Source organism: Candidatus Blastococcus massiliensis AP3 (assembly GCF_000582785.1).
Classification (GTDB): domain Bacteria; phylum Actinomycetota; class Actinomycetes; order Mycobacteriales; family Geodermatophilaceae; genus Blastococcus; species Blastococcus massiliensis.
The window spans coordinates 609,848-665,422 of sequence record NZ_HG931173.1; the positions used below are offsets into that span (position 1 = coordinate 609,848).

A 55,575-nucleotide genomic window follows, 5' to 3' on the forward strand; every position below is an offset into this window, starting at 1 on the left:
GCGGCATCAGTGGCGGCGTGCGCGGCGTCGGCGAGCAGCGCCAACGATCCCGACAGCAGCGCGCCGACCACCTGGACGACCAGCACCGAGGCGGTCAGCGCCAGCACGACCGCCAGCCGCCGACGGTTGCCCGCCGCGCCGCTGGAACCGTGCGCGTGGTCGTGGCCGCCGCTCATCGCTGCGCTCCCTGGGTCGCCGGCAGCCGGCCGATGCCGGGCAGGAACCGACCGGCACGGGCGGCGTAGGCGTCGTACGCCCCGCCGTGCACCGAGCGGAGATAGGGCTCTTCGACGGCCCTGACCTGCAGCTGGACGGCAGCCACCAGCGCAGCCAGCGCCAGCACGCTGACCCACGTGGGCACCATGAGCACCACCCCGGCCTGGGCGGCGGCCATCCCGGTGAAGATTGGATTGCGGACGTGCGCGAACACGCCGCCGGTCACCAGCTCGGTGCGGTCGGCCGAGTCGACGCCGATGCGCCACGAGGCGCCCATCCCGGTTTGAGCCGCCAGCGTCGCGGCGAAGCCAGCCAGCGCCAGCACCAGGCCGACGATCTGCACCGCGATCGGCGGATCGGCGGTCACGACGTCGGCCACCGCCAGCACCGGTCCGGCCAGGCCGAGCACCATCGCGGCGGCGAACAGCACCCCGCCCCACCAGCCGGCCTCGGCCGGGGTGCCGGAGATGCCGACGAACCCCGTGGACCCGGTACGGCGCAGCTGGATCCACGACCGCACACCGAACAACACGACGAGGGCCACGACGTAGAGGACGAGCGCGGCGGCGGTCACGCCGAGGCTCCCGCTCCGTACACGGGGCAGAGTGCGACCTGGTCACCGGTCGCGGCCAGCAGCTTCTCGGCCGAGGCGAGCAGCTCGAGCAGCTCGGGCTGGGTGCTCAGTGACCACAGCGACGCCCGACCCTGGGGCTGGCTCTCGGCAAGGCCGCAGTCACGCAAGCAGGCCAGCGCCGCGGACACCGAGCTCTGCGCGGGTCCACCCAGGTGACGGGTGAGGTCCACAACGCGATGCGGGCCGAGCATCAGGTGGCGGACGATCGCCAGCCGCATCGGGTCACCCAGGCTGCGGAACAGGCACGCGGCCGTCGACAGCGCAGCAGCCTCATCGACCGGCGGCTCGCTCGCCTTCGGCGTCGTCGTGGTCACCACGGTGTCCGCTCCATTCATCGGGTAATTCCGATGATAGCGCCATTAGGGGAAAGATCAACACTCGCCACTCCCAGACCGGCTGGACAGGCAGCAGGGACTTCCCGCTAGAGGGCGCGAGGCGGACGAGCTGTCCATCCCTCGCCCTACCTTGCGGTGCAGGGCCTCCCCCGGGCGGCGTCACGAGACCAAGGAGGTTCGTCATGGACAACCCCGATGACCTGCTGACCACGGCCGAGGTTGCGCAGATCATGCGCTCGCCCGTCTCCACGCTGAGGTACTGGCGACACCTCGGCACCGGCCCGCACAGCTTCCGTGTGGGCCGGCGCGTGGTCTACCGGCGCGCTGACGTGACCGCGTGGCTGAATGAGCAGGCGGAAGCAGGGCGCGCCGATCGAGCCGGGTGAGCGGCGGCAGCGAGCGCCGCCCCGCCGTTGTGCCAGGACTTCACAGCGATCCAGCTCAACGGTTCAGCACCCGCGCTGCCTCGGCGCTGACGACCTGCCGGCCGAAGTAGACGTCGAGCGTCATCGACGGGTTGGCATGGCCCAACTGGTCGGCCACCTGGCGCGCGGTGAGCCCGGCCTCGTCGAGTCGCGTGGCGACGGTCTTGCGGAAGGTGTGCGAGGTGACCCACGACCACGGCCCCTCCTCGCAGCGGATGCGTCGCCCGCCCGCCCCCGCCCTGAAGGAGCCGTCCTCATCGAGCTGATAGCCCGTTCCCCCACAGGCCTCGCACTGGAACGAGTCGAGCAACTGGCGGAGGTCTCCTGAGACGTTCGACGGATCCCGCAGGGCGCCGGCCAGCGGCGAAGTGAAGACGACCTCAGCGTCCGTCTGCCGGCGGGAATTCACCCGCCGGTCCTGCAGCATCCGGACGGCGAACTCGGGCAGCGCGATGATCCGCCAGCCGGCCGTGGTCTTCGGCCGCGGCTGGACCGTCAGCCCGGCGCCTGGAACGCGGACCACGGTGGCATTCACCTCCCATGTCCCGGCTTCGAGATCGAGGATCGGCTTGCCGTCGCCGTTGATCCCGTACCGCAGGGCCAGCGCTTCGCCGATCCGGCAGCCGGTGGCGAGCATCCAGTCGACGATGTCGGGCAAGTCGATCTCGACCGCGCGGTCGCTGGTCCGGAACAGCTCGACGAGTCGTCCGGTCTCTGCCGCAGTCAGTGCGCGCGGCGCTCGCTTGCCGGTACTGATCTTGGCAGTGGCGTCGCGGACCGGATTGACCGTGACGGCGCCGTCCTGGATCGCCATCGCGAACATCCCGGAAAGGCACGCCCGCGCTGTCTTGGCCGCCCCCGGTCCGCTGCTCTTGGCGATGGCGGCCAGCGCCCGGCTGACCACGCCGGGGGTCACCTCGCGGATGCAGAGTTGACCGAAGGCCGGCTTGACCTGCTTGCTGACCACCGAGCGGTAGGTGCGCTGCGTGCCGGTCGACCAGCCGTGGTCGGCCTCGATCCAAGCTTCGGCCAACGTGGCCATTCGTGTTGCGGCAGTGATCGCGCCGACGCCGCCGGGCGCCTGGCGGCTGGTGAACTCAGCTTTCAGCGCCCGTTCGGCGGCGGCGCGCGAAGGCCCCACCTTGGACACCAACCGGACCCTGCCGTCGTAGTCGCGGAACTTGACCCGGGCTCTGACCCGACCGTTGGGCAGCGTGGCGAACAGGACCTTGCCGCTGGTGCCCAGCGGCAGCGGGGGACGGCCCACGAGGCACCTCCGGCACCGAAGTAAAGAGTGCCTAAAGAGTGCCTGACCCCTCTGACAGGGACAACAGAAAAGCCCCCGACCGGCGTCTCCGCTGGTCAAGGGCTTGATGTGCTCCCCCGACTGGACTTGAACCAGTAACCCTGCGATTAACAGTCGCATGCTCTGCCAATTGAGCTACGGGGGACGAGCGGGCGCGAGCACCCGCTGGCCCGACGAGACTACCTCAGCCGGGCGGACCGATCCCGCCCCCCTCGGCCGTGTCCGGGGCGACGACGCTCACAGGTAGCGTGATCGCCGGTCCGCTCCCCGCTGTCCTGGAGGTCCCCGTGGCGAAGCTGTCCTTCCTGGCCGGATTCGGTGCCGGTTACGTGCTCGGCGCACGCGCCGGACGTGAGCGGTACGAGCAGATCCGACGCGGCTGGGAGCGCACGAAGGACGACCCGCGCCTGCAGAGCCTGGCCGGGATGGCGCAGGCCCGCGCCGACGACGCCCTGTCCTCGCTGCGCGCACGCATGGGCAGCGACGCTCCCCGCTGACCCGTAGCGGTCAGTCCGGCAGTTCGGCTGCGACGATGTCGGCGAGCTTCCGCCGGGCTGCCTCCCGCGCGGCCGGATCGGCGCGCTGGGCGTCGTCGTCGAACACGACGGTCCACTCGCGCACCGGCTGACCGGGGATCCTGCGGGCCACCAGCAGCACCCCTCCCCCGCCGGGCAGCGGTGAGCGCTGGCTGGCCACGACCGTCTGGTCGACCCGCCGGCGCACGACGACGGGCAGGTCACCGGCCTCGGCGAGCACGTGCCGCTCAGCGGGCAGCCGCGCCTGCACCCCCGGCTCCACCTCGGTCAACGGGGTGACGACGAACGTGCCCCCGGCGCCGGCCGCCGTCCACGTGGCCGACCCGATCTCGTGCCACGGCAGCGGCTCTCCGGCGACGCCGTCGCCGCCGATCCGGCGCAACCCGCGGTGGGTGGCCACCAGCCAGCCCTCGTCGCGGGTGAGCAGGCCCCACGCCAGCGCCTGCTCCTCGCCGGACAGCGCCGCGCGTACCGCCTCGGGCGCCCGCGCGAGCTTCCGGCGTACGGCGTCGAGCAGGCTCACCCGAGACCTCCGATGGCCCGCTTGCGCAGCGAGATGGCCAGTTGCTCGAGATCCATCAACTGCTTGAACGCTCGCATGTACTCGTCGCCGTTCTCCACCGGGTTCATCCGCTGCAGCCGCCCCTTGAGGGCCGCGACCTCGCGGACGGTGGCCATCTCCTGCAGCCGCGCCATCACGGCGGTCACGTAACCGGCGTCGGCCTCACCGGTCGAGCGCAGCGGCTCGACCGCCAGCGCGGTCAGCATCGCCCGCGCGCTCTCGCGGTCGCACTGCTCGGCGACCAGGTCCAGCCAGGCGGGACCGGTCACCGTGGCCGACGCCGCTCCCCCGGTGCCCGCGACCGCCGCGGCCACGGCGGCGTAGTCGGGGTCGGTGTAGGCCTCGGACGGGACGGCGTCGAACGCGGGGCCGGCGAGTTCGGGCACCTGCAGGGCGGCCTTGACCGCCTCCCGCTCGATCGCGACCGCGGCGTCGTCGGGGGTGCGCTGCGGCGGCCTGGGGCGACGACCGCGCGACTGCTGCTGGCCCTCACCGGTGTGCCGGCGCACCCGCTCGAGCACGTCGGACTCGTCGGTGTCGCCGATGAGCGAGGCCAGCCGGCGGGCGTAGGCCGGGCGCAGGGCGTGGTCCTTGATCTGGGCCAGCAGCGGAGCGGTCTTCTCCAGCGCGGCGACCCGGCCCTCGACGGTGTCGAGGTCGTACCCGGCCAGCGTCGTCTTGAGCACGAACTCGATCAGCGGCGAGCGGCGCGCGATGAGGTCGCGCACGGCGGCGTCGCCGTGCTCCTGACGCAGCTCGCAGGGGTCGTGCCCGTTGGGCTCGACGGCGACGAAGGTCTGCGCGACGAAGCGCTGGTCCTCCTTGAACGTCTTCATTGCGGCCGCCTGCCCTGCCGCGTCGCCGTCGAAGGTGTAGACCACCTCGCCGCGGAACTCGTCCTGGTCCATGAGCAGCCGCCGGAGCACGCTGATGTGCTCGCCGCCGAAGGCCGTTCCGCACGAGGCGACGGCGGTGGTGACACCGGCCAGGTGGCAGGCCATGACGTCGGTGTAACCCTCGACGACGACGGCCTGGTGCCGCTTGGCGATGTCCCGCTTGGCCCGCTCGATGCCGTAGAGAACGGTCGACTTCTTGTAGAGCGGCGTCTCCGGGGTGTTGAGGTACTTGGGGCCGGGGTCGTCGTCCATGAGCTTGCGGGCGCCGAAGCCGATGACGTCGCCGGTGATGTCGCGGATGGGCCACACCAGCCGGCGGTGGAAGCGGTCGATCAGCGTGCCGCGGGAGGACTCCTTGGCCAGCCCTCCGGTGATCAGCTCGCTCTGGGTGAAGCCGGCGGCACGCAGGTGCCGGGTGAGCGCGTCCCAGCCGCCGGGTGCGAATCCGCAGCCGAAGTCCAGGGCCACCTGCCGGTCGAATCCGCGCTCGGCCAGGAACTGGCGGGCCGGCGCCGCGTCCGGGGCGCCCAGCTGCTCGGCGAAGAAGGCGGCGGCAGCGGTGTTGGCCGCCACGAGCCGGGCGCGCTGACCGGCGTGGGCGCGGTCGGGGCCGGCCGTCTGCCGCCCGGCGTCGTCCTCGTACTTCAGGTCGATGTTGGCCCGACCGGCCAGCAGTTCGACCGCCTCCGAGAACGTCAGGTGGTCGATCTGCTGGATGAAGGAGATGACGTCGCCGCCCACCCCGCACCCGAAGCAGTGGTAGAGCCCGCGACTGGGCGTCACCTGGAAGGAGGGCGACTTCTCGTCGTGGAACGGGCAGAGCCCCTTGAGGCTGCCGCCGCCGGCGTTCTTCAACTGCAGGTGCTCGCCGACGATCTCGTCGATCCGCGACCGCTCGCGCACCAGCGCGATGTCGGCGGCCCGGATGCGTCCCCGGCCGGCCATCAGGCCATGCCCCCGACACCCGCACCTGCGGTCACCACGGCGAGCCCGGCGGTGTTGCGCCGGCTGACGACCAGCTCCAACCACAGCAGGAAGACCTGGTGGTCGAGGGGCACCTCCGGAGCGGCGGTCAGCGTCGCCAGCGGCGACCAACCGCCGGTGGAGCCGCTGTGCGCGACCTGCTGCCCGCCAGCGAGGAAGCGGTGGGTGGCCTTCCAGTACGACAGGGTCGCCACCTCGACCTGCGTGCCCTCGAGGTCGGCCGACCAGGTGCCCTTCCAGTACGAGACCTGCCGCGCCCGCAGCCGCGCCGTGCCCTGGGGGTCGACCGTCCAGCGGCCGGCGAGCTCGCCCTTCCGCCTGCTGAACAGCCACTGGCGCACACCGACGACCGCCGTGGCCTGCTCCTTCCAGTTGGACGTCCGGAGGGCGGCCACGACGGCACCGTCGCGGAGGACGGGGACGACGCCCTTCTCCGTGCCGGCCGTGCCGGCCCTGCCCACTTCGAGCACGCCGTCCCTCCTCAGCCGATCCCGGGCGCGCCGGCGACGCTCTCGCCGGTCGCGCGGTAGAGCAGGTACGCCGCCGTCTCGCGCATGATGTAGCGGAACTGCGTGACCCGAGTCTGCACTGCGGGCCCCTGACGGGTGGGTGAGCTCTCGGCCGCGATGCCGGCATCCTCCGCCATCCGCTCGGCGCGCATCGCGTGCCACGGATCGGTCACCAGGACGGCGCTGGACCAGCCGCGCTCCGAGAACGCGGCCGACACCACCCGCATGCTCTCCAGGGTGTCGACACCCTCGGGCACGGCGAGCAGCGCGTCCGCCGGGATGCCGGCCTGCGCCAGGTAGTCGCGGCCGGCCTCGGCCTCGGTGAACGCATCGCCGGCCGCCTTGCCGCCGACCGTCACGATGACCGGCGCGACACCGGCCCCGTGGAGAGCGAGGGCGTGCTCGAGCCGCGCCTCGAAGATCGAGGACGGCACGCCGTTGTACTGCGCCGACCCCAGCACCACGATCGCGTCGGACGCCGGGCGGGAGTCCTGCCGGGCCGTCCACCAGATCGCCAGCGCGGTAGCGGCGACGAGCAGCACCGCCGCCAGGACGGCGGCCACGACGACGCGACCCACCAAGCTCCGCACCCCCACGCGTCATGGGTACCACGCCGGTCCGACCGGATGGGGCGCATGAGGACGGCGAGGCGCACCCTCGATGTGAGAATGGTTCTCATTATCGGTTACGGTGCCTCCGACCCGTTCCCCCGATCGACCGGAGCACCTGTGCGCACCCGTCCCCTCTCTCCCCTCCGTGCCGTCGCCCTGTCGGCAGCGCTGCCGCTCGTCCTGGCGGCGGGCTGCGCGTCCGACGACGGCGACGAGGCCGCGGCCGCCCCCACGAGCGAGGCCGCCCCGCCCTCGACCGCTCCCAGCGAGGTCGGCGCCAGCGCCCCGCGGCTGGCACTGACGTACGACGGCGGCGTGCAGGTCCTCGACGCCATCACGCTCGAGGTTCTCGCCGACGAACCGATGGAGGGCTTCAACCGGCTCAACCCCGCCGGCGACGGCCGCCACTTCCTGATCTCGACGCAGGGCGGGTTCCGGCTGCTCGACGCCGGCGCCTGGGCCGAACCGCACGGCGACCACGACCACTACTACACGGCCGCCCCCCAGCTCACCGACGTGCAGTTCCCGGCCGAGAAGCCGGGGCACGTGGTGGCGCACGCCGGCCGGACGGTGCTCTTCGACGACGGCACGGGCGAGGTCACCGCGTTCGACAGCGCCCACATCGCCGACCCCGACGTCGAGATGCGGCAGTTCACCACGCCGGAGCCGCACCACGGCGTCGCCGTCGAGCTCGAGGACGGCACGATGCTCGTCTCCGACGGCACGGAGGAGGAGCGCGCCGGCGTCCGCGTCCTCGGCCCCGACGGCGAGGAGATCGCCGCCCGGGACGACTGCCCCTCCGTGCACGGCGAGACCGTGGCCGGGGACGAGGCGATCGTCATCGGCTGCCAGGACGGCGCCGTGCTGTACAGCGGGGGCGAGCTCACCAAGATCCAGAGCCCGGACGCGTACGGCCGCATCGGCAACCAGTTCGGAACCGAGGACTCACCGATCGTGCTCGGGGACTACGAGCGCAGCGCCGACGACCGGTCGAGCACCGTCGCGCTGATCGACACCACGACCGCGTCCCTGCGCCTGGTCGAGCTCCCCGCGCCGTACTGGTACCAGTCGTTCGACCGGGGCCCGCACGGCGAGGGCCTCGTGCTCACCTACGACGGCCACCTGCAGGTCATCGACGTCGTCACCGGCACCGTCACGCGATCGATCCCGGTGACCGGGCCCTGGGAGGAGTCCGACGACTGGCAGGACCCGCACCCGCAGGTCGTCGTCGTCGACGGCATCGCCTACGTGACCGAGCCCGCGACCCGGCGGATCCACGCCGTGGACATCGAGGGCGGCACGATCTGGAAGAGCGCCGACCTCGAGGTGACGCCGAACGAGCTGTCCGGCGTCTCCGGGGACGTCGAGGAGCACGCCGAGCACGAGCACGAGGGCGAGCACGACGAGTGACGCCGACCCGGACCCTCGGCGTCGCCGCCCTGACGGGTTGCCTCGCGTGCGGGCCGGCCGCGTGCGGCGACGGCCAGGACGGCGGCGCCGAGGGCCGGGTGCAGGTGGTGGCCACGTCCTACCCGCTGCAGTACGTGGCCGAGCAGGTGGGCGGCGACCTGGTGGCGGTGACGAACCTGACCCCGCCCGGCGGGGACAGCCACGGGCTGGAGCTCTCCCCGCGTGCCATCGCGACCCTGGGCGAGGCTGACGTCGTCGTCCACCTGTCCGGTGGTCTCCAGGCCTCGGTCGACGACGTCGTGGCCCAGGAGGAGCCCGAGCACCTGGTGGACGCAGCACCCCTGGCCGACCGCGGGGTCGATCCGCACTTCTGGCTCGACCCCGCTCGGCTGGCGGAACTCGCCGACGAGGTGGCCGACGAGTACTCGGCGGTCGACCCCGACCACGCGGCCGACTACGAAGCGCGGGCCGAGCGCCTGCGGTCCTCGCTGAGGGAGCTCGACGAGGAGTACACCGAGGCGCTCGCCCCGTGCCGCGGGGCGACCCTGCTCGCCTCGCACGAGGCGTTCGGCTATCTCGCCGACCGGTACGGGCTCGAGCAGGTCGGCGTGGCCGGCCTCGACCCCCACGTCGAGGTCTCCCCCGCCCGGCTCCGCCAGGTGGCCGACGAGGTGCGGGACACCGGGGCTCGCACGCTCTTCTTCGAGGCAGCGGCGGGTCTGGGGGTGGCGGAGACGCTCGCTGCCGAGCTCGACCTCGGCACGGACGTGCTGCACCCGATCGAACGGGTCGCCCAGGACGACACCTATCCGGAGCTCATGACGGCCAATCTCGCCGCACTGGAACGCGGGCTGGTCTGCGGGGGCTGACGAGGGGCGTCCGCCGACCCTTTTCTTGATCCGCTCCAGGAGCATGCGGGAAGCTGGGGGCATGCCGACGCCCGGACGTTTCGAGGCGATGCTGCGCGAGGCCGCGCTGCGGGTCACCCGGCCGCGGCTGGCCGTGCTGGCCGCCGTCCACGCGCATCCCCACGCCGACACCGACTCCGTCATCTCCATCGTGCGCCGGGACTCGGGCGAGGTCTCCCACCAGGCCGTGTACGACGTGCTGCGCACCCTCACCGACGCGGGGCTGCTCCGGCGTTTCCACCCGGAGGGATCCGTCGCCCGCTACGAGGCCCGCGTCGGAGACAATCACCACCACCTGGTCTGCCGGTCGTGCGGCGCCATCACCGACGTCGACTGCGCGGTGGGAGAGTCCCCCTGCCTGGCGGCGAGCGACGACGGCGGCTACACGATCGACGAGGCCGAGGTCATCTACTGGGGCCGGTGCCCCACGTGCGCACGTCAACCCGTCCCCTGACCTTCCCAGACCATCCAGTACAGAGAGGGACACCGTGAAGGACGAGACCAACAAGGTCCAGACCGACAGCACGAGCGAGAGCGAGAACCCGGCGATCCCGTCGCCGGAGTCGCACACCGGCGGGCGTCCTCGCACGAACCGGGACTGGTGGCCGAACCAGGTCGACCTGTCGGTGCTCAACAAGCCCTCGAAGGACTCCGACCCGCTCGGCGCGGACTTCGACTACCGGGCCGCCTTCGCCGAGCTCGACGTCGAGGCCCTCAAGAGCGACCTCCGGCAGCTCATGCGCACGTCGCAGGACTGGTGGCCGGCCGACTGGGGGCACTACGGCCCGCTGTTCATCCGCATGTCCTGGCACGCGGCCGGCACCTACCGCATCGCCGACGGCCGCGGTGGCGGCGGGCAGGGCGCGCAGCGCTTCGCCCCGCTCAACAGCTGGCCGGACAACGCGAGCCTCGACAAGGCCCGGCGCCTGCTCCTGCCGATCAAGCAGAAGTACGGCCGCAAGCTCTCCTGGGCCGACCTGCTGGTGCTGGCCGGGAACGTCGCACACGACGACATGGGCCTGCCGACCTTCGGCTTCGCCTTCGGCCGCGAGGACACCTGGCAGCCCGAGGAGGTCTTCTGGGGCCCGGAGGACACCTGGCTCGGTGACGAGCGCTACGCCGACAGCGACGCGCTGAACCTCGACGAGGGCCCGCTCGCGAACGTCACCATGGGGCTGATCTACGTCAACCCCGAGGGTCCGAAGGGCAACCCCGACCCGGTCGCCTCCGGCCACGACATCAAGGTGACCTTCCGCCGGATGGGCATGACCGACGAGGAGACCGTCGCCCTCATCGCGGGTGGCCACACCTTCGGCAAGGCGCACGGCGCCGGCGACCCCTCCCTGCTCGGTCCCGAGCCCGAGGGCTGTCCGGTGCACGGCAACGGCCTCGGCTGGGTCAGCCAGTTCGGCACCGGCAAGGGCGCCGACACCATCACCAGCGGCCTCGAGGGCGCCTGGACCCCGACGCCCACGACGTGGGACAACTCCTACTGGGAGACGCTCTTCGGGTGGGACTGGGAGCTCGTCGAGAGCCCGGCCGGCGCCAAGCAGTGGCAGCCGAGCAACCCCGAGGCCCAGGGGCTCGTGGACGACGCGCACATCGAGGGCAAGAAGAACCCGCCGATGATGTCGACGGCCGACATGGCGCTGCGGATGGACCCCGAGCTGCGGGCCATCTCGGAGCGGTTCCGCAACGACCCCGAGTACTTCGCCGACCAGTACGCCCGGGCCTGGTTCAAGCTCTTGCACCGCGACATGGGCCCGAAGACCCGCTACCTCGGCCCGGACGTGCCGAGCGAGGACCTGATCTGGCAGGACCCGCTGCCCGCGGTGGACCACCCGCTCGTGGGCGAGACCGAGATCGCCGACCTCAAGCAGCGGCTGCTCTCCTCCGGCCTGACCGTCGCGCAGCTGGTGCACACCGCCTGGTCGGCCGCCGCCTCCTACCGCGGCACGGACAAGCGCGGCGGGGCCAACGGCGCCCGCATCCGGCTGGAGCCGCAGATCAACTGGGCGGCGAACGAGGGCGTCCGGGACGTCCTGCCGGTGCTCGAGCGGGTCAAGGCCGAGTTCGAGCAGCAGACGGGCGGGAAGGTCTCGCTCGCCGACCTGATCGTCCTGGGCGGCAGCGCGGCGGTGGAGAAGGCCGCGGCGGACGCCGGCGTGCAGGTGACGGTGCCGTTCTCCCCCGGTCGCACCGACGCCTCGCAGGAGCAGACCGACGTCGAGAACTTCGGCTGGCTGGAGCCGAAGGCCGACGGCTTCCGCAACTGGATCGCGCCGGGCAGCAAGCTGCAGCCGGAGACCCTCCTGGTCGACCGGGCCTACATGCTGGAGCTGACCCCCAAGGAGATGACCCTGCTCGTCGGTGGCCTGCGCGTGCTCGGCGCGAACACCGGCGGCGTCCGTCACGGCGTCTTCACCGACCGCCCCGGCGTGCTGTCGCAGGACTTCTTCCGCAACCTGCTCGACCTGGGTGTGTCGTGGTCGACCTCGGCCGAGGCGGAGGGCGTCTACGAGGGCCGGGACGCCGACGGGAACGTGGTCCGCACGGCCACCGCCGCCGACCTGGTGTTCGGCTCGAACTCGATCCTCCGCGGCATCGTCGAGGTCTACTCGGCCGACGACGCCCAGGAGAAGTTCGTGCAGGACTTCGCCGCCGCGTGGGTCAAGGTCATGGAGCTCGACCGCTTCGACCTGCGGTAAGCCTCCGCACCCGGATGCCCCGGCCCGCACCCGCGGGTCGGGGCATCCGCGCGTCCGGACTCCGGTGGGGGCGGCCCCGAGCGACACGACAGGCACGACAGCACCGCGCGCGTTCCGGGCACTTCAGGTAGGCAGGGGGTCTCTCGATCCCAGGAGGGTGTCCCGTGGTGATGCGCAGTGCGATCCGGTGGGCCGCGACGCACGGTGCGATGCGGTTGGCCATCGGCGCCCAGGCGCGACGGGGCAACCCCGACGCCGAGGTGCTCCGCGATGCGGTCGTCCGGGAGGACCCGTACCAGCACTACGAGCGCCTGCGCACCGACGCCCCGTTCGCCGGCGGTGCGTTCGCCCGGGTCAGCGTCCACCACGACGTCTGCACCGAGGTCCTGCGCAGCGACGACTTCGGGGTGATCGGCGGCGACCGCACCAAGGGGCTCCCCCCGTTGCTCCGGAAGGCGCTGCGCCTGGCCGGCCCCCGGCCGAGCATCGGTCCGCTCGACCCGCCCTCGATGCTCGCCGTCGACCCGCCGGAGCACACCCGCTACCGCCGGATGGTCAGCCGCGCCTTCAGCGCCCGCGCCGTCACCCACTTCCGAGAGCGCACCGAGCAGATCGCCGAGGAACTGCTCGACGACCTCGCGCGCGACGCCGTGGGCGGGCAGCCGGTGGACCTGGTCGCCCGCTACGCCAGCCTGCTGCCGGTCACGGTCATCTCGGAGATGCTCGGGGTCCCGGTGGCGATGCGCGAGCAGTTCCTGGCGTGGGGCGACGGTGCCAGCCCCAGCCTCGACATGGGACTGACGTGGTCCACCCACCGCAGCGTCGAGCGGAACCTCGCCGAGCTCGACTCGTGGTTCCGCGGACACCTGCGCCGGCTGCGCGCGGACCCGGGCGACGACCTGTTGTCCCAGCTCGTCGTTGCCGCCGACGACGACGGCAGCGGCCTCAGCGAGCAGGAGCTCGTCGCCACCGCCGCACTGGTCTTCGGGGCAGGCTTCGAGACGACGGTCAACCTCATCGGCAACGGCACCGCGCTGCTGTTCGGCTCCCCCGACCAGCGTCGTCTGCTGGTCGACGACCCGTCGCTGTGGCCCAACGCCGTCGACGAGATGCTGCGGGTGGAGTCACCGGTGCAGCGAACCGGACGGCGGGTCAAGCGGGACACCACCGTGCACGGCGTGCCGCTGCGCGAGGGCGAGCTGGTGCTCCTCGGGCTCGCGGCGGCCAACCGCGACCCCGAGGTGTTCCAGGACCCGCACACGTTCGACGTCACCCGCACCAACGCGCGCGACCACGTCGCCTTCTCCAGCGGCATCCACTTCTGCCTCGGCGCCGCGCTCGCGCGGATGGAGGGGGAGGTCGCCCTGCGCGCGCTGTTTCAGCGGTTCCCCGACCTCGGCCCCGCCGGCGCCGGACGGCGGCGCGGCACGATCATCCTGCGCGGCTACGAGTCGCTCCCCGTGACGCTCGGCCACCCCGCGTCCGCACCGTCCGGCGAGCGCTCGACCGCCGTCCCCGGCTGAGCTCAGGAAAGGCCCGCCTCACGACCCGGCGAGTGCTGCCCGCCCGGCCTCGAGCCGGGCGACCGGCACGCGGAACGGGGAGCAGGACACGTAGTCCAGCCCCACCTCGTGGAAGAAGTGCACCGACTCCGGGTCGCCGCCGTGCTCGCCGCAGATCCCGAGCTTGAGGTCCGGACGGGTGGCCCGGCCGGCCTCCACGGCGATCTGCACGAGCCGCCCGACGCCCTCGCGGTCCAGCGACTCGAACGGCGAGACGCCGAAGATGCCCTTGTCCAGGTACTGGTGGAAGAACGCCGCCTCGACGTCGTCCCGCGAGAAGCCCCACGTCATCTGGGTGAGGTCGTTGGTCCCGAAGGAGAAGAACTCCGCCGAACCGGCGATCTCCCCCGCGGTCAGCGCGGCGCGCGGCACCTCGATCATCGTGCCGAGCAGGCCGTCCACCTCGCAGCCCTCGCGCTCGAACACCTCGGCGAGCACCCGCACCGACTCGTCGCGGATCGCCTCCAGCTCCTGCACCGCGCCGACGAGCGGGATCATGATCTCCGGCCGGGGATCGCCGCCGGCCTTCTTCCGCTCGCAGGCGGCCTCGGCGATCGCGCGCACCTGCATGGCGAAGAGGCCGGGGACGACCAGGCCCAGCCGTACGCCGCGCAGCCCCAGCATGGGGTTGGACTCGTGCATCCCCCGGACGGCGGCCAGCAGCCGGAGGTTGCCCTCGTCGGGCTCCCCCCGTTCCTCGGCCAGGGCGACGCGCACCGAGAGCTCGGTGAGGTCGGGCAGGAACTCGTGCAGCGGGGGGTCGAGCAGCCGGACGGTGACCGGCAGCCCGTCCATCGCCTCGAAGATCTCCAGGAAGTCCTGCTTCTGCAGCGGCTCCAGGGCGTCCAGCGCGCCCTGCCGCTCGTCGTCCCCCTCGGCGAGGATCAGCTTCTCCACCAGCTGGCGCCGGTCGCCGAGGAACATGTGCTCGGTCCGGCACAGGCCGATCCCGCGGGCCCCGAACCGGCGGGCGCGGGCCGCGTCCGCGGGGGTGTCGGCGTTGGTGCGGACGTCGAGCCGCCGCACCTCGTCGGCGTGGGTGAGGATCCGGTGCACGCTGCGCACCAGATCGTCGGTGTCCTCGGCGTCGGGGTCGAGCTCGCCCTCGAAGTAGCGCACCACCGACGACGGCTCGACCGGCACCTCCCCCAGCCACACCTTCCCGGTCGAGCCGTCGATGGAGACGACGTCGCCCTCGTTCACGACGGTGCCGCCGGGGGCGGTGAACCTCTTCGCCTTGGTGTCAACCTGCAGCTCCTCGGCACCACACACGCACGTCTTGCCCATGCCCCGCGCGACGACGGCGGCGTGCGAGGTCTTGCCACCCCGGCTGGTGAGCACGCCCTCGGCGGCGATCATCCCGGAGAGGTCATCGGGGTTGGTCTCGCGGCGGACCAGCACGACCTTCTCCCCGCGCTGCGCCCACTGCACCGCCGTCTCCGAGGAGAAGACCGCCTTGCCCACGGCCGCGCCCGGCGAGGCGTTCATGCCCTGGGTGAGCTGCGTGGCATCCCCGCCGGCGACGAATCGGGGGAACATCAGCTGCGCCAGCTGGTCGCCGGTCACCCGGCGGACCGCCTCGTCCATGTCGATGAGGCCCTCGTCGACCAGCTGGGTGGCGATTCGGAAGGCCGCCCCCGCGGTGCGCTTGCCCACGCGGGTCTGCAGCATCCAGAGCTTGTTGCGCTCGACGGTGAACTCGATGTCGCACAGGTCGCGGTAGTGCGACTCCAGCCGCGCCATGATGCCCATCAGCTCGTCGTAGGCCGGCGCGTCGATGCTCTGCAGGTCGACCAGCGGCACGGTGTTGCGGATGCCGGCGACGACGTCCTCGCCCTGGGCGTTCTGCAGGTAGTCGCCGTACACGCCCTGCTCGCCGCTGCCCGGGTCGCGGGTGAAGGCGACCCCGGTGCCCGAGTCCATGCCGAGGTTGCCGAAGACCATCGAGCACACGTTGACCGCGGTCCCGGCGTCGCTCGGGATCCGCTCACGACGGCGGTAGAGGACTGCCCGGTCGGAGTTCCACGAGTCGAAGACGGCGTTGATGGCCATGTCCATCTGCTCGCGCGGGTCCTGGGGGAAGTCCGCGCCGGTGTGCTCGCGCACGATCGCCTTGAACCGGGTGACGACGTCCTCGAGGTGTGCGGCGTCGAGGTCGAGGTCCAGCTCGGTGCCCTGCTCCGCCTTGACCGCGTCGAGCGCGTCGTCGAAGAGGTCGCCGTCGATGCCCAGCACGGTCTTGCCGAACATCTGGATCAGCCGGCGGTAGGAGTCCCAGGCGAACCGCTCGCTGCCGGACTGGGCCGCCAGCCCCCGCACCGACTCGTCGTTGAGGCCGACGTTGAGGACGGTCTCCATCATCCCGGGCATGGACGCCGCGGCGCCGGAGCGCACCGAGACCAGCAGCGGGTCGGAGGGGTCGCCCAGCGACTTGCCCATGGCCCGCTCCAGGGCGCTCAGGTGCTCGGTCACCTCGTCGGCCAGCTCCGGCGGGGTCCGCGCGTGCTCGAGGTAGAAGCGGCAGGCGTCGGTGGTGATCGTGAAGCCGGGCGGGACGGGCAGGCCCAGGTTGGACATCTCGGCGAGGTTCGCGCCCTTGCCTCCGAGCAGGTCCTTCTGCTCCTTGCTGCCCTCGCTGAAGTCGTAGACCCACTTCGTCGCGCCGCTCATGCCTCACCCCTACCCGCTCGACCCCACCGTTGGTCGAGATCGTGCCGTACGGGCGTGGGGTCGGCTCGCTCGCCGTGCCCTGGTTCCCTCGTGCGATGGACCGGGTCAGCGGTCAGGCGACGCCGCAGATCCGGAGGCCGTCCTCACCGATCACGGTCAGCTCGGTGGTCGCGCCGTCGGACCAGGACACGGGCACGATCCGCGCGTCGCCGTCGGTCCGCGGGTCGCCCAGCTGCGGCTTCCCCTCGCCGAGGTAGTCGTCCGCGATCTCCGCGGGAGCGAGTCGGGCCCGCTCCTCCTCGCAGAGCAACCCGGAGGCGGTCTCGGTGTCGTCGGCGGCCAGGGCGCTCAGGAACACCCCGCTGACCTCCTTCGCCTGGTCCGAGCCGGTCCCCTTGATCGTGACCGTGAGCACCACCATGAGGACGGCGACCAGCACGGTGGCGCCGAAGATGAGGGCCATCCACTTGCCCGACCGGGTCGGCGCGCCGGTGTGCAGGGGCTCGGGACCCTCGTCGTAGAGGAAGGGCCCTGGGGTGCTGGTCATCCGCCGCTCGTCTCCAGTTCTGCACCGGCCGGGGGCCGGGGGTCGTCGCGGTCGGCCAGCCAGCCCTCGGGCAGGGCGACCGGCCGGGGCGGGGTGGTCCGCCCGCGCGGAGCCCCGAGGACGGCGACCGGGTAGGGCTGGTCGGGGATGCCCGCCAGCAGGTCGGCCAGCTCGTCCAGGCCGCTGACCATCGCCAGTGCCCGGCGGATGTCGGAGCCGACGCTGAAGCCCTTGAGGTACCAGGCGACGTGCTTGCGGAAGTCGCTGCAGCCGTAGAGCTCTCCGTGCTCCTGGGTGAGCAGCTCGGCGTGCCGGTGCATGATCGCGGCGACCTCGCGGAAGGTCGGCAGCACGCGCGCGGTGCGGCCGGCGAAGGCGGCGGCGAGGTCGCCGAACAGCCACGGCCGGCCCAGGCAGCCACGGCCGATGACGACGCCGGCGCACCCGGTCTCGGCGACCATGCGCAGCGCGTCGTCGGCCTCCCAGATGTCGCCGTTGCCGAGCACCGGGATGTCGACGGTCTCGACCAGGCGCGCGATCGGCGCCCAGTCCGCGGTACCGCTGTAGAGCTGGTCGGCGGTGCGGCCGTGCAGCGTGATGGCGGCGGCGCCCTCGTCCTGCGCGATCCGGCCGGCGTCGAGGTAGGTGACGTGGTCGGCGTCGATGCCGATGCGGGTCTTGATCGTGACCGGGACGTCCTTCGCCGCGCGCACGGCCTCGCGGACGATGTTCCGCAGCAGCACGCGGTGCCAGGGCAGCGCGGAGCCGCCGCCCTTGCGGGTCACCTTGGGCACCGGGCAGCCGAAGTTGAGGTCGATGTGCGCCGGGCGGGTGCCGGCGACGCCCTCGTCGACGAGCAACTCCACCGCGCGGCCGACGGTGGCCGGGTCGACGCCGTAGAGCTGGACGGAGAAGGCGTCCTTCTCGTCGGCGGTCGCGCGGATCATCCGGAGCGTCTTCTCGTTGCGCTCCACCAGCGCCCGGGTGGTGATCATCTCGCAGACGTAGAGGCCCGCGCCGAACTCACGGCACAGGGTGCGGAAGGCCGGGTTGGTGATGCCGGCCATCGGCGCGAGCACGACGGCGGGGTCGACGGTGAGCGCGCCGAGCCGCAACGGCGGCAGGGCCGTCGTCGTCGGTTCGAGCGTGGCGGTCACGCCACCCAGCGTAGGCGGCGAGCTGCGTCACTCCGGGCGGCGCCCGGCGCGGTGAGCCGCAGGACTTCCGGACCGGTCGACGACGCCACTAGGTTGCCGCCATGACGAGGTGGATCGCGTGAGGGCGGTCCTCCAGGACCGTTACGGTCCACCCGAGGTGCTGCGCGTCGAGGACGTGCCCCTGCCGACGCCCGGCCCGGGGCAGGTGCGGGTCGAGGTGGCCGCGACGTCGGTCAACCTCAGCGACTGGGAGGGACTCGTCGGCTCACCGGGCTACGCCCGCCTCGGTGGTCTCCGCGCCCCGAGGATCCACACGCTCGGATCGGACATCGCCGGGACGGTCGACGCCGTCGGTGAGCGCGTCACCCGCTTCCGCCCCGGTGACGAGGTCTACGGCGACAACCTCCGGATGAAGGGCGGCTTCGCCGAGTACGCGATCGCGCCGGAGACGGCTCTGGCCCGGAAGCCGCCCGAGCTGTCCTTCGCCCAGGCGTCGGCGATCCCGCAGGCCGGGGCGATCGCGTCGTCCGGGACGCGAGGTGTCGCTCTCGGTACCCGGATGCTCATCAACGGCGCCGGTGGCGGGTCGGGGGCGTTCGCGATCCAGCTCGCCAAGCAGCTCGGAGCGCACGTGACCGGCGTGGACAACGCCGGGAAGCTCGATTTCATGCGGTCCCTGGGCGCCGACGACGTGATCGACTACCGCGCCGACGACTTCACCCGCCATGGACCGTACGACCGGATCCTCGACCTGGTCGCCCACCGCTCGGTGTTCGCCTACCGACGCGCGCTCGCACCCGGAGGGCGGTACCAGTGCGTCGGCGGTCCCGTCCGTTCCCTGCTGCGGGTGCTCACGGTGGGACAGGTGGCCGGCCTGCTGACCGGTCGGCGCCTGGGCGTGCTCATGGTCGAGGAGGGGCCGGCCGCCTTCGAGCCGGTGGCCGCCCGCTGCGTCGCCGGGGACGTCGCCGTCCACATCGACCGCACGTTCCCGTTGGACGAGGTTGCCGCGGCGCTGACCTGCGTCGGCGAGGGACGCGCCCGGGGCAAGGTCGTCGTCGAGATCCCCTGAGGTCTGGCAGCCTGCCCGCATGGGTGTCACCGACTGGAGTCACAACAGCTGGTACCACTCACTGCTCCTGCGCCAGATCCCCCAGAGGGCGGAACGGGTCCTGGACGTGGGGTGCGGCTCCGGCACTCTCGCCCGCCGGCTCGCCGCGACCGTGCCGCAGGTCGACGCCTTCGACTCCTCGCCGGTCATGCTCGCCGAGGCCCGCGTGGGGGCCCCGGCCAACCTGAGCCTCCAGGTCGCGGACGCGCTGACCGTGGAGCTCCCGGAGGACGCGTACGACGCCGTCGTCAGCGTCGCGGTGCTGCACCACCTGCCGCTGGTCGAGGCTCTGCCCCGGATGGCCGGGTGGTTGCGGCCCGGCGGCGTGCTCGCCGCCGTGGCCCTCCCCCGCGCCGACCTCCCCCGCGGGCTGCCGGTCGAGGCCGCGGCTGCGGTCGCCCACCACGGCCTCGGACTCGCGTTCAGCGCCCTGCGCCCGATGACCGGAGCGGACCTCTTCCGGCACGAGGACAGCCACGGCGACATGCCCGTGTCCGACGGCGCGCTGACCACCCGCGAGGTGCGGACGGCCGCCGAGGCGGTACTCCCCGGCGTGCAGGTGCGGCGGCTGCTGTTCTGGCGCTACCTGCTCGTCTGGCGCAAGCCGCTCTGACCCGGAGGGACTTTCGGCGCCGAAAGTCCCTCTCAGCAGCCGGGGAGCTTGGCCCCGAGGTAGGACTCGACCTGGTCCAGCGCCACGCGCTCCTGGCTCATCGAGTCCCGCTCGCGGATGGTCACGGCCTGGTCCTCGAGGGTGTCGAAGTCGACCGTGATGCAGAACGGCGTCCCGACCTCGTCCTGCCGGCGGTACCGGCGGCCGATGGCACCGGCGTCGTCGAAGTCGACGTTCCAGTTCCGCCGCAGCGCGGTGGCGAGATCCTTGGCCTTCGGCGAGAGGTCGGCGTTGCGCGACAGCGGGAGGACGGCGGCCTTCACCGGCGCGAGCCGCGGGTCGAGCTTGAGCACCGTTCGGGTGTCGACGCCGCCCTTGGCGTTGGGCGCCTCGTCCTCGCTGTAGGCCTCGATGAGGAAGGCCATGAGCGAGCGGGTGAGGCCGGCCGCGGGCTCGATGACGTACGGCGTCCAGCGGGTGTTGCTGGCCTGGTCGAAGTAGGACAGGTCGGTGCCGGAGTGCTCGGTGTGGGTCTTCAGGTCGAAGTCGGTGCGGTTGGCGATGCCCTCGAGCTCACCCCATTCCGAGCCCTGGAAGCCGAAGCGGTACTCGATGTCGACGGTCCGCTTCGAGTAGTGCGACAGCTTCTCCTGCGGGTGCTCGAAGTGCCGCAGGTTGTCCCGGTCGATGCCGAGGTCGGTGTACCAGGCGGTGCGCTGGTCGATCCAGTACTGGTGCCATTCCTCGTCGGTGCCCGGCTCGACGAAGAACTCCATCTCCATCTGCTCGAACTCGCGGGTGCGGAAGATGAAGTTGCCCGGCGTGATCTCGTTGCGGAACGACTTGCCGATCTGGCCGATGCCGAACGGCGGCTTCTTCCGGGCGGCGCCCATCACGTTGGCGAAGTTCACGAAGATGCCCTGGGCGGTCTCGGGACGCAGGTAGTGCAGGCCGGACTCGTCCTCGACCGGGCCGAGGTGGGTCTTGAGCATCATGTTGAAGTCGCGGGGCTCGGTCCAGGCGCCCTTCGTGCCGCAGTTCGGGCAGGAGATGTCAGCGAGCCCGTTCTCCGGCAGCCGGCCCTTCTTCTCCTCGAAGGCCTCCTCGAGGTGGTCGGCCCGGAAGCGCTTGTGGCAGCTCTGGCACTCGGTCAGCGGGTCGGTGAAGACGCCGACGTGCCCCGACGCCACCCAGGTCTGGCGCGGCAGGATGACCGAGGAGTCCAGGCCGACGATGTCGTCCCGGCTCTGGACGACGGTCCGCCACCACTGCTTCTTGATGTTCTCCTTGAGCTCGACGCCGAGCGGCCCGTAGTCCCACGCCGAGCGGGTGCCGCCGTAGATCTCGCCGGACGGGAAGACGAAGCCCCGTCGCTTGCAGAGGTTCACGACCTTGTCGAGGCGGGCGGGGTCGTGCTTGGCGGTGCTGTCGCTCACGGCGAGAGGCTCCATCCGGCTGGCGGTCGGCGGTTGACCTGCCCACGGTAGTTGCCCCTGGCGGACGGGCGGCGACCGCCGTCGGGGCCGGTGCGCTCAGACCCCGTCGAGCAGGACCACCCAGGCGATCGCGGAGCCGACGATGATCAGGATCGGCAGCAGGGTCAGCACCACCCACGACCACCGGCGAGGGGTCGAGCCCACCTGCACCGGCTCGATCGGGCGGTGCCGCATCTCGGGCGACGTGAAGGCCAGCGTCCGCTCCCGGCCCGAGGCGGCGGGCTGTGGCGGGAGCTCGTCGGTGCGCGCCCTGGCCAGCCGCTGCCCCTCCACCTGCTCCTCCGACGGCTCCTCCACCGACGGTTCCGCCGCCTCCGGTTCCGCTCGCGTGTCTGCCTCGCGTGCCAGGTCGGCCGGCGGCCTCGGTCCCTCGGGAACGGCGGTGGTCGGAGAGTCGAGCGGCGAGACCGCGGGACGCAGCCCGGCCCACTCCTTCGGCAGCGCGGGCGGGGGCCGGTCCGGGAGAGGCGGCAGTGCGATGTCGCGGGTCGGGTCGGCGAGCGCACCGGGATCGTCGGGCGTCCGATCGGTCATGCGGTGCTCCATGCCCCTCCCCGGGCGCCCTACGCCTCGTGGCCTGCCGGTTCCCGCTCGTCGACGTCGTCCGCGCGATTCCTGTCGTCGGAGAACTGCTGCGCGAGCAGCATGCGGACCTCGGCGTGCCGCACCAGGAAGGCCCGCTCGTCCAGCCGCTTGCGCCGCAGCCAGCCGGTGACCTCGTCGTTGCACTTGCTGGCGTTGCAGGAGCCGCAGGCAGGGGCGATGTTGTCCAGCGTGTACCGCCCGCCGCGCGAGAGGGCGAGCACGCAGTCCCGCTGCAGGGGGACGCCGGTCGCGCCACAGTAGGCGCAGCCACCCCACACCTCCTGCAGGATGGCCCACTGCTCCGGACTCAGATCGTGCTCGACGGCGTCCATCCGACGCTTGCGCCGGCGGGCGTACCGAGCGGTGCGGGTGCGGCTGACCACCGGCCGACCGTAAGGGCGAACAGGGGCGTGCGGTGGGACCGCCGCGTCACTCCCGCACGTCGGCCGGGCCCTGCGACGTCGGGAGACCGGCGGCGATCCACACCTCCACGCCACCGACGAGGTCCGTGGCCTGGTGCAGGCCGATCGCCCGCAGCGAGGCGGCGGCGAGGCTCGAGCTGTAGCCCTGCCGGCACACGACGACGATCTCCAGGTCGTCGCCGGTCGCCTCGGGGATCCGGTCGGGGCTCCGGGGGTCCAGCCGCCACTCCAGCACCGTCCGGTCGATGACGACGGCGCCGGGCAACTCCCCCTGCCGGCGACGCTGCACCTCGGTCCGGGTGTCCACGACCAGGGCGCCGCGCGCGGCGGCCTCGACCAGATCGGCGGGGGCCAGCCGCCGCACACCGGCCCGGCTCGCGGCCAGTACCGCGTCGATCCCGCCGTGCACGACCGCCGTCACGACGGCGAGCCTGCCAGCCCCGGCACGGAGCCGCCCGTCGACGTCCGACACCTCACCTGCCCCAGACGTCTCCCGGAGCCGGGTCGGGCTGTCCGCGCCGGGCCGGACCGCCTACGGTGCTCGACCGTGCCGTTCCTGTCGCGTTCCCGCGGTCCCGCAGAGTCCGTCCCGCTGCCCTACGAGGCGTCCTCGCCCGAGGGCCTCGCCGCCCGGTGGGTGCAGTGGGTCGCCGCCGCCGGTCCGCTCGCCAACCCGGTCGAGGACGAGGACGGCCGGCACGCCGCGGCCAACCAGCCCGACGACGTGTGGTTCCTCGCCGGATCGACCGGCGAGCCCTGGGAGCGCAACTGCGTCGTACCGGCCGGCCGGCCGCTGTTCGTGCCGGCCTTCAACTGGTGGGAATCCCCGTCCGCGGGGCCCGCGCCCGTGGTGGAGCGGGCCTTCGGGTCCGTCACCCTCGACGGCGTCCCCCAGCAGCTCCAGGAGATCGGGACCCCGGTGCCCTTCGTCGTCTCCGGCGTGCGTCTCAACGGCATCAACGGCAGCAAGCGCCCGGCGCCGACGACGGTCTGGGGCCTGTGGGCGCTCATCCCCCCGCCGGCTCCGGGAACGCACGAGGTGCGCATCCACGGCGGCGACGGCCACGGCTTCGAACTGCAGGTCGGCTACCGCCTCGCCGTGGGTGGGTCGGACCCGGGCTACTCGTCGACGTAGACGCCGGGCTCGTCCAGCGCGTGCACCCACACCGGCGCGCCGGCGATCTTCACCGCTGCGGCCGACAACCCCCGCCGGTAGGCGCCGACGCCGTCCCATCGGGTGACCAGGGCCCACAGCGTGGGGTCGTCGGCCGACCGGCCGAACTCCCCGCCCCGGAACCCGGGCGCGGCTCCCAGCGCCTCGAGCAACGGTCCCACCGCGGCCGCCAGGGCGTCGGCGTCCTCTTCCGTCGCCCGGAGCCGGGTCACCGCGAACACCGTCAGCGGGGGGCCATGCGGATGGCGCCGTCGAGACGGATCGTCTCGCCGTTGAGGTAGCCGTTCTCCAGGATCTGGGCGGCCAGCAGCGCGAACTCCGAGGTGTGACCCAGCCGCGGCGGGTTGGGCACCGAGGCCTCCAGCGACGCCCGGACGTCCTCACGCAGGCGCGCGAGCAGCGGCGTGTCCATGATCCCCGGCGCGATGGTGCAGACCCGGATCGCCTTGCTCGCCAGGTCGCGGGCCGCGTTGAGGGTCATCCCGACGATCGCGGCCTTGGAGGCGGTGTACGGGAGCTGGCCGATCTGCCCCTCGAACGCGGCCACCGACGCGGTCAGCACGATCGCGCCGCGCTCGCCGTCGACCGCCTCGTTGCGCGCCATGCGGGCCGCGCCCAGCCGCAGCGCGTTGAACGAGCCGGTGACGTTGAGCTTCATGACCCACTCGAAGTCCTCCAGCGAGCCGGGCTCGCCGTCCTTGTCGAGCACCCGGAGCCGGCGGCCGGCGCCGGCGCAGTGCACCAGCCCGCGCAGCGAACCGTCCGCACCGGCCGCGTCGAGAGCAGCGGCGAACTGGTCGCCGTCGGTGACGTCGGCCGCGACGAACCGGGCAGCCTCCCCCAGGTCGGCGGCCACCTGCTCGCCCGCCGACGTCGGCAGGTCGATGATCGTCACCCGGCCGCCGGCGGCGACCAGCCGCTGCACGGTGGCCAGGCCGAGGCCGGAGGCGCCGCCGGTGACGGCGGTGGTCAGTCCGGAGAGCTGCATGAGTCGGGACGTCCTTTCGACGGATCGGGTCGGACGCTGTCTATCAGGCGCTGCCGAACCGCCGCTGCCGCGAGGCGTACTCCTCGCACGCCGCCCACAGGTGACGGCGGTCGAAGTCGGGCCAGAGCGTGTCGAGGAAGACGAACTCCGCGTAGGCCGACTGCCACAGCAGGAAGTTGCTGGTGCGGTTCTCCCCGGAGCTGCGCACGAACAGGTCGACGTCGGGCATGTCGGGCTCGTCGAGGAAGCGGGCGACGGTCCGCTCGTCGATCTTGTCCGGCTTCAGCCGGCCGGCCGCGACCTCACGGGCGATGGCCGCGGCGGCGTCGGCGATCTCGGCCCGGCCGCCGTAGTTGACGCACATGGTCAGGGTCAGGACGTCGTTGTCCTTCGTGAGCTCCTCGGCGATCTCGAGCTCCTTGATGACGCTCCGCCAGAGCCGGGGACGCCGTCCCGCCCAGCGCACCCGGACACCGAGCTCGTGCATCTCGTCCCGGCGACGGCGGATCACGTCCCGGTTGAAGCCCATGAGGAAGCGGACCTCGTCGGGGCTGCGCCGCCAGTTCTCGGTGGAGAAGGCGTAGGCGCTGATCTGCTTGATGCCGAGTTCGATGGCGCCCTCGACGCAGTCGAACAGCGAGGACTCCCCTGCCTCGTGCCCGGCGGTGCGTGGGAGGCCCCGCTCCTTCGCCCAGCGGCCGTTGCCGTCCATGACGATGGCGACGTGCCCGGGCAGCTTCTCCCCGGACAGCTGCGGCGGCCGGGCCCCGGAGGGGTGCGGGTTCGGCGCCTTGACCTCGCGTTTCACGCACCCACCGCCGGCTCCGGGCGCGCGGCCGGCTCGGAGCGGTCGACCAGCGGCAGCGAGCGCAGGCCCCGCTCCAGGTGCCACTGCAGCAGCGCCGCCACCAGGCCGCTGCTCTCCCGGCGGTTGATGCCCTGGCTGGCGTCGGCACGCGCCCAGTCCCCGGTCATCAGGGCCTCCATGAGCTCGAGGGTGACCGGGCTCGGCATCGCCGAGCCGGTGGGCCGGCACGGCGGGCAGACCGTGCCGCCGGCCGGCACGGAGAAGTGCCGGTGCGGACCGGCCTCGCCGCAGCGGGCGCACTCCCCCAGCGCGGGTTCCCAGCCGGCCACCGACATCGCCCGCAGCAGGAACGCGTCGAGGACGAGGCCCGGCGGGTGGGCACGCTCGCCGAGAGCGCGCAGAGCGCCGACGACGAGCAGGAACAACCGCAGCGAGGGCTCCTTCTCCTCGGCGGTGAGCCGGTCGGCGGTCTCCAGCACCGCGGTGCCGGCGGTGTAGGCCGGGTAGTCGGAGACGATCTCCTGCCCGTAGGACCGGATCGACTCCACCTGGCTGACGATGTCGAGGTTGCGGCCGGTGTAGAGCTGCAGGTCGACGTGGGTGAAGGGCTCCAGTCGGGCGCCGAACTTGCTCTTGGTGCGACGGACCCCCTTGGCCACGGCGCGCACCTTGCCGGTGCGGCGGGTGAGCACGGTGACGATGCGGTCGGCCTCACCCAGCTTCTGGGTGCGCAGCACGATGCCCTCGTCGCGGTAGAGGGCCTTGGGCGTGTGCGCGCTCAATAGCCCAGCCTGTTCAGCTTCTTGGGGTCGTCCTGCCACTCGCCGAGCACGGTGACGTGCAGGTCGAGGTGGACGCGGGTGCCCAGCAGCGTCTCCATGCCCACGCGGGCCTCGCTGCCGATCGCCTTGATGATCGAGCCGCCCTTGCCCAGCAGCATCGGCTTCTGGCTGTTGCGCTCGACGTGCAGGAGCGCGTGGATCTCGACCAGGTCCCGGTCGGTCCGGCGGTTGATCTCCTCGATGGTGACCGCCAGCGAGTGCGGCACCTCCTGGAAGACCTTCTCCAGCGCGGCCTCGCGGACCAGCTCGGCCAGCTGGCGCTCGGTGTCCTCGTCGGTGGTCTGCGCTTGCGGGTACAGCGGAGGGCCCTCGGGCAGCAGCTTGATCAGGAGGCCCTCGAGCAGCTCTACCTGGTCGCCGTTCACCGCGCTCACCGGCACGACCTCGGCGGCCTCGACCAGCTGGCTGGCGGCCATGAGCTGCTCGGCCACCTGCTTCTTGCTCGCGACGTCGGTCTTGGTGACGACGACGACCACGGGCGCGCGCACCTCGCGCAACTGGCGGGCGATGAACCGGTCGCCGTTGCCGACGGGCTGGTCGGCCGGGACGCAGAACACGATGACGTCGACGTCGGACAGCGTGTCGCGGACGACGTCGTTGAGCCGCTTGCCCAGCAGGCTCTTGGGCTTGTGCAGGCCCGGGGTGTCGACCAGCACGATCTGGCCCTCCGGCTTGTGCACCACCCCGCGGATGGCGTGCCGGGTGGTCTGCGGCCGGTTGCTGACGATGCCGACCTTCTCGCCGACCAGGGCGTTGGTCAGCGTCGTCTTACCGGCGTTCGGGCGGCCCACCAGGGCGACGAAGCCGCTGCGGTGCGGCGTCTGCTCAGGGCTGCTCACGTCGTCAGTCTCCCACCGCCCACCGACGTCCTCGGCGCGGGCGCGTCAGCCGGTCGGGCGCGCCTCCCCACGGCACCCTGCGGGAACTCCCGGCTCGCCGGCATCGGGCCGGTCGAGCGCCACCACGAAGTCCGCGTACCGGTTGCCCAGCGAGACCGGAGGGCCGTCGTCGATGCGCACCGCGAGCTCCCGGACGAACAGGCAGCCGGATCCGAGGTGGGCCCGGGCGGCGGCGTCGGCCGGGGAGACGTGCATGACCACCTTGACGACGTCGGCGCGTCCCGCCATCACGTCCGCCTCGGGCGGCACGACGAACCCGTCCGGCCACTCGATCGAGTCCGCGAGCATCGGCTCGGCGTCCCCCCACCCCATGGCCCCCGCGCAGCCCCTCCGGCAGCTCGACGCCCCGAGAACCTCGATCGCCAGGCCGTCGTCCGCCTCGACGACGACCTCGCTCACTGTGACCGGCTCCGGTCCGTCGTTGCGGAGCGCGACCGAGAACACGGCGCCGTCGGAGTCAGCCGCAGGGGTGGTGAGCACCTCGGCGACAGCCAGGAACTGTGACGCCCGCGGAGCGTCGTCCCGTCCGCACGCCGTCGCCGTCCCGAGGACGAGCAGGGCGAGCGCCGCACCACGAACGAGCCGGCGCACGTCACGACCCGTTGTTCCAGCACGCCCCGGTGCTGACCCATCCCGGGTTGAGTTCGCAGCTGAAGTGGTCGTACCGCCGTCGACCGTCGTGGTCGTAGTACCAGTACTTGTACATGAAGTTCTGGGTCTCACCGTTCCTCACCAGCCGCCGCACCTCGTAGGTCATGGAGGCGAGGCTCTCGTTGCGCTGGCTGGTCGTCGACTCGAACGTCACCGAGCCGAACGCCGACCCCCACGTGGCCTTGACCGACACCGTGGCGCCGCGGGTCCTGGTGAACGAGGCGTTGAAGTCACTCTGCCGCGTCGATCCCGGGTCCAGGCCCGTCCAGTTGCCGAAGGACCCGGAGCGGACCGCCGACGGACGCTTCTCATAGTTGGTCAACCCGATGAAGTCGTCGGAGAAGGTGCCTCCGATGTACCACCGGTTGCGCACCGTCTCGTACACCGTCTGGGAACAGATGAACGCCTCGAAGCACGTGGTGCTGACGTGCCGCTCCCACCGCCAGGTGTCGTTCCCGTACGCGCCGATGAAACCGTAGAAGATGTTCGTGCAGTCGGGCCCGTCGCCCTGGACCGACGGGACGACGCCGGTCTCGCTGCGCCAGCAGTCGCTGCGCATCGGCCAGGTGTCGGCCGTGGTGCTCGAGTTGGACGACTGCTTGCTCACGCTCATCGAGCCGTTGACCTCGAACGCGCCGGCCTCGCTGCGCCAACCGTTCTGCGTGACCGTCTCCGCCGTGGCCGACATCTTGAACTGCGCGCGCATGCCGTAGCCCTGGGTGCTCCACGAGCGGAAGGTGTAGACGCCGTAAATGTCTTGTGCATCGGTGACCTGGTCGTTCGTGTACGACACCGTGCGCAGCGGGGGGGTCGACAGCGGGACGTCCGGGCCGTTCTGAGCGGGGCGGGACGGCGTGGCCGGCCCCTCCAGGCGGTTCTCGAGCGCGCCACCGTCCTCGCCGACCCCTTCCTCGGGGGCCGGATCGCCGTACTCCGGCTCGTTGCGGGCGGGCGCCGCCTCCCCACCCTCGGTGCCGGCACGGGCGGGCAGCACGACCTGCCCCTGATCCGGGACGGCGACGGGTTGGGCCTCCGTCTCCTGCTGCATCCGGGCGATCTCGGTCTCGTCCGGTGGCTCCTCACCCGTGCGCCCGCCCCCTCCCGTCAGCGCATGGACCTCCTTGGGGGTGTACGTGGGCACAACCTTCGGGACAGGCACGGTCAAAGTCACCACAGACGTCTCCGTCAGCGTGTGGTCGGTGATGCCCACGGACGCCACAGACTGCAGGGCGGTGTCCGTGCCAGGAATCGGCAGCACCGCGATCGCCTGGAGGAACGCCACGCCGTTGTCCGCCGGCAGGTCCACCTTGGGCAACGTGACGCTCAGCAGCCCCGAGGGCGGGAGCGCTCCGGAACGGAGCGTCTCGGACGCGGCCTGGGTGCGGGTGCCCGCGTCACGGGTCACCTGGAAGCCGGCTCCGGCCAACGTGGCCGGGAACTGGGCGACGAGCCGCACGGAATCGGCCGGTAGGGCCACCGAGGGGGCCGCGGTCGCCGTGGCCGTCATACCCGGCACCAGCGACGCGCCGACAAGGAAGGCCAGGACGGTCGCCGGAAGACGTCGGGAACGGTTCACGTGGATGACTCCTCGCTCGCGAGTGGAGGTGGGGACGGTGAAGATCATCGGTCGACGCCCATGGATCCGTAGCGGGCACTGAGGCCTTCGCGGTCGCCCGCGCCGAGGTAGCGGGCGTAGATGCTCGTCGGGTACACGCCGGAGCCGGACATGGTCAGCTGGCTCGGAGCGGCGGAACTGCCGGCGTGCCCGAGTCCGAAGACGTGGCCCACCTCGTGCGCCACCACACTGGCGACGTCGTACTGGCTGGCGCTGAAGTCGGGACCGGTGCTCCACGTGTAGTTGGCGTTGAGAGTGATGTCGGCGTCCAAGACGCGGGGTCCGTAACCGGCGTCGACATAGGAGTAGATGCAGGCAAGTCCGAGGTATCCGGATCCGCCGCGGACCCACCCGGCGACGTTCAGACCGTCATAGGGCTGGCAGGTCCTCGAGGGCGTGATGCCGGGCGGAACGGTGGTCTCCCCCGCGAATACCTGGGATGTGAGGACGGTGGTGGACTCGACGTGACAGCCGTCGCGGCCGGCGGCCACGTTGTCGAAGCTCGACGTGAACGCCTCGAGACCGGTTGCGGCGACGTTCAGGGGCGCGCCGGCTCCGTTGTAGAACCAGACGTGCGGCCCGTAGACGAAGTGGCCGAGCGACGACCATCGCGCGTCCGTGCAGCGATCCGGCGCGCCGCCCTGGTACGGCCCCGGGGCGCCGCTGTCGACAGCATCGGTGCTTGCCTCGTGCTCATGGTGGGCATGGTCGGCGTGGGGGTGGTCGGCCTCGTGGCGGTCCGCCGGGGGGTGGTCGGCGTGGCCGTCGGAAGTGTCGACGAAGAGAACCTCGATGGCGCCGCTGGCCGTGCGCCTCACGATGAACTCCGTGTGCCCCTCGGTGCCCACGGCCGACTGGGTGACCTGCATGCCTGGCGGCGGCAGTGGCACCGACCACGTGTCCTCGGCCGTCAGCAGCACGGTCCCGGCGGCGTCCCGGGTGCACTCCATCGCCGGGAGGTGACCACCCTCGTGGTGCTCGATGGTGAGCAGCGTGATCTGCGGACAGTCGTCGACCCCAGCAAGCGGCGCGGCGTGGGCGATGGCCGGAGCAGAAGCTGCCACCGCCGTGGCCGCGAGCGCGCCGGCCAGACCTTCTCGAAATCGCAGCGGCACCGGCCGTCTCCCGTCCCTGCATCACGGCCGGGGAATGCTTCCAGCCGAGGTGTTTGTGATGCCCGTCACCATCGGAACGAGCATCGAAGCGGGAGGTCACGCTCGATGTCCGGCCGTCGTCCTCCGGTGTGCGGCCCCGACGACGAATGTGGCGGGACGACGAGACCGGAGGGTTCGGTCACCGTCAGACGGTGGTGCGCAGCGCCCCGTCCGGGCCGGCGAGGTGCACCGGTGCCGACGGCGTGAGGTCGCGGACGGCGGCCAGGCCCTCCTGCTCCACCGCGTCGCCGTCGGAGACGATGACCGCTGCCTCCAGGCCCTCGACGCCGCTGGACACGGCCGCCGCCACCGCCGCCTGCAGCGCGGACAGCTTCAGCGAGGGCAGGGCCACGCTCGCCGCCACGTAGGTGCGGCCGTCGGTGTCGCGGACCGCCGCGCCCTCCGCCGCGCCGGTGCGGGCGCGGGTGGAACGGGCCAGGGTGACGAGCTTGGCGTCCTCGGGCTGCAGTTCGGGCACGGGCTTCAGCCTTCCACCGGGGCGGGCTCCTCGTAGCGGGTGGCCCCCTTGCCCTGTCCGCGACCGTCCTCGGCGTCGTCCTCGGCCGACTGCTCGACCCGGCAGACCAGCATGGTGTCGACCCGGTTGCGGCGTCCGCCGGTGCTCTCGGCGACCAGCCGCAGCCCACCGATCTCGGCCGACGCGCCCTCGATGGGCACCAGGCCGAGTTCGCGGGCCAGCAGACCTCCGACGGTCTCGACGTCGTCGTCCTCGGGCAGTTCGACGCCGAACAGCTCGGCGAGGTCCTCCACCGGCAGACGCGCGGTGATCCGCATCGAGCCGTCGGGCAGCTCCTCGACCGGCGGCCGCTGGAAGGCGTCGTGCTCGTCGGCGATCTCGCCGACGATCTCCTCGAGGATGTCCTCGATGGTGACCAGGCCGGCGAAGCCGCCGTACTCGTCGACCACGATCGCGATGTGGATGCGCTGGGCCTGCATGTCGCGCAGCAGCTCGTCGACCGGCTTGGACTCGGGCACGAACGTCGGCGTGCGCATGAGCTCCTCGACGCGCGGGCTGCTCTTGGCGTCGTTGTTGCCCTGCGACCGGCGGACCAGGTCCTTGAGGTAGACCACGCCGACGACGTCGTCGACGTTCTCGCCGATCACCGGGATGCGACTGAAGCCGCTGCGCAGCGCCAGAGCGAGCGCCTGACGCACGGTCTTGGTGCGCTCGATCCAGACGACGTCGGTGCGCGGCACCATGACCTCGCGAGCGATGGTGTCGCCCAGCTCGAAGACCGAGTGGATCATGTTGCGCTCGCCAGACTCCACGACACCGCGCTCCTCGGCCATGTCGACCAGCTCGCGCAGCTCGACCTCGGAGGAGAACGGGCCGTCGCGGAAGCCCCGGCCGGGCGTGATCGCGTTGCCGACCAGGATGAGCAGCGTGGCGACGGGGCCGAGCACGCGGCCGAGCAGCTTCACCACGCCGGCGGTGGCGAGCGCGATCGAGTAGGCGTGCTGGCGGCCGAGGGTTCGCGGCCCGACGCCCACCAGGACGTAGCTGACGACGGTCATGATGCCGGCCGCCGTGAGCACGGTCCGCCAGCCGAAGCCCCAGAGGTCGTCGAGCAGGACGGTGGCCAGCACCGCCGCGCTCATCTCGCACAGGATGCGGAGCAGGAGCAGCAGCGAGACGTGGCGGGCGCGCTCGAGCACGACCTCCTCCAGCGCGCGGGCGCGCTTGGCGCCCTCCCGGCGGAGCTCCCCGACGCGCGCCTGCGACACCCGTTGGAGCGCTGCGTCCATGGCGCCGAACAGGCCGGCGAGCGGGACCAGGCAGCAGGCGATCACCAGCAGGGTGATCGCACCGGACGTCATCGGAGGGTCTGTTCCTGACCGGCCGGCGCACCGGTCACCGGCTCGCGGGGCGCTGACTTCCAGCCCTCGATCAGCTGCGACTGGAGGCCGAACATCTCTTTCTCCTCGTCGGGCTCCATGTGGTCGTAGCCGAGCAGGTGGAGCACGCCGTGGGTGGCGAGCATGACCAGCTCGTCGTCCATGGTGTGCCCGGCGGCCCGGGCCTGCCGGACGGCGACGGCCGGGCAGAGGACGACGTCACCGAGCAGGGCCGGGCCCGGATCGGGGTCGTCGGGCCGCGCGGTGTCGAGCTCGTCCATGGGGAAGGCCAGCACGTCGGTCGGCCCCTTCTCCCCCATCCACCGCTCGTGCAGGCTGCTCATGTACTCGACGTCCACGCAGAGCACCGACAGCTCGGCCATCGGGTGGACCTTCATCTCGCCGAGCACGAAGCGGCAGATGCCGGCCAGCTCCGCCTCGTCGACGGCGATCTCGGACTCGTTGGACACCTCGACCGGCACGGCGGTCAGCTCCCCTGCCGGCGTGGCCGGGTCGGTCGTGCCGGCGCGGGCGCGGCCGGGCGGGTGGTCGTCGGTTGACGCGAGGCGTCGAAGCGCTCGTAGGCGTCGACGATGTCGCCGACCAGCCGGTGCCGGACGACGTCGGTGCTGGTCAGGGTGGCGAAGTGCACGTCCTCGACGCCGTCGAGGATCTCGCGCACGATCTTCAGCCCGCTCTGCGCACCGCCCGGGAGGTCGACCTGGGTGACGTCACCGGTGACCACGATCTTCGAGCCGAAGCCGAGCCGGGTCAGGAACATCTTCATCTGCTCGGCAGTGGTGTTCTGCGCCTCGTCGAGGATGACGAACGCATCGTTCAGGGTCCTGCCCCGCATGTAGGCCAGCGGGGCGACCTCGATCGTCCCCGATGCCATCAGCCGCGGGATCGACTCGGGGTCGACCATGTCGTGCAGCGCGTCGTACAGCGGCCGCAGATAGGGGTCGATCTTCTCGCTGAGCGTCCCGGGCAGGTAGCCCAGCCGCTCGCCGGCCTCGACCGCCGGGCGGGTCAGGATGATCCGGTTGACCTGCTTGGTCTGCAGCGCCTGCACCGCCTTGGCCATGGCCAGGTACGTCTTCCCGGTACCGGCCGGGCCGATGCCGAAGACGATCGTGTGCTCGTCGATCGCGTCGACGTAGCGCTTCTGGTTCAGCGTCTTCGGCCGGATGGTGCGGCCCCGGCGGCTGATGATGTCCAGGCTGAGGACGTCGGCCGGGCGTTCGGACCCGCCGCTCTTCAGCATGGCGATGACCCGGCGCACGGAGTCGGGGCGCAGCTGCTGGCCGGTGCCCAGGAGGGCGATGAGCTCGTCGAAGACGCGGACCGCGAAGGCGTTGTCGGCGGGCTGCCCGGTCACGGTGATCTCGTTGCCGCGCACGTGCACGTCGGCGTCGACCTCGGCCTCGACCAGGCGCAGGAGCTCGTCGGCGGAGCCGAGCAGGGCGACCATGGAGACCGACTCGGGCACCGCGATGGTGGCGCGGACGACGGCCGGCTGGCTCGCGCCCGGACTCGGGGAACTGTCGGCTGCGGTGTCGTCGACGGCGGCGGCCTGCGCCGATGCCTCACGGGACGTGGGGGCACCCTCGACGGGGACGTTCGGGGAGGTGTCGGGCAAGAACCCTCGACCCTGCCTTCCTGGCTGGGAGTGGCGGACCGCTCGATGCTACCCGCGTGCGGCACCCCGAATCGTGGTTCGCACCCCTTGGGGTCACCGCCCCGAGTACGTCGCCGTCCCCGGGCCCTCCGTGAGGAAGGAGCGCACCGCGCCGCGCAGGTCGTCGCTGGCGAACAGCGCCCCCGAGACCTCGGACACCAGCGCGTCCGCCGCGCGGGCGCCCTCCCGCACGGAGGTGGCCACGAGCCGCTTGGTGGCGGCGTGCGCCAGGGTGGGTCCGGCGGCGACCTGCCGGGCGTAGACCCGGGCGGCCTCGGCGAAGCCCTCGTCCGGGAGCACCCGGTTGACCACGTTCCAGCGCTCCAGGACGGCCGCCGGGTAGCGCTCGCCGGTGAAGATCAGCTCCCGCGCGCGGGCCGCACCGGCCCGCTCGGCGAGCCGCTGCGGGCCGCCCATCGACGGGGTCAGCCCGACGACGATCTCGACCAGGCCGAAGGACGCCTTCTCGCCGGCCAGCAGGATGTCGCAGGCGAGCGACAGCTCGAAGGCGGCGGTGAGGGTGAGGCCGTGTGCGGCGAACACCGTCGGCACCGGCAGGTCCTCCACCGCCTGCGCGACGCGGAGCAGCTGCGCCCACAGCTCCCCGCCGCGGCCGACCGGGTCCGGCCCCTCGGCGATGTCGCGGAAGAAGGTGACGTCGACACCTCCGGAGACGACCTTGCCGCGGGCCTCGAACAGCACCGCCCGCGCCCGGTCGGGCCGCTGCGGGTCGGTGAGGGCGACCAGTTCGGCGACCGCGGCGTCCAGCGCCTGGAACACGGCCGGGGTGAAGAGGTTCAGCGGCGGGTTGTCGAGGACGACGACGGCGACGTCGCCGTCCCGCTCGACGCGGACGGGCGGGGCGGTCTGCTCGGTCACCGCTCGATCCTCGCAGGATCGGTGCTCAGCCGGGAGGCCAGCCGAGGTCGCGGCCGCCCAGCACGTGGACGTGCAGGTGGTGCACCGTCTGGCCCGCGGCCGGACCGGTGTTGGTCACCAGTCGGTAGCCGGGCTCGGAGCCGTCGGTGACGAGCTTCTCCTGGCGCGCGACCGCGTGCGCGGCGGCGACGACGTCGGCGAGCAGCGCTGGGTCCGTCTCCGCGAGCGCACCGACGGTGGCGTGGTGCTCCTTCGGGATCACCAGCACGTGGGTGGGCGCCTGCGGGCTGATGTCGCGGAAGGCGAGCACCCGGTCGGTCTGGTGGACGACGTCGGCAGGGATCTCCCCGGCGACCATGCGGCAGAACAGGCAGTCGGTCACGTCCGCACCCTAGGAGGAGCATCCCTCCCCCCACACCTCGCACGCCCGACGGCGCGACGGGCGGCACGCGCTCCGGCGTCCTCCCTCACCGGGGCGCTACCTCCCGCACCGCCCACCACGAGGTAGGTGACGCCACGATCAGGTCACCTGATCCCAGCACCGTCGACGGCTAGGCCCAGCGGGTGTGGGCGCTCAGCGCGGCCAGCGCGGCGGCGCCGGCGGTCGAGGTGCGCAGCACCTCGGGGCCCAGGCGGACCGGCTCGGCGCCGGCGGCCCGGAAGGCGACCACCTCGCCGTCGGTGAGCCCGCCCTCGGGGCCGACGACGACCGCCACCGTGCCGGACGAGGGCACGGTCAGCTCGGCCATCGGCCGGCGCGCCTGCTCGTGCAGCACGACGGCGAGGTCGACGTCGCCCAGCAGGCCGCACACCTCGCGGGTGGACATCGGCTCGGTCACCTCGGGCACCCGCGGACGCCGGGACTGCTTGCTGGCCGCCCGGGCCGCGGCCCGCCACTTGGCCACTCCCTTGGCCACCCGGTCGTCGCGCCAGCGGGTCACGCAGCGCGCCGCCGTCCACGGAACGATGCGGTCGACGCCCAGCTCGGTCGCGAGGTCGACCGCGAGCGGTCCGCGGTCCCCCTTCGGCAGGGCCTGCACCAGCAGGAACTCCGGCTGGGGGGCCGGCACCTCGAAGCGGTGCAGGACGGCCACCCGCAGGCCCTGCGGGCCGGCCGAGACCACGTCCCCCTCGACGACGGTGCCCTGGCCGTCCCCGACCCGGACCCGCTCCCCCGGCTCGAGGCGCAGCACGTCGACGGCGTGCCGCCCCTCGGCGCCCTCGACCAGGAGTTGCTCGGTCTCCGGCAGGACATCCAGGAGGAACAGGGGCGCGCCGTCGAGCTCGGGGACCTCGGCGCCGGGGGTGGCCACGTCGATCAGCGCCCGTGGAACGCGTCGCGCACCCGCGAGAACAGCCCGCCCTGCGCCTCGCGGTTCGACTCGGGCTGGTCCTCGCCACGCAGGGCGGCGAGTTCGCGCACGAGCTTCTCCTGCTCGGCGTCGAGCTTGGTGGGCGTGACGACGTCGACGTGCACGACGAGGCCACCCCGCCCGGTGGCCCGCAGCCGCGGTGCGCCCTGGGCGCGCATCTTCAGCACGCTGCCCGACTGCGTGCCGGGCTGGATGTCGATCTCCTGCTCGCCGTCGAGGGTCTTCAGGTTCAGCGTGGTGCCCAGGGCGGCGGAGGTCATGGGCAGCGTGACCCGGCAGTGCAGATCCTCGCCGTCGCGGGTGAAGACGTCGTGCGGGCGCTCGTGGATCTCCACGTAGAGGTCGCCGGCGGGACCACCGCCGGGGCCGACCTCGCCCTGGCCGGTGAGCCGGATGCGCATGCCGTCCTCGACACCGGCGGGCACCTTGACCGAGATGGTGCGGCGGGAGCGCACGCGGCCGTCCCCGGCGCACTTGACGCACGGCTCGGGGATGACCTGGCCGGTGCCCGAGCAGGTCGGGCAGGGCCGGCTGGTCATGACCTGGCCGAGGAAGCTGCGCTGGACGCTCTGCACCTCGCCGCGACCCGAGCAGGTGGTGCACGTCGTGACGTGCGTGCCCGGGGCCGTGCCGGCACCGGCGCACACGTCGCAGAGGACGGCGGTGTCGACGGTGAGTTCCTTGACGGTGCCGAACACCGTCTCGTCCAGCTCGAGCTCGATCGGGATGAGCGCGTCCCGGCCGGCGCGGGTGCGCCCGCGCGGCCCGCGGGTGGTCGCGCCGCCGAAGAACGCGTCCATGATGTCGCCCAGACCGCCGAACCCCGCGTTGCCGAAGCCGTTGCCGCCCCCGCCACCGGTGTCGAACGGGTCACCGCCGAGGTCGACGATCCGCCGCTTCTCGGGGTCGGTCAGCGCCTCGTACGCCCGGGTGACCTCCTGGAAGCGCTCCTTGGCCTCGGGGTCGGGGTTGACGTCGGGGTGCAGGTCCCTCGCCAGCCGCCGGTAGGCGCGCTTGATGTCGGAGTCACTGGCGTCGCGGGCCAGGCCCAGGACACCGAAGTAGTCGGTTGCCATCGCAGAAGTTCGTCCTCAGCTCTCGGCCAGGATCTGGCCGACGTAGCGGGCCACGGCGCGCACCGCGGCCATGTTCGTGGGGTAGTCCATGCGGGTCGGGCCGACGATGCCCAGCCCGCCGAGCGCCCGGTCGGCAGAGCCGTAGCCGACGCTGACCAGGGAGGCTCCGCTGAGTGCCTCGTGTGCGTTCTCCTCGCCGATGCGGACCAGCACCGTGCCCGCCTCCACCTCGCTGATCAGGCGCAGCACGACGACCTGTTCCTCCAGCGCCTCCAGCAGCGGCCGGACGGTGCCGTGGAAGTCCAGGGCGTTGCCGCGGGCGAGGTTCGCCGTCCCGCCGATCACGAGCCGGTCCTCGCTCGGCTCGACGAGGGTCTCCAGCAGCGTGGAGCTGACCGTGGCGACCAGGCCCCGCAGGTGCGGCGGCGCGGTGTCCAGCAGGTCGGGCACCTTGCTGCCCGCCTCGGTGAGCTTCACGCCGGTGAAGGCGGAGTTGAGCAGCGTGCGCAGCTCCGCGACGGCCTCGGCGTCGATGTCGGTCGGGCAGTCGACGACCCGCTGCTCCACACGTCCGGTGTCGGTGATGAGCACCAGCATGAGCCGGGCCGCGGCGACCTGCACCACCTCGAGGTGACGAACGGCGCTCCGCGAGAGCGTCGGGTACTGCACGACGGCCACCTGGCGGGTGATCTGCGCCAGCAGCCGGACGGTGCGGCCGAGGACGTCGTGCAGGTCGACGGCGCCGTCGAGGAACCGCTCGATGGCCCGCTTCTCGGCCACGGACAGCGGCTTGACGGCGGAGAGCCGGTCGACGAAGAGCCGGTACCCCTTGTCGGTGGGCACCCGCCCCGCGCTGGTGTGCGGCTGGGTGATGTATCCCTGCTCCTCCAGCACCGCCATGTCGTTGCGGATGGTGGCCGGGGAGACGCCCAGATCGTGCCGGTCGGCCAGCGCCTTGCTGCCCACCGGGTCGTTGGTCGAGACGTAGTCCTGGACGATCGCCCGAAGGACGTCCAGGCGGCGTTCGTCGTGCGCCACGAGACACCTCCCCGTACCGGTCGACATGCCGTGCGGTGCCGGGCCACGGTTTCCGAGGCCCACCCGGGGACCAGCCCGCGCTGGCACTCGCACGGTCGGAGTGCCAACCCAGCATACGCGAAGGACCCCCTCCTCCTTCCTCGCTCGCGAGCTCATGGCGAGCCTCCGGACGAGGCCCAGGAGACGACGGCAGCACGTCCCCCCCGCCGGGCCGTTAGGGTTGTCCGGTCGGCGCCCCGCTGGGGCAGGAAGCGGAGGTCGTTCCCTGATCTTCAAAGCGGTGAGAGACGGCCGCCCCTATCCCGACCACGGCTTGTCCACACGGGACTGGGCGATGATCCCGCCCCGGCAGGTGCGGATGGACACGCTGACCACCACCAAGAAGGAGCTGGCGCTCGACGCCCTCCTCGCGGACGACTCCACCTTCTACGGCGACCTGTTCCCGCACGCCGTCCAGTGGCACGGGGAGCTCTACCTGGAGGACGGGCTGCACCGCGCGCTGCGAGCGGCGCTGCAGCAGCGCAACGTCATCCACGTGCGGGTACTCGACCTCGACGCCCTCACCCCCGTCCAGGCGCCCGCCGGCCCGTCGACGGAGGCGATTCCCGCCCAGCCCCCGGTGCCCGGCCCGCGCCGGAGCTGAGCCGGCGCCGGAGCTGGGCCGGCGCCGGAGCTGGGCCGGCGCCGGACCGATCGGGCGGGAGGTCAGCTGCAGGAGACGCAGCAGCGCGCCATCGGGCGCAGCTCCAGCCGCTCCTCGGGGATGGCGGCACCGCACTCCGTGCACGAGCCGTACGTGCCGGCCTCGATGCGCTCGAGGGCGGCGTCGATCTCCTCGATGGTCGTCTGCAGGTCGGCGCTGCGGCGCTGGGCGACCGGGTCGGGCACCGAGATGGCGCACTCCTCCAGTGCCTGCTCGCGCTGCTGGACGCAGTCGGCGCGCTGGGTCTCGAGCTGGGCGCGGATGCTGCTCCAGTCGGCGGTGCGGGCGGTCGAGTCGAGAGTGCTGGACATGAGGGTCCTCCTCGGACGAGGGCTTTTCGGGAAAGCAGGAAGGGACGCGGCACCAGGCGGAGCGCGTCAGGACGGGGTGGGCGTGACCCGGGTGGGGGTCAGACGGCCTGTGGCGGGGCCCGGTCCTGGCTGCGTCGGAGTACGTCGAGGCCGCGGAGGCCACGGGCACGGCGATTCATCGCCAACGCGAGCAGCATGCCGCCGCTGAGGGCGGGCGTGTCGGCTACCGGCGGATGGCCTGGCGGGGAGCCCACGGCGGACCAGGACGTGCGTACGTCCACCGGAACCACCTCCCTGCCTGACCGGCGCCGTTGCCGGAACCGGGACCATAGCCGAAAAACGTGCGCGAAATCTCGCTCTTTCGGATGAGCGGGTCGCCCTCCGGGCGAACCCCGTTCAGTCGGTGAGGTCCCGGACGACCGCGTCGGCGAGCAACCGACCCTTGTCGGTGAGCACGGCCAAACCTCGACGGTACGCCTCCTCGGCGAGGAGGCCACGGCTCACCGCGTCGGCCGCGCGGACCCGCCCGAGATCGGAGAGGGCGGTCAGCGGCAGCCCGTCGCGCAGCCGCAGCCCGAGCATGACCGTCTCCAGCGCGCGGTCGTCGTCCGCGAGCAGCTCGGCGTCGGCGTGGGGGCTGGACCCGGCGGCCAGGCGGTCGGCGTAGGCCGCGGGGTGCTTGACGTTCCACCAGCGCAGTCCGCCCACGTGGCTGTGTGCGCCGGGGCCGACGCCCCACCAGTTGGCGTTGGCCCAGTACAGCTCGTTGTGCCGGCAGCGGGCAGCGTCCGAGGTCGCCCAGTTGGACACCTCGTACCACTGGAAGCCGGCGCTCCGCAGGGTCGCGTCGGCCTGCTCGTAGCGGTCGGCCAGCACGTCGTCGTCGGGCATCGGCAGTTCGCCGCGGGCGATCCGCCGGGCCAGGCGGGTGCCGTCCTCGACGATGAGCGCGTAGGCGCTCACGTGGTCGACGGGCGAGGCGAGGACTGCGTCGAGCGAGGCCGCCCAGTCGGCGTCGGACTCACCGGGGGTGCCATAGATGAGGTCCAAGTTGACGTGCTCGAACCCGGCCGCACGAGCGTCGTGCGCGGCCTGCACCGCCCGCCCCGGCGTGTGCCTGCGGTCCAGGACGGCGAGGACGTGCTCGGCCGCGGACTGCATGCCCAGGCTCACCCGCGTGAAGCCGGCCTCGCGCAGCCTCGCCAGGTAGTCGCGGTCGACGGTCTCGGGGTTGGCCTCCGTCGTGACCTCGACGTCGGGGGCCACCGGGAACAGCCGCCGCACCTCGTCCAGGACCGCGCTCAGGTCGGCTGCCGGCAGCAGGGTCGGCGTGCCGCCGCCGACGAACACGGTGGAGACCGTGGGCAGGTCGGGGCCGAGGGTCTCCGCCGCCCGGCGCAGCTCGGCGACGACGGTGCCGGCGTACTCGGAGCGGTTGGCTCCGGGGCCCAGCTCGTCGGAGGTGTAGGTGTTGAAGTCGCAGTAGCCGCAGCGCGTGGCGCAGAAGGGCACGTGTACGTAGAGGCCGAACGGCGTGCGCGTCAGCCCCTCGCGGGCGGGCGCCGGCAGCTCGAGCGGCGGTACGGCGCGCTCGACCAGCGGCAGGACGGTGTTCATCTGCTCCCAGTGTGCCGCGCCGGCGCCCCGGCGCGGCAGGATGCGGCTGTGACCCACGACCGAGTGATCCAGGTGACCGTGTCCGCCGGCGTCGCCACGCTCACCCTCGACTCGCCGCAGAACCGCAACGCGCTGTCGAAGGCGCTGCGCGGCCAGCTCCGCGCCGCCCTGGAGGACGCGCTCGCCGACGACGCCGTGCGGGTGATCGCCCTCGACCACACCGGCCGGGTCTTCTGCTCCGGCATGGATCTCGCCGAGGCGGCCGGCGGTTCGTCGCAGGACCAGGGCGTGAACGAGTTCCCGCAGCTCCTGCAGCTGATCTGGTCCTCCCCGAAGCCCGTCGTCGCCGTCGTCCGCGGGCCGGCCCGGGCCGGCGGGGTGGGCCTCGTCGCCGCCTGCGACGTCGTCGTGGCGGCGTCCTCGGCCAGCTTCGCCTTCTCCGAGGTCCGGCTCGGCCTGGTGCCCGCGGTGATCTCGGCCGTGGTGCTGCCGCGCATGACGACGCACGTGGCGCACCGGTTGATGCTGACCGGCGAGGTGTTCGACGCCGCCGCAGCCGCGGCCGGTGGCCTGGTGGACCTGGTCGCCGCGGACGACGAGATCGACGCCGTGCTCGACGGGCAGTTGCGGGCGCTGGCCGCGGGCGCCCCGGTCGCGCTGGCCGAGACCAAACGGCTGCTGCGGTCGCACCAGCCGGACCTGGACTTCGGCGACCTGCTGCAGCTCTCGGCCCGGTTCTTCGCGAGCGACGAGGGCCAGGAGGGCATCGCGTCCTTCCGCGAGAAGCGCCCGGCCCGCTGGGTCCCTCCGACCGACTGACGACGCCCGCATCCGTCGCGCGCTCAGCGCAGCCGGCGGGTGTTGTCCGGGAGACGAGCGGTCACGCCCTGGGCGTCGAGCCACTCCATCAGCGGGACGGCGACGCGGCGACTGGTCCCCCAGGCCTGGCGAGCCTGGCTCAGCGTGAACGGCTGTGGCACGGCGGCGAGCCGGCCGCGTGCGACGTCGGCGATCCCGGGCGCGAGGTAGACGCCGTCGGCGATGCGGACCAGTTGACCGCTGCGCACGGCGGCCGCGAGTTCGCGCGCGCCGAGGCCCGCGGCCACGAGCTCCGGCGCCTCCGGGGCGGCGAACGGGTCCGCGGCCAGCCGCGCCCGCACCGCGTCCACCGCGGCCTGCACCGGCGCCGGGAGTACCGCCGCCTCGTCGACCACCCGGCCGTCCCGCAGGGCGAGCGGCGTCCGGACGAGGGCCGCGACGAGGTCGGCGGCGGGCAGCTCCAGGGCGCGGCGAACGACCTCGACGGGCGGCCCGGGCTCGAGCGGCCGCAGCTTCCGGTACCGGGCGACGACGTCCGGCACGCGCGCGGCCAGCGCGTCGGTCAGGCCGGGAGCGAGCAGCCACGGTCCGTGCTCGTCGGCATCCGCAGGAACCGGCCAGCCCATCGCGGTGAAGTCGGCGGTGCGGACGATGCTCCGGGCGGCGAGGTCCGCCGCCGCACCCTCGGCGCCCTCCGGCCGGGCCGAGAGCTCCGCGGCGCGCTGCCGGGCCGCTCCCCTGCGCCGCAGCTCCGGTGGGTCGACGTCCCGGACGTCCGCGCCGAGCACCCGGCGCGCGCCGGGATCGCGCAGCAGCAGGCGGTCGCCGACGCGCAGCGGCAGCGGAGCGCCCAGCCGCAGCCGGACGACGGCGCCGTCCAGCAGCCGCACGCGCGCACCGACGGTGGCCGAGCCGATGTGCACCACCACCTCGGCGGGCAACCGGTCGTCGGGAGCGGCAGCGAGCGTCACGTCCAGCTCGGTGGTGCTGCGGAACGCCCCCGGCGTGAGCAGCGCGTCGCCACGGGAGAGCTCCTCGACGGCGGTGCCGCGCAGGTTGAGCGCGACCCGGGCGGTGGCGGTGGCCCGCTCGACCGTCCGACCGAGCGACTGCACCCCGCGGACGACGACCTCGCGCTCACCCAGCGTGAGCCGGTCCTCGGCGGACACCGAGCCCGCCGCCAGGGTGCCGGTGACCACGGTGCCGGCGCCCTTGATGGTGAAGGCGCGGTCGACCCAGAGCCGCACGGGCGCCTGCCGATCGGCCGCCGGGAGCCGCGCGAGCAGCGTCTCCAGCCCGTCGGTCAGCTCGGACAGGCCCGCGCCGGTGACCGCGCTGACCGCGAATCCGGGCACGTTCCCCAGCGAGGTCCCGGCCAGCCGGTCCCGGACGTCGGCGAGCACCGGGCGCGGATCGGCGAGATCGGCCTTGGTGACCGCCAGGAGCGCGTGCCGCACCCCGAGGGCGTCGAGGACGGCGACGTGCTCCGCCGTCTGCGCGGACCAGCCGTCGTCGGCCGCCACGACGAGCAGCGCGGCCGGAGCGGGACCCACGCCGGCCAGCATGTTGCCGATGAACCGCTCGTGGCCGGGGACGTCGACGACCGCCACCGTCCGTCCCGAGGCCAGCGTGGTCCAGGCGAAGCCCAGGTCGATGGTGAGCCCGCGCCGGCGTTCCTCCGTCCATCGGTCGGGCTCCATACCGGTGAGGGCGCGCACCAGCGCGGACTTGCCGTGGTCGACGTGGCCGGCGGTGGCGATCACGTCCACGCAGCCGCCACCTCCAGGACGGCGTCGGTCAGCGCGCCGTCGTCCTCCGGGGCGAGGCTGCGCAGGTTGAGCAGGGTGCGGCCGTCCTCGAGGTAGCCGACGACCGGGCGGCCGCCGAGCCGCAACGGCTCGGCGAACGTCGGGGGCAGCGAGATCGCGACGCCGGGCAGCGGCTGCTCGGGCGCTCCTCCTCCGCCGACCCGGGCGTCGGCGGCGACGACGTGCGCGTCGACGCCGGCCGCCGTCAGCCGGTCGGCGACCGCCCGGGCCCGAGCAGTGAGGACGGCGGGCTCCGCGGCGAGCAGCTGCGGCACCGGCGGCAGCGGGCCTCGCAGCGTCGCCTCCAGGGCGGCCAGCGTCGTCTTGTCCACCCGCAGCGCGCGGTAGAGCGGATGCCGGCGCAGCCGTTGCACGAGGTCGGCGCGGCCGAGGACCAGTCCCGCCTGGGGCCCGCCGAGCAGCTTGTCGCCGCTGGCCACCACGAGGTCCGCGCCGTCGGCCAGCGTGGACTGCAGGTCGGGCTCGTCGGGCAGCAACGGGTGCGGCCGCAGCAGGCCGGAGCCCACGTCGGCCACCAACGGCACTCCGGTGCCGGCGAGCCCCTCTGCCAGGTCCCGCACCGGGACCGCCCGGGTGAAGCCGCGGACGACGAAGTTCGACGGGTGCACCTTGAGCACCGCACCCGTGTCCGGCGACAGTGCGGCGAGGTAGTCGTCGAGGGTGACCCGGTTGGTCGTCCCCACCTCGCGGAGCCCCGCCCCGGTCGACTCCAGCAGGTCAGGGATGCGGAAACCGTCGCCGATCTCGACCAGCTCCCCCCGGGCGAGGACGAGTTCCCGGCCCTGCCCGAGCGCGGTGGCGACCAGGGCGAGGGCCGCGGCGCAGTTGTTGACGACGATCGCCGCCTCGGCCGCGGGGACCGCCTCCAGCAGGGCGTCGATCGCCGCCGCACCGCGCGGTCCACGGCGCCCGGTCCGCAGGTCCAGCTCCACGTCCGTGGTCCCGGCCGCCGCGGCGATCGCCTCGACCGCCGCCGCCGACAGCGGCGCGCGACCCAGGTTGGTGTGCACGAGGACGCCGGTGGCGTTCAGCACCGGGCGCAGGCTGCCGGCCGTGAGCGGCAGCGCGGCGAGGACGGCGTCGACCGCGTCGCCCGCCGGGAGCCCGCCGTCGCGGATGCGGCCCTGCACCCGCTGCACGGCGGCCTTGACCAGCTCGCGGCCCAGCCGCTGCACCGCGGCCTGCACCGCCGGCGCCGCGAGCAGGGCGTCGGTGCGGGGCACGGCGCGGCGCGGATCGTCGGTGCTGCTGTCGGCGGGCATCGCACCGGAGCGTAGGTCCGGCGGGGGCTTGGCGGAGGCGGACGGGAATCGAACCCGCCTGACCGAGGTACTCGGCCACGTCGGCTTTAGAGGCCGCGGGGGCCACCAGACACCCTGACGCCTCCGCCGCCGAGCCTACGGGGCCGGTCCTCCGAGAACTGTCGGAGGCCACTGCCAGCATCCGTCTCGTGACCCGAACCGAGCCCCGCTCCCCCGCGCCGCTGCCGCCGGTCTCCTTCACACCCGAGGAGGCCGCGGCGATCACCGCCGCCCTGGCCGCTCGGCCCGACGGCCCGTTCGCCGAGGCCGGCGGGGCGGCGCTGGAGAAGGTGCTCACCGTGCTCGAGCCCGATCCGCAGCTGCGGGCCCGGATGCTGGCGAGCAGCCGGTGGGTCGCCGCCGACGTGGCCCGCGAGAGAAAGCTGCAGCGGCGCGTCGAGCAGGGCGTGGCCGAGCGGCGCGTGCTCGTCCTCGACTACCGCGACCGGGAGGGCCGCTGGTCGGAGCGGGCGGTGGAGCCGCAGCTGCTGGTCCGCTCGGGCACGCACGAGTTCCTGGTCGCCTGGTGCCGCGAACGGCAGGAGCTGCGCTGGTTCCGGGAGGACCGCATCGGCGGCGCCGAGCTCACCGGGGAGATCGCGCCGGGACGTGACCTCGGCGGTCTGGGCATGCCGCCGAACGGACGTCCGACGACCAACCATCCCGCCGGGCGGGCACTGCGGCAGCGCCCCACGGAGCCTCGGCCCCCGCGACTGGTCGTGCTGCCCGGAGGTCGCGCCTAGATTCGAGCCGTGACCACCGCATCGGCCGTCCGCCTGACGCAGTACGCCCACGGTGGCGGGTGCGCCTGCAAGATCCCGCCGGGCGAGCTCGAGGCCGTGGTCGCCGGGCTGACCGCGCAGGGTCCGGCCGATCCGGCCGCCGAACTGGTCGTGGGGCTCGACGACGGCGACGACGCCGCGGTGGTCCGCATCGCCGGTGGTCAGGGGCTCGTGCTCACCACCGACTTCTTCACTCCGGTCGTCGACGACGCCTACACCTTCGGCCGCATCGCCGCGGCCAACGCACTGTCGGATATCTACGCCATGGGCGGCACACCGGCCGTGGCGGTGAACCTCCTGGGGTGGCCACGCGACGTGCTGCCCGCCGAGCTCGCGGCCGAGGTGCTCCGCGGCGGCCTGGAGGTGGCGCACGAGGCGGGCTGCCACGTGGGCGGCGGGCACTCGATCGACGACCCGGAGCCGAAGTACGGCATGGCCGTGACCGGCCTGGTCGACCTGGACCGGATCATCACCAACTCGGGCGCGGTCGCGGGCACCCCGCTGAGCCTGACCAAGCCGCTGGGCGTCGGTGTCCTCAACAGCCGGATGAAGGCGACCGGCGAGGTGTCGGAGGAGGCGGTCGCCTCGATGACCGCCCTGAACCGGGACGCCGCGCGGGCCGCGGTGGCCGCCGGCGTCCGTGCGGGGACCGACGTGACCGGCTTCGGCCTGCTCGGGCACCTCTACAAGATGGCCCGGGCCAGCGGCGTCACCGCGGTCGTCGACGCGGCGGCCGTCCCCTACCTGGCCGGCGCCCGGCAGGCGCTGGCCGACGGCTTCGTCTCCGGCGGCACCCGGCGCAACCTCGACTGGGTGCGCCCGCACACCGACCTGTCGGCGGTGTCCGAGGACGAGGCGCTGCTGCTGGCCGACGCGCAGACCTCCGGCGGTCTGCTGCTCGGCGGCGAGATGCCCGGGGCCCCGGTGATCGGCGAGTTCGTGCCCCGCGGGGAGCACGTCGTCGTCATCCGCTGACGGACGTCCGGCCGGTCCTCGGCCCTGCGGCGCGGATCAGCCCCAGAAGGCGCGGGCGGCGTCGATCGTGGCGGCGGCCTGCGCCCGCCCGGCGCGGGCCGAGGGCTCCCGGGTCGCGGGGTCGAGCACGTTGCTCCCGAAAGCCGCCAGGGACGCCTCGTCCGCGGTCACCACGTGCACCTCGGCGTTCTCCTGCAGCACCTCGATCTCGCCGTCCAGCCCGGGGCCCAGGAGACCACCTGGCATACCGCGCGTCGGGGTGACCACGAGGACCTTCTCGCAGCCCGCCGCCAGATCCGCGTTCGTGACCGAGCGCATGCCCCCGTCCATCAGCCGGCGCCCGTTCACGGTGACCGGTGGCCAGACGCCCGGGACCGCGCAGCTCGCGGTCACGGCGTCGAGCAGCCGCACGCCCGAGGACGCGTCGAACGGCAGGAACTCGCCGTCGGCGGTGTCCACGGCAGTGATCACCAGCTGCCCCGTCGGCCACTCGGGGTCCCCGATCCGGCCCTCGATGATGGCGCGCCGCTCAGCCTCCGGCACGGCGTCCACCGCGAGGGCGAGCGCCCCCAGGCGGGCGCGCGCGTCCTGCTCGCCGGTGGCGCCCTTCATCGCGTCGGCGAAGGCGGTCATCGTCGCCACCCCGTCGAACTCGACCTTCTTCTCACCGACCGGCGGGAGCAGCTGCCGCTCGTACAGCGCCTGGAGATCCCCGTCGAGGCGCAGCTGGGCACCCACGACCGAACCGGCCGAGGTGCCGACGACGAGGTCCGCCTCCCGGACGTCGACGCCCTCGGCGGCCCAGGCGCTGAGCAGTCCCAGTTCCCAGGCGATCCCGGCGACCCCGCCGCCGCCGAGGACAAGCGCACGCGTCGTCATCTGGAGTGGACCCCCTGCAATCGGATGGACGAGACCTCCGACAGGCTAGGGGCGCGCGCGGCTCCGCACCGCTCCGGCGGGTGGCAACAGGGTTGTCTGGTCCGTCGCCCGCCGTCCCAAACGCACGTACCAGGAGTTCACCGCATGGTGCCCGTCCAGCCGCGTGGATACCGGTACAGGTTTCCTCCTGGGCGCTACCGTGCGTCCCGTGGCCACCGACCTCGTCGCGCAAGTCCCCGGGGGAGCCGCGCCGGCCGCTACGGCCGCGCCCCCGTCACCCCCGGGCCGACGGCGCTTTCGAGGCATCCTCCTCGCCGCGGCCTTCCTGCTCCCGAACCTCGTGCTCCTCGGGGTCTTCACCTACCGGCCGCTCCTGGACAACATCAGGCTGTCGTTCACCAGCTGGAACATCTCGTCACCGACCGCCGAGTACATCGGCTTCGACAACTACGTCGAGTGGTTCACCAGCTCGGCCAGCCACACGGTGCTGTGGAACACGATCATCTTCACCGGCGTGGCGGTCATCGGCTCCATGGTGCTGGGGCTGGCGCTGGCGCTGCTGCTCGACCGCAAGCTGTTCGGCCGCAACGCCGTGCGGTCGATGGTCTTCGCCCCGTTCGTCGTCGCCGGCGCCGCCGTCGGTGTCGCCTTCCAGTTCGTCTTCGACCCGACGTTCGGCCTGGTGCAGGACCTGCTCGGCCGGATCGGCGTCGATGCGCCGGCGTTCTACCAGGACCCCGAGTGGGCCCTGTTCATGGTCACGGTGACCTACATCTGGAAGAACCTCGGCTACACGTTCGTCATCTACCTCGCCGCCCTGCAGGGCCGGCGGGCGGAGCTGGACGAGGCGGCCGAGATCGACGCGGCCTCCACCTGGACGAAGTTCCGCAAGGTCACCTGGCCGCAGCTGCGGCCGGCCACGTTCTTCCTGCTGATCACCGTGCTGCTCAACAGCTTCCAGGTGTTCGACATCATCCACACCATGACCAGGGGCGGTCCCCTCGGCAACGGGACGACGACGATGGTCTACCAGGTCTACCAGGAGACCTTCGTCAACCAGCGGGCCGGCTTCGGCGCCACCGTCGCGACGATCATGTTCGTCATCCTGCTGATCGTCACGCTGGTCCAGGTGCGCATCATGGAGCGGGGGCAGGAGCGATGAGCACGGCGGTCTCCCCCACCCGCGAGCGGCTGCCGAGCCGGCTGGGCGGCTACGCCGGCCTGCTGCTCGTGATCCTGCTCGTCGCGGTGCCCCTCTACTGGATCCTCGTGTCGTCGCTCAAGGAGCGGCCCGACATCTACACCGTCCCGGTGAGCTGGTGGGCGGACCCGCTGACCTTCGACAACTACACCTCGGTGGGCGGCGGCGTCGCCTTCACCGACTACCTGCGCAACTCGATCATCATCACCGCGGTCCTGACCGTGGTGCAGGTGTTCCTCGGGGTGCTCTCGGCGTTCGCGCTGGCGTTCCTGCGCTTCCCCGGCCGCACGCTGGTCCTGCTGCTCGTCATCGGCAGCCTGATGGTGCCCAACCAGATCACGGTGATCAGCAACTACGCGCTGGTCGCCCAACTGGGCTGGCGCAACACCTTCGCCGGGATCATCATCCCGCTGGCCGGCGTCGCCTTCGGCACGTTCCTGATGCGCAACCACTTCCTGTCACTGCCGAAGGAGATCATCGAGGCGGCGGAGATGGACGCCGCCGGGCCGCTGCGGATGCTGTGGCGGGTGGTCCTGCCGATGTCGTGGCCGACGCTCATCGCCTTCACCCTGATCACCATCGTCAACGAGTGGAACCAGTACCTCTGGCCGCTCCTCATGGCCGACGACTCGCGGGTCGCGCCTCTGCCGGTGGGCCTGGCCCAGCTGCAGAACAGCGAAGGGCTCACCAACTGGGGGCCGGTCCTGGCCGGGACCGTACTGACCGCACTCCCCATCCTGCTGATCTTCCTGGCGCTGCAACGACACATGATCAAGGGCCTGACGGCCGGGGCCGTCAAGGGCTGACCAGACTCCCGGGCACACGGCCCGGTGCACACCCTGAACCACCACGAAGGAGCCGTACATGACCGCATCGGGACGCCGTTCCCTGCTCCGCTACACCAGCGCGGCGGCGATCGCCGCACTCGCGCTGACCGGCTGTGCCGGTACCGGCTCCTCCGACGACGGCGGCGACGGCGGCGGACCGGTGGAGAGCTTGACCCTCTGGTCCAACCACCCCGGCGAGTCCAAGGAGATCGAGACCGAGCTCCTCGAGGCGTTCGAGGAGGAGAGCGGCATCGAGGTCAACCTCGTCACCGCCGGCCAGAACTACGAGGAGGTGGCGCAGAAGTTCAACGCCGCCCTCTCCGGCGGCGACCTGCCCGACGTCGTCGTGGCGTCCGATGTCACCTGGTTCAACTTCGCGCTCAACGACGCGATCACGCCCATGGACGACCTGTGGGAGTCCATGGAGGTCGACAGCGAGGGCTACGTGGACGCGCTGCGCGAGGACTACGAGTTCGAGGGCGGGCACTACGCGATGCCCTACGCCCGTTCGACGCCGCTCTTCTACTACAACAAGGCCATGTGGAGCGCCGCCGGCCTCCCTGACCGTGGCCCGGAGTCGTGGGAGGAGTGGGCCGAGTGGGGCCCGCAGCTGGCTGCCGCCAACGGTAGTGCGGCCCCGATGGTCCTGCCCGACGGCAGCAACTACCTCGACTGGTACTTCCAGAACATGGCGTGGACCTTCGGCGGCGGCTACTCCGACGAGTGGGACATGACGTTCACCGCGGACGAGACCATCGAGGCCGGGGAGTTCCTGAAGGACCAGCACGAGCAGGGGCTCATCGCGATCTCCAACGACGCCAACAACCAGTTCGGCGCAGGTCAGGCCGCCTCGCTGCTCCAGTCGACGGGCTCCCTGGGTGGGCTGCGGGACACGGCGGAGTTCGAGTTCGGGACGGCCTTCCTGCCCGGGCCGACCCCCGCGACCCCCACCGGTGGTGCGGGCCTGGCGATCCCCGAGCGCATCTCCGACGAGCGCAAGGAGGCCGCCATGGAGCTGATCGCGTTCCTCACCAACTCCGACAACACCGTCAAGTTCAGCCAGGCCACCGGGTACATGCCGGTTCAGAAGGGTTCGGTCGACCACCCGGAGATGCAGCCGTACCTGGAGGAGAACCCCAACGCCCGCACCGCGCTGGAGCAGCTCGAGGTGACCAAGCCCCAGGATTACGCCCGGGTGTTCCTGCCCGGCGGCGGCGCTCGCATCGGTGCCGCACTGGACCAGATCACGATCGGCGGCCGGGACGTGCAGTCGGTCTTCGAGGAGCTGCAGGAGGAGAGCCAGACGGTCTACGAGCGCGACATCGAGCCCCAGCTGTGACGTCCGCTCCACGAGGGAAGGGGCGGGCATGGCGACGGTGACCTTCGACGCCGCCACCCGCACTTTCCCGCAGAGCGAGCGGCCGGCGGTGGACTCGCTGGACCTGGAGATCCACGACGGCGAGTTCGTCGTCGTCGTGGGTCCCTCCGGGTGCGGGAAGTCCACCAGTCTCCGGATGCTGGCCGGCCTCGAGCCGGTCACCTCGGGGCGGGTCCTGATCGACGGGGTCGACGTCACCGGACGCCGACCCCGGGACCGCGACGTGGCGATGGTGTTCCAGAGCTACGCGCTGTACCCGAGCATGACCGCCGGCGAGAACATGGCCTTCGCGCTGAAGAACCTCGGCTTCGCCGCGGAGGAGATCAGGACGCGGGTGGCCGAGGCGGCCAGGATCCTCCAGCTGGAGGACCTCCTGGACCGCAAGCCGGCCAAGATGTCCGGCGGTCAGCGGCAGCGGGTGGCCATGGGTCGGGCGATCGTGCGCGACCCGAAGGTCTTCTGCATGGACGAGCCGCTGTCCAACCTCGACGCCAAGCTGCGGGTCTCGACCCGGGCGGAGATCGCGGCTCTGCAGAAGCGGCTGGGCACCACCACGGTCTACGTGACGCACGACCAGACCGAGGCGATGACCATGGGCGACCGCGTCGTCGTCCTGCGCGACGGCCGCGTCCAGCAGATCGGCACCCCGGGTGAGCTGTACGAGAGCCCGGTCAACACGTTCGTCGCCGGGTTCATCGGGTCGCCGTCGATCAACCTGATCGACGGCGTGCCGGTCACCGACGGCCGGGCGGTCGTGGCCGGCTCGCTCGAGGTGCCGCTGCCTCCGGGGACGCAGGCCGGGTCGGTGACGGTCGGCATCCGCCCGGAGGGCGTGGACGTGGCCGGTACGGAGCCGGGCGGCTCCGGCGACCGGTTGATCGTCCGGGTGGAGCGCGTCGAGCGCACCGGCGCGGAGCTCTTCGCGCTGGCCGCACCGGTCGGGCTCTCGGACGGCGCCGCGCAGCGCGGTGAGCACCTGGTGTTCCGGCTCGACAAGCGCCTCGACGTCCAGGACGGGGCGGAGCTCGCGCTCCGCGTCCACCTCGCCGAGGTGCTGATGTTCGACGTTGAGGGCGCCGCGCTCGGATAGGGCTGCCGACGCGGGTCGCCGGTTCGCACCGGCGGCCCGCGTCGCTGCTCCGGGAGCGCTCGGTTAGCGTCCCGTCCATGCTCGCTGCCTTCGTCTCCACCCCTGCCCCGAAGGACCCGCTCTCCGTCCTGGAGATCGCCGACCGCCCCGAGCCGCAGGTTCCCGACGGGTGGACGACCGTCGAGGTGAAGGCGGTCTCGCTCAACCACCACGACCTGTTCAGCCTCCGCGGCATCGGCCTGCCGCAGGAGCGCATGCCGATGATCCTGGGCACCGACGCGGCCGGACTCGACGAGGACGGCAACGAGGTCGTCGTCCACGGCGTGATCGCGAGCCCCGGCTGGACCGGTGACGAGACGCTGGACCCGAAGCGGTCGCTGCTCTCGGAGGTCCACCAGGGCTCGATGGCCGAGCGGGTCGCCGTCCCCCGGCGCAACTTGCTGCCCAAGCCGGCCGACCTGTCCTTCGCCGAGGCCGCCTGCCTGCCGACGGCGTGGCTGACCGCCTACCGGATGCTGTTCGTCCGCTCGGGTCTCCGCCCGGGTCAGACGGTGCTCGTGCAGGGCGCCAGCGGTGGCGTGGCGACGGCGCTGATCGTGCTCGGCCGGGCTGCCGGCTATCGGATGTGGGCGACCGCGCGCAGCGAGGAGAAGCGCGCCGCGGCGCTCGCCCTGGGAGCCGAGCAGGCGTTCGACAGCGGTGCCCGGTTGCCTGAGCGGGTGGACGGCGTGATGGAGACCGTGGGCGAGGCGACCTGGAGCCACAGCATCAAGTCGCTCAAGCCCGGCGGCGTCCTGGTGACCTCCGGTGCGACCACCGGCTTCAACCCCGGCGCCGAGCTCAACCGGGTGTTCTTCACCCAGCTGTCGGTCATCGGCTCGACGATGGGCACCAAGGACGAGCTCGAGGCGCTGATCCGGATGTGCGCCGTCACCGGCATCCGCCCGCAGATCGACGTCGAGCTGCCGCTGACAGAGGCGCGCGAGGGCTTCGAGCGCATGCTCGAGGGCCGCACCAACGGCAAGATCGTCTTCACCCTCTGACCGCCCCGTCGGGACGCTGTCGATCAGGTCGGCTGATCAACGGGGCGGCTGGGGTCAGGAGACGGCCTTGAGACCGATGACGCAGCCGATCAGGCCCGCGATCAGCAGTACCTTCGCCGCGGACACCGGTTCGGTGCCGGTCACCATCGCGTAGATGACGGTGAGCGAGGCGCCGATGCCGACCCACACCGCGTAGGACGTGCCCACGGGCAGTTCGCGCATCGCGTAGGCCAGCCCGCCCATGCTCAGCACGAGCGCGATCCCGAAGACGACCGACGGAGCCGGCCGGGTGAACGCCTCCGACCGGCCCAGGGCGGTGGCCCACACCGCTTCGAGCACTCCGGACACGACGAGCACGAGCCAGGCCATCGTCCACTCCCTGGCGCCGTCTTGTCGCAGTCCGGGTACGGCACCACCTCGTCCGGGAGCCGGTCAGGGCTCCCGGCCACTGTCCCATGGCCGCTCTGTCAATCCTGGTTGACAGGGCGGATTGCGCAACCTAGGTTGACAGCCATGTCCGACACGACCCAGGTGGCGTCCGCCGCCAGCAGCAAGGACCCTGCCGTCGGGCTGGCGGCGGTCCGCTCGCTGCGCGTCCTGGTCGAGCGCCTGGAGGAGCTCCAGGTCGGCAACGCCCGCGCACAGGGCTGGACGTGGGAGCAGATCGCGGAGCGGCTCGGCGTCAGCCGGCAGGCGGTCCACAAGAAACACGCACGCGGCAGGTCCCTGACCAGCAGGGCGCCGCTCCAGCGGAGGGACTGAGATGTTCGAACGATTCACCAGTGAGGCCAGGGACGTGGTCGTGGGCGCCCAGCAGCAGGCACGGGAGCTGCGCTCCGAGCGGATCGGCACCGAGCACCTGCTGCTCGGGTTGCTCGCTCAGCAGGGGACGACGTCGGCGCGGGTCCTCGCGTCGCACGGCGTCACCCGCGACGCCGTCGTGACGGCGGTCCGCACCTTCTACGGGGACGGCCTGGACGCCGAGGCGCTCACTGCCGTCGGCATCGACCTGGACGCGGTGCGCAGTTCGGTCGAGGCCACGTTCGGCCCCGGCGCGCTGGACGCGCGGGGCTCGCGGCGGGGACACATCCCGTTCAGCCCGGGCGCGAAGAAGGTGCTCGAGCTCGCCCTGCGCGAGACGATCGCGCTGAAGTCGCGAGCCATCACCGACGCGCACATCCTGCTGGGGCTGATCCGCGAGGGCGAGGGGCCGGTGGCGACGGTGCTGCACGACCGCGGCGTCGACCACGGAGCCCTGCGCGACGAGCTCAGGCTGACGCTGAACTCCTGAGGTCGTCGTCGGCGTCCCGAGCGGTGATCTTCGCGGTCAGCTTCGGCTGGTCCTTGAGCGGCAGGTAGGGCAGCACCGGGGCGAGCTCCGGCAGCCGGTGCTTCTGCGTCGTGACGATCCGGAAGGCGGTACCGACGGTGATCCCGTGGTCCGGCCGCGACCCGATCTCCACGACGTCGCCGGCTCCGAGCTCGCCGGTCTCGAGGACGCGCAGGTAGGCGCCGGTCGCCCCGTGAGCGGCGAAGCGCTTGACCAGGTCGGGGATGCCCCAGAACCGGGCGAAGTTGGCGCAGGGGGTCCGCCAGGCGGTCACCTCGAACAGCGCCGTCCCGACGCGCCAACGCTCACCGATGACCGCGCCGAGCAGGTCCAGCCCCGAGGTGCGGAGATTCTCGCCGAACCGCCCGGCCGGCAGGTCGCGGCCGAGCTCGGCCATCCACCAGTCGGCGTCCTCCTGGGCGTAGGCGTAGACCGCCTGCCCCTCACCGCCGTGGTGCTTGCGGTTGGCCTGGACGTCGCCCTCGAGCCCCAGCGGGTGGACGGCGACCCGGCCCTCGACCGGCCGCTTGTCGATGCCGGTGCGGACCGGCTTGCGGTCCGGCACCGAGGGCAGGTCCGTGCCCGAGACGCAGACCGCCTCGACGCGGCCGGTCACTTCTTCGACGCGGTGGACTCGTTCGTGGAGAGCGCGGCGACGAACGCCTCCTGGGGGACCTCGACGCGGCCGACCATCTTCATCCGCTTCTTGCCCTCCTTCTGCTTCTCCAGCAGCTTCCGCTTGCGGGTGATGTCACCGCCGTAGCACTTGGCGAGGACGTCCTTCCGGATGGCGCGCACGGTCTCCCGGGCGATGACCCGGGAGCCGACCGCGGCCTGGATGGGCACCTCGAACTGCTGGCGAGGGATGAGCTCGCGCAGCTTGCCGGCCATCGCCACGCCGTAGGCGTAGGCCTTGTCCTTGTGCACGATGGCGCTGAACGCGTCGACGGCCTCGCCCTGCAGCAGGATGTCCACCTTGACCAGGGCGGACTCCTGCTCGCCGGCCTCCTGGTAGTCCAGGCTGGCGTAGCCCCGCGTCTTGGACTTCAGCGCGTCGAAGAAGTCGAAGATGATCTCGCCGAGCGGCAGCGTGTAGCGGAGCTCGACCCGTGACTCGCTCAGGTAGTCCATGCCGCCGAGCTGGCCGCGGCGGCTCTGGCAGAGCTCCATGATCGCGCCGGTGTAGTCGCTGGGCGCGATGATCGTGGCGTTGACGATCGGCTCGAAGACCTTGTCGATCTTGCCCTCGGGCCAG

General features: G+C 72.6%; 61 protein-coding genes, 2 tRNA genes and 1 riboswitch (2 of these 64 only partly in view). Of the genes, 21 read left to right on the plus strand and 42 right to left on the minus strand.

All coding sequences use genetic code 11. From position 1 onward, the window contains the following. The 3 genes in view from BN344_RS02955 to BN344_RS02965 are tightly spaced (each overlapping or abutting the next) and all read right to left on the minus strand, a layout consistent with a single transcriptional unit that may run on beyond the window. Positions 1-176 carry the beginning of a cation diffusion facilitator family transporter gene (locus BN344_RS02955; protein ID WP_040336925.1) on the minus strand. 763 nt of this gene lie to the left of the window's left edge, so only the first 176 of its 939 coding nucleotides appear in the window; the start codon lies at positions 174-176; its stop codon lies off the left edge, out of view. Continuing rightward, positions 173-790, minus strand: coding sequence for a methyltransferase family protein (locus tag BN344_RS02960; protein WP_040336926.1), 618 nt, complete (start codon positions 788-790; stop codon positions 173-175). Before BN344_RS02960 ends, BN344_RS02955 begins: the two co-directional genes overlap by 4 nt. Beyond that, on the minus strand, positions 787-1,185 hold the full coding sequence (locus tag BN344_RS02965) for an ArsR/SmtB family transcription factor (protein WP_040336927.1): 399 nt from the start codon (positions 1,183-1,185) through the stop codon (positions 787-789). The genes BN344_RS02960 and BN344_RS02965 overlap by 4 nt, the downstream gene beginning before the upstream one ends. Before the next feature lie 182 nt (positions 1,186-1,367). Between BN344_RS02965 and BN344_RS02970 the strand changes: the two genes are divergently transcribed. Next, a complete protein-coding gene (locus BN344_RS02970) occupies positions 1,368-1,571 on the plus strand; it encodes a helix-turn-helix domain-containing protein (protein WP_040336928.1) in 204 nt (67 codons plus the stop codon). A gap of 55 nt (positions 1,572-1,626) precedes the next feature. On the opposite strand, the gene BN344_RS02975 is transcribed toward BN344_RS02970, so the two are convergent. Together BN344_RS02975 and BN344_RS02980 are read right to left on the minus strand one after the other, a co-directional pair. After that, positions 1,627-2,877: a site-specific integrase gene (locus BN344_RS02975; protein WP_040336929.1), complete on the minus strand. Its 1,251-nt coding sequence runs from the start codon at positions 2,875-2,877 to the stop codon at positions 1,627-1,629. A gap of 111 nt (positions 2,878-2,988) precedes the next feature. Next, positions 2,989-3,061 (minus strand) — tRNA-Asn (locus BN344_RS02980). Positions 3,062-3,164: 103 nt separating this feature from the next. Here BN344_RS02980 and BN344_RS02985 point away from each other — a divergent pair. Further along, positions 3,165-3,413 carry a hypothetical protein gene (locus BN344_RS02985; protein WP_231486457.1) on the plus strand — a complete coding sequence of 83 codons (249 nt, stop codon included), beginning with the start codon at positions 3,165-3,167 and terminating at the stop codon, positions 3,411-3,413. A gap of 10 nt (positions 3,414-3,423) precedes the next feature. On the opposite strand, the gene BN344_RS02990 is transcribed toward BN344_RS02985, so the two are convergent. The 4 genes from BN344_RS02990 to BN344_RS03005 are packed head-to-tail and all read right to left on the minus strand — an operon-like array spanning position 3,424 to position 6,999. After that, on the minus strand, positions 3,424-3,975 hold the full coding sequence (locus BN344_RS02990) for a hypothetical protein (protein WP_040336930.1): 552 nt from the start codon (positions 3,973-3,975) through the stop codon (positions 3,424-3,426). Then, positions 3,972-5,855 (minus strand): DNA primase, encoded by a 1,884-nt coding sequence (dnaG, locus tag BN344_RS02995; RefSeq protein WP_040336931.1) that lies wholly within the window; start codon positions 5,853-5,855, stop codon positions 3,972-3,974. Before dnaG ends, BN344_RS02990 begins: the two co-directional genes overlap by 4 nt. Continuing rightward, positions 5,855-6,364, minus strand: a complete 510-nt coding sequence (locus tag BN344_RS19800) for a hypothetical protein (protein WP_051515500.1) — start codon at positions 6,362-6,364, stop codon at positions 5,855-5,857. The genes dnaG and BN344_RS19800 overlap by 1 nt, the downstream gene beginning before the upstream one ends. 11 nt (positions 6,365-6,375) lie before the next feature. Further along, on the minus strand, positions 6,376-6,999 hold the full coding sequence (locus BN344_RS03005) for a YdcF family protein (RefSeq protein WP_040336932.1): 624 nt from the start codon (positions 6,997-6,999) through the stop codon (positions 6,376-6,378). A 132-nt stretch (positions 7,000-7,131) separates the two neighbouring features. On the opposite strand from BN344_RS03005, the gene aztD reads away from it, so the two are divergent. The 5 genes from aztD (at position 7,132) to BN344_RS03030 (ending at position 13,563) form a co-directional block, all read left to right on the plus strand. Beyond that, a complete protein-coding gene (aztD, locus tag BN344_RS03010; RefSeq protein WP_051515501.1) occupies positions 7,132-8,424 on the plus strand; it encodes a zinc metallochaperone AztD in 1,293 nt (430 codons plus the stop codon). Then, positions 8,421-9,293 carry a metal ABC transporter substrate-binding protein gene (locus BN344_RS03015; protein ID WP_040336933.1) on the plus strand — a complete coding sequence of 291 codons (873 nt, stop codon included), beginning with the start codon at positions 8,421-8,423 and terminating at the stop codon, positions 9,291-9,293. The genes aztD and BN344_RS03015 overlap by 4 nt, the downstream gene beginning before the upstream one ends. 61 nt (positions 9,294-9,354) lie before the next feature. Beyond that, positions 9,355-9,786 carry a Fur family transcriptional regulator gene (locus BN344_RS03020; RefSeq protein WP_040336934.1) on the plus strand — a complete coding sequence of 144 codons (432 nt, stop codon included), beginning with the start codon at positions 9,355-9,357 and terminating at the stop codon, positions 9,784-9,786. 34 nt (positions 9,787-9,820) lie between these two features. Further along, positions 9,821-12,040: a catalase/peroxidase HPI gene (gene katG / locus BN344_RS03025; RefSeq protein ID WP_040336935.1), complete on the plus strand. Its 2,220-nt coding sequence runs from the start codon at positions 9,821-9,823 to the stop codon at positions 12,038-12,040. A gap of 170 nt (positions 12,041-12,210) precedes the next feature. After that, the gene (locus BN344_RS03030) at positions 12,211-13,563 is read left to right on the plus strand and encodes a cytochrome P450 (RefSeq protein WP_040337865.1); all 1,353 of its coding nucleotides are present in this window, start codon (positions 12,211-12,213) and stop codon (positions 13,561-13,563) included. A gap of 18 nt (positions 13,564-13,581) precedes the next feature. Here BN344_RS03030 and ppdK read toward each other — a convergent pair whose 3' ends face one another. From ppdK to dusB, 3 genes are all read right to left on the minus strand, one after another. Then, complete coding sequence (gene ppdK, locus BN344_RS03035) at positions 13,582-16,272, minus strand: pyruvate, phosphate dikinase (RefSeq protein ID WP_040336936.1); 2,691 nt, start codon at positions 16,270-16,272, stop codon at positions 13,582-13,584. Positions 16,273-16,384: 112 nt separating this feature from the next. Then, a complete protein-coding gene (locus tag BN344_RS03040) occupies positions 16,385-16,819 on the minus strand; it encodes a hypothetical protein (protein WP_040336937.1) in 435 nt (144 codons plus the stop codon). Continuing rightward, complete coding sequence (gene dusB / locus BN344_RS03045) at positions 16,816-17,976, minus strand: tRNA dihydrouridine synthase DusB (RefSeq protein WP_051515502.1); 1,161 nt, start codon at positions 17,974-17,976, stop codon at positions 16,816-16,818. The genes BN344_RS03040 and dusB overlap by 4 nt, the downstream gene beginning before the upstream one ends. A gap of 157 nt (positions 17,977-18,133) precedes the next feature. Here dusB and BN344_RS03050 point away from each other — a divergent pair, with 157 nt between their 5' ends. Further along, the gene (locus BN344_RS03050) at positions 18,134-19,048 is read left to right on the plus strand and encodes an NAD(P)-dependent alcohol dehydrogenase (RefSeq protein WP_197022220.1); all 915 of its coding nucleotides are present in this window, start codon (positions 18,134-18,136) and stop codon (positions 19,046-19,048) included. Between the two features lie 19 nt (positions 19,049-19,067). Beyond that, positions 19,068-19,700: a class I SAM-dependent methyltransferase gene (locus BN344_RS03055; RefSeq protein WP_040336939.1), complete on the plus strand. Its 633-nt coding sequence runs from the start codon at positions 19,068-19,070 to the stop codon at positions 19,698-19,700. Positions 19,701-19,732: 32 nt separating this feature from the next. Here BN344_RS03055 and BN344_RS03060 read toward each other — a convergent pair whose 3' ends face one another. The 4 genes from BN344_RS03060 to BN344_RS03075 form a co-directional block, all read right to left on the minus strand. Next, positions 19,733-21,136 carry a glycine--tRNA ligase gene (locus BN344_RS03060; protein ID WP_040337867.1) on the minus strand — a complete coding sequence of 468 codons (1,404 nt, stop codon included), beginning with the start codon at positions 21,134-21,136 and terminating at the stop codon, positions 19,733-19,735. Positions 21,137-21,232: 96 nt separating this feature from the next. Continuing rightward, the gene (locus tag BN344_RS03065; RefSeq protein ID WP_155858732.1) at positions 21,233-21,730 is read right to left on the minus strand and encodes a hypothetical protein; all 498 of its coding nucleotides are present in this window, start codon (positions 21,728-21,730) and stop codon (positions 21,233-21,235) included. A 29-nt stretch (positions 21,731-21,759) separates the two neighbouring features. After that, a complete protein-coding gene (locus tag BN344_RS03070; RefSeq protein ID WP_231486458.1) occupies positions 21,760-22,164 on the minus strand; it encodes an HNH endonuclease in 405 nt (134 codons plus the stop codon). 46 nt (positions 22,165-22,210) lie between these two features. Continuing rightward, positions 22,211-22,624 (minus strand): rhodanese-like domain-containing protein, encoded by a 414-nt coding sequence (locus tag BN344_RS03075; RefSeq protein ID WP_051515673.1) that lies wholly within the window; start codon positions 22,622-22,624, stop codon positions 22,211-22,213. A 126-nt stretch (positions 22,625-22,750) separates the two neighbouring features. Here BN344_RS03075 and BN344_RS03080 point away from each other — a divergent pair, with 126 nt between their 5' ends. Continuing rightward, entirely contained in the window at positions 22,751-23,338 is a 588-nt protein-coding gene (locus BN344_RS03080) for a hypothetical protein (RefSeq protein ID WP_051515504.1), read from the plus strand. Here BN344_RS03080 and BN344_RS03085 read toward each other — a convergent pair. The 17 genes from BN344_RS03085 to hrcA all read right to left on the minus strand — a co-directional run bounded on the left by BN344_RS03085 (position 23,323) and on the right by hrcA (position 38,235). Continuing rightward, the gene (locus tag BN344_RS03085) at positions 23,323-23,589 is read right to left on the minus strand and encodes an antibiotic biosynthesis monooxygenase family protein (RefSeq protein ID WP_231486459.1); all 267 of its coding nucleotides are present in this window, start codon (positions 23,587-23,589) and stop codon (positions 23,323-23,325) included. The genes BN344_RS03080 and BN344_RS03085 overlap by 16 nt on opposite strands. Before the next feature lie 11 nt (positions 23,590-23,600). Then, positions 23,601-24,365 (minus strand): SDR family NAD(P)-dependent oxidoreductase, encoded by a 765-nt coding sequence (locus BN344_RS03090; RefSeq protein ID WP_040336942.1) that lies wholly within the window; start codon positions 24,363-24,365, stop codon positions 23,601-23,603. Between the two features lie 43 nt (positions 24,366-24,408). Continuing rightward, positions 24,409-25,173 (minus strand): isoprenyl transferase, encoded by a 765-nt coding sequence (locus tag BN344_RS03095; RefSeq protein ID WP_040336943.1) that lies wholly within the window; start codon positions 25,171-25,173, stop codon positions 24,409-24,411. Beyond that, positions 25,170-25,955 (minus strand): DNA repair protein RecO, encoded by a 786-nt coding sequence (recO, locus tag BN344_RS03100; RefSeq protein ID WP_040336944.1) that lies wholly within the window; start codon positions 25,953-25,955, stop codon positions 25,170-25,172. The genes BN344_RS03095 and recO overlap by 4 nt, the downstream gene beginning before the upstream one ends. Continuing rightward, positions 25,952-26,854 (minus strand): GTPase Era, encoded by a 903-nt coding sequence (gene era, locus BN344_RS03105; protein ID WP_040336945.1) that lies wholly within the window; start codon positions 26,852-26,854, stop codon positions 25,952-25,954. Before era ends, recO begins: the two co-directional genes overlap by 4 nt. A gap of 45 nt (positions 26,855-26,899) precedes the next feature. Next, on the minus strand, positions 26,900-27,505 hold the full coding sequence (locus BN344_RS03110; RefSeq protein WP_040336946.1) for a hypothetical protein: 606 nt from the start codon (positions 27,503-27,505) through the stop codon (positions 26,900-26,902). A gap of 1 nt (position 27,506) precedes the next feature. Next, positions 27,507-29,141 carry a hypothetical protein gene (locus tag BN344_RS03115; protein ID WP_155858733.1) on the minus strand — a complete coding sequence of 545 codons (1,635 nt, stop codon included), beginning with the start codon at positions 29,139-29,141 and terminating at the stop codon, positions 27,507-27,509. 44 nt (positions 29,142-29,185) lie between these two features. Then, positions 29,186-30,100 (minus strand): matrixin family metalloprotease, encoded by a 915-nt coding sequence (locus BN344_RS18865; RefSeq protein WP_155858734.1) that lies wholly within the window; start codon positions 30,098-30,100, stop codon positions 29,186-29,188. A 379-nt stretch (positions 30,101-30,479) separates the two neighbouring features. Then, entirely contained in the window at positions 30,480-30,812 is a 333-nt protein-coding gene (locus BN344_RS03125; RefSeq protein ID WP_040336948.1) for a hypothetical protein, read from the minus strand. A 5-nt stretch (positions 30,813-30,817) separates the two neighbouring features. Beyond that, the gene (locus BN344_RS03130; protein WP_040336949.1) at positions 30,818-32,173 is read right to left on the minus strand and encodes a hemolysin family protein; all 1,356 of its coding nucleotides are present in this window, start codon (positions 32,171-32,173) and stop codon (positions 30,818-30,820) included. Continuing rightward, complete coding sequence (ybeY, locus tag BN344_RS03135) at positions 32,170-32,673, minus strand: rRNA maturation RNase YbeY (RefSeq protein ID WP_040336950.1); 504 nt, start codon at positions 32,671-32,673, stop codon at positions 32,170-32,172. The genes BN344_RS03130 and ybeY overlap by 4 nt, the downstream gene beginning before the upstream one ends. A gap of 5 nt (positions 32,674-32,678) precedes the next feature. Continuing rightward, entirely contained in the window at positions 32,679-33,830 is a 1,152-nt protein-coding gene (locus tag BN344_RS03140; protein ID WP_051515506.1) for a PhoH family protein, read from the minus strand. A 93-nt stretch (positions 33,831-33,923) separates the two neighbouring features. Beyond that, on the minus strand, positions 33,924-34,748 hold the full coding sequence (locus BN344_RS03145) for an enoyl-CoA hydratase/isomerase family protein (RefSeq protein ID WP_040336951.1): 825 nt from the start codon (positions 34,746-34,748) through the stop codon (positions 33,924-33,926). A gap of 25 nt (positions 34,749-34,773) precedes the next feature. Further along, the gene (locus BN344_RS03150; protein WP_231486460.1) at positions 34,774-35,130 is read right to left on the minus strand and encodes a histidine triad nucleotide-binding protein; all 357 of its coding nucleotides are present in this window, start codon (positions 35,128-35,130) and stop codon (positions 34,774-34,776) included. 169 nt (positions 35,131-35,299) lie between these two features. Then, positions 35,300-36,061 carry a 16S rRNA (uracil(1498)-N(3))-methyltransferase gene (locus BN344_RS03155; RefSeq protein ID WP_051515507.1) on the minus strand — a complete coding sequence of 254 codons (762 nt, stop codon included), beginning with the start codon at positions 36,059-36,061 and terminating at the stop codon, positions 35,300-35,302. A 5-nt stretch (positions 36,062-36,066) separates the two neighbouring features. Then, on the minus strand, positions 36,067-37,197 hold the full coding sequence (dnaJ, locus tag BN344_RS03160; protein ID WP_040336952.1) for a molecular chaperone DnaJ: 1,131 nt from the start codon (positions 37,195-37,197) through the stop codon (positions 36,067-36,069). Positions 37,198-37,212: 15 nt separating this feature from the next. Beyond that, complete coding sequence (gene hrcA / locus BN344_RS03165) at positions 37,213-38,235, minus strand: heat-inducible transcriptional repressor HrcA (protein ID WP_040336953.1); 1,023 nt, start codon at positions 38,233-38,235, stop codon at positions 37,213-37,215. A gap of 154 nt (positions 38,236-38,389) precedes the next feature. Between hrcA and BN344_RS21250 the strand changes: the two genes are divergently transcribed. Beyond that, complete coding sequence (locus BN344_RS21250; RefSeq protein WP_462475926.1) at positions 38,390-38,878, plus strand: type II toxin-antitoxin system VapB family antitoxin; 489 nt, start codon at positions 38,390-38,392, stop codon at positions 38,876-38,878. A 62-nt stretch (positions 38,879-38,940) separates the two neighbouring features. Here BN344_RS21250 and BN344_RS03175 read toward each other — a convergent pair whose 3' ends face one another. Next, positions 38,941-39,249, minus strand: a complete 309-nt coding sequence (locus BN344_RS03175) for a TraR/DksA family transcriptional regulator (RefSeq protein WP_040336954.1) — start codon at positions 39,247-39,249, stop codon at positions 38,941-38,943. A gap of 396 nt (positions 39,250-39,645) precedes the next feature. Then, a complete protein-coding gene (gene hemW, locus BN344_RS03180; RefSeq protein WP_231486461.1) occupies positions 39,646-40,923 on the minus strand; it encodes a radical SAM family heme chaperone HemW in 1,278 nt (425 codons plus the stop codon). On the opposite strand from hemW, the gene BN344_RS03185 reads away from it, so the two are divergent. After that, entirely contained in the window at positions 40,915-41,685 is a 771-nt protein-coding gene (locus tag BN344_RS03185) for an enoyl-CoA hydratase-related protein (protein ID WP_040336955.1), read from the plus strand. The two genes, hemW and BN344_RS03185, sit on opposite strands and share 9 nt — an antisense overlap. Positions 41,686-41,708: 23 nt before the next feature. On the opposite strand, the gene selB is transcribed toward BN344_RS03185, so the two are convergent. From selB to BN344_RS19805, 3 genes are all read right to left on the minus strand, one after another. Next, positions 41,709-43,454, minus strand: a complete 1,746-nt coding sequence (selB, locus tag BN344_RS03190) for a selenocysteine-specific translation elongation factor (RefSeq protein ID WP_040336956.1) — start codon at positions 43,452-43,454, stop codon at positions 41,709-41,711. Then, on the minus strand, positions 43,445-44,776 hold the full coding sequence (selA, locus tag BN344_RS03195; RefSeq protein ID WP_040336957.1) for an L-seryl-tRNA(Sec) selenium transferase: 1,332 nt from the start codon (positions 44,774-44,776) through the stop codon (positions 43,445-43,447). The genes selB and selA overlap by 10 nt, the downstream gene beginning before the upstream one ends. Positions 44,777-44,805: 29 nt before the next feature. Continuing rightward, a tRNA-OTHER gene (locus BN344_RS19805) sits at positions 44,806-44,901 on the minus strand. Between the two features lie 63 nt (positions 44,902-44,964). Here BN344_RS19805 and BN344_RS03200 point away from each other — a divergent pair. Further along, positions 44,965-45,558 (plus strand): helix-turn-helix transcriptional regulator, encoded by a 594-nt coding sequence (locus BN344_RS03200; protein WP_051515509.1) that lies wholly within the window; start codon positions 44,965-44,967, stop codon positions 45,556-45,558. Between the two features lie 9 nt (positions 45,559-45,567). Continuing rightward, positions 45,568-46,572: a selenide, water dikinase SelD gene (gene selD, locus BN344_RS03205; protein WP_040336958.1), complete on the plus strand. Its 1,005-nt coding sequence runs from the start codon at positions 45,568-45,570 to the stop codon at positions 46,570-46,572. A 36-nt stretch (positions 46,573-46,608) separates the two neighbouring features. Here the strand turns inward: selD and BN344_RS03210 are convergent, their stop codons facing one another. Then, entirely contained in the window at positions 46,609-47,451 is an 843-nt protein-coding gene (locus BN344_RS03210; RefSeq protein ID WP_040336959.1) for a patatin-like phospholipase family protein, read from the minus strand. A gap of 208 nt (positions 47,452-47,659) precedes the next feature. Between BN344_RS03210 and BN344_RS03215 the strand changes: the two genes are divergently transcribed. From BN344_RS03215 to BN344_RS03235, 5 genes are all read left to right on the plus strand, one after another. Next, a complete protein-coding gene (locus BN344_RS03215) occupies positions 47,660-48,613 on the plus strand; it encodes a carbohydrate ABC transporter permease (RefSeq protein ID WP_081788331.1) in 954 nt (317 codons plus the stop codon). After that, positions 48,610-49,458, plus strand: coding sequence for a carbohydrate ABC transporter permease (locus BN344_RS03220; RefSeq protein WP_051515510.1), 849 nt, complete (start codon positions 48,610-48,612; stop codon positions 49,456-49,458). Before BN344_RS03215 ends, BN344_RS03220 begins: the two co-directional genes overlap by 4 nt. Before the next feature lie 58 nt (positions 49,459-49,516). After that, the gene (locus BN344_RS03225; RefSeq protein ID WP_051515511.1) at positions 49,517-50,818 is read left to right on the plus strand and encodes an ABC transporter substrate-binding protein; all 1,302 of its coding nucleotides are present in this window, start codon (positions 49,517-49,519) and stop codon (positions 50,816-50,818) included. Between the two features lie 28 nt (positions 50,819-50,846). Beyond that, a complete protein-coding gene (locus BN344_RS03230) occupies positions 50,847-51,947 on the plus strand; it encodes an ABC transporter ATP-binding protein (RefSeq protein ID WP_040336961.1) in 1,101 nt (366 codons plus the stop codon). Positions 51,948-52,024: 77 nt separating this feature from the next. Next, complete coding sequence (locus tag BN344_RS03235) at positions 52,025-52,990, plus strand: zinc-binding dehydrogenase (RefSeq protein WP_040336962.1); 966 nt, start codon at positions 52,025-52,027, stop codon at positions 52,988-52,990. 54 nt (positions 52,991-53,044) lie between these two features. On the opposite strand, the gene BN344_RS03240 is transcribed toward BN344_RS03235, so the two are convergent. Beyond that, positions 53,045-53,359, minus strand: coding sequence for a DMT family transporter (locus BN344_RS03240; protein WP_040336963.1), 315 nt, complete (start codon positions 53,357-53,359; stop codon positions 53,045-53,047). Positions 53,360-53,370: 11 nt separating this feature from the next. After that, positions 53,371-53,440, minus strand: a riboswitch (guanidine-III (ykkC-III) riboswitch). Positions 53,441-53,503: 63 nt separating this feature from the next. Between BN344_RS03240 and BN344_RS03245 the strand changes: the two genes are divergently transcribed. Together BN344_RS03245 and BN344_RS03250 are read left to right on the plus strand one after the other, a co-directional pair. Beyond that, the gene (locus BN344_RS03245) at positions 53,504-53,752 is read left to right on the plus strand and encodes a helix-turn-helix domain-containing protein (protein ID WP_040336964.1); all 249 of its coding nucleotides are present in this window, start codon (positions 53,504-53,506) and stop codon (positions 53,750-53,752) included. A gap of 1 nt (position 53,753) precedes the next feature. After that, positions 53,754-54,281 carry a Clp protease N-terminal domain-containing protein gene (locus BN344_RS03250; RefSeq protein ID WP_040336965.1) on the plus strand — a complete coding sequence of 176 codons (528 nt, stop codon included), beginning with the start codon at positions 53,754-53,756 and terminating at the stop codon, positions 54,279-54,281. On the opposite strand, the gene BN344_RS03255 is transcribed toward BN344_RS03250, so the two are convergent. Both BN344_RS03255 and lepA read right to left on the minus strand, forming a co-directional pair. Continuing rightward, entirely contained in the window at positions 54,259-54,936 is a 678-nt protein-coding gene (locus BN344_RS03255; RefSeq protein WP_040336966.1) for an MOSC domain-containing protein, read from the minus strand. The two genes, BN344_RS03250 and BN344_RS03255, sit on opposite strands and share 23 nt — an antisense overlap. Then, positions 54,933-55,575, minus strand: partial view of a translation elongation factor 4 gene (gene lepA, locus BN344_RS03260; protein ID WP_040336967.1) — the 3' portion only. It continues 1,202 nt past the right edge of the window; the window shows 643 of its 1,845 coding nt (coding positions 1,203-1,845); its start codon lies beyond the right edge, outside the window; its stop codon occupies positions 54,933-54,935. Before lepA ends, BN344_RS03255 begins: the two co-directional genes overlap by 4 nt.

What these genes read in the sequence shown, in the direction of transcription:
- BN344_RS02965 (WP_040336927.1), bottom strand. Translation starts at nt 1,185, where the DNA reads ATGAATGGAGCGGACACCGTGGTGACCACGACGACGCCGAAGGCGAGC.
- BN344_RS02970 (WP_040336928.1), top strand. Translation starts at nt 1,368, where the DNA reads ATGGACAACCCCGATGACCTGCTGACCACGGCCGAGGTTGCGCAGATC.
- dnaG (WP_040336931.1), bottom strand. Translation starts at nt 5,855, where the DNA reads ATGGCCGGCCGGGGACGCATCCGGGCCGCCGACATCGCGCTGGTGCGC.
- BN344_RS03020 (WP_040336934.1), top strand. Translation starts at nt 9,355, where the DNA reads ATGCCGACGCCCGGACGTTTCGAGGCGATGCTGCGCGAGGCCGCGCTG.
- BN344_RS03030 (WP_040337865.1), top strand. Translation starts at nt 12,211, where the DNA reads ATGCGCAGTGCGATCCGGTGGGCCGCGACGCACGGTGCGATGCGGTTG.
- ppdK (WP_040336936.1), bottom strand. Translation starts at nt 16,272, where the DNA reads ATGAGCGGCGCGACGAAGTGGGTCTACGACTTCAGCGAGGGCAGCAAG.
- BN344_RS03040 (WP_040336937.1), bottom strand. Translation starts at nt 16,819, where the DNA reads ATGACCAGCACCCCAGGGCCCTTCCTCTACGACGAGGGTCCCGAGCCC.
- BN344_RS03055 (WP_040336939.1), top strand. Translation starts at nt 19,068, where the DNA reads ATGGGTGTCACCGACTGGAGTCACAACAGCTGGTACCACTCACTGCTC.
- BN344_RS03065 (WP_155858732.1), bottom strand. Translation starts at nt 21,730, where the DNA reads ATGACCGATCGGACGCCCGACGATCCCGGTGCGCTCGCCGACCCGACC.
- BN344_RS03090 (WP_040336942.1), bottom strand. Translation starts at nt 24,365, where the DNA reads ATGCAGCTCTCCGGACTGACCACCGCCGTCACCGGCGGCGCCTCCGGC.
- BN344_RS03130 (WP_040336949.1), bottom strand. Translation starts at nt 32,173, where the DNA reads ATGACGTCCGGTGCGATCACCCTGCTGGTGATCGCCTGCTGCCTGGTC.
- dnaJ (WP_040336952.1), bottom strand. Translation starts at nt 37,197, where the DNA reads ATGGCAACCGACTACTTCGGTGTCCTGGGCCTGGCCCGCGACGCCAGT.
- BN344_RS21250 (WP_462475926.1), top strand. Translation starts at nt 38,390, where the DNA reads ATGGCGAGCCTCCGGACGAGGCCCAGGAGACGACGGCAGCACGTCCCC.
- BN344_RS03175 (WP_040336954.1), bottom strand. Translation starts at nt 39,249, where the DNA reads ATGTCCAGCACTCTCGACTCGACCGCCCGCACCGCCGACTGGAGCAGC.
- selA (WP_040336957.1), bottom strand. Translation starts at nt 44,776, where the DNA reads ATGCCCGCCGACAGCAGCACCGACGATCCGCGCCGCGCCGTGCCCCGC.
- BN344_RS03210 (WP_040336959.1), bottom strand. Translation starts at nt 47,451, where the DNA reads ATGACGACGCGTGCGCTTGTCCTCGGCGGCGGCGGGGTCGCCGGGATC.
- BN344_RS03220 (WP_051515510.1), top strand. Translation starts at nt 48,610, where the DNA reads ATGAGCACGGCGGTCTCCCCCACCCGCGAGCGGCTGCCGAGCCGGCTG.
- BN344_RS03225 (WP_051515511.1), top strand. Translation starts at nt 49,517, where the DNA reads ATGACCGCATCGGGACGCCGTTCCCTGCTCCGCTACACCAGCGCGGCG.
- BN344_RS03230 (WP_040336961.1), top strand. Translation starts at nt 50,847, where the DNA reads ATGGCGACGGTGACCTTCGACGCCGCCACCCGCACTTTCCCGCAGAGC.
- BN344_RS03235 (WP_040336962.1), top strand. Translation starts at nt 52,025, where the DNA reads ATGCTCGCTGCCTTCGTCTCCACCCCTGCCCCGAAGGACCCGCTCTCC.
- BN344_RS03240 (WP_040336963.1), bottom strand. Translation starts at nt 53,359, where the DNA reads ATGGCCTGGCTCGTGCTCGTCGTGTCCGGAGTGCTCGAAGCGGTGTGG.
- BN344_RS03245 (WP_040336964.1), top strand. Translation starts at nt 53,504, where the DNA reads ATGTCCGACACGACCCAGGTGGCGTCCGCCGCCAGCAGCAAGGACCCT.
- BN344_RS03250 (WP_040336965.1), top strand. Translation starts at nt 53,754, where the DNA reads ATGTTCGAACGATTCACCAGTGAGGCCAGGGACGTGGTCGTGGGCGCC.